Genomic DNA, 57671 nt, shown 5'->3' on the forward strand with positions numbered 1-57671 from the left:
CGGCAAGCGCGTGATCCGAATGTCTGCCTGGTGCAACTGGATGGAGTTGGGAATCTGGTCGTAGGCGGCGGGGGCGTTGGTAAAGCGGTTGCCTGGTTGTTTGTTGGACGTGCTGAGGTTGCCGCCAAGCTCAACCCAGCCGCTGACCTGGGTGCGTGAGTCCTTCCAGAAGTCGGTGTTCTCGCTGAGCGCCTTCATCAGCGGGTAGACAGGGGCTTCGTTGTGATCGCCAATGGTGGGGGTCCCACCTATCTGATATTCCCCGTAGGGGAACGGCGGCGAATTCTGCGGTGCCGGAAGTTTGCGCAACTCCGGGCTCGCACCGTCACCCGTGTAGGGCCACGGCGTATCCGCGATGGACTGCGATCCGTCCGTGTAGGCGTTCAAGAACGTCGATACGACGCCATCGCCTTTCTTACTCCCCTGAACCTGGGCATCGTCCGCAAAGACGCTCTGGCAAGCCAGCAGAAAAAGTATGCCCACCCCTCCGACTCTGAATCGGCTCATTTAGATTCCCTCAAATATCAATGTTATTAAAACCAAATTCTTTTATAAAGAATGACAAAAAAACACGCAAACTCCGATGCCGAGGCACATCGACTCGACTCCGAAATTTAAAAACACAGCGGGTAAAGCACCCGTATAAATGCTGCCGCGCAGCATAAAAAATCTGTAAATCCACCACCAAGATGGCGTCGTTGAGCCAATCTCAATCAATTGATTGCATAAGCAAATTGATAGGTTCGCAAAAACACAACAAAACTCTCAGCAAATACTCAAAATTGAAATGATCGAATTTCACCAAAACTGCGCACGTTGCACACATACGGTGAGACTCAAGAACATAAGAGGTGCACGAGAAATTGGCATGCCTGCACGGATGGCGCTTTGCCGGCGATCGGTTGGTCTTCTGCCGGTGGGAAAAGGCGTCTGCACCCGCCGGCTTGCCGTACGGGCGCTCCAACATCTGGGGAAGGGGCAGAAAAAAAGAAGGCCCGAGCTATCGGCTCAGGCCTCGAGGTCCGCTGAGTTTTGGCGGAGGGAAAGACCAGCAAAAATGTCGCCAAGATTCACGAGTGAATTTCAGCAACATGTGCCAGCCATATAATGATCAACACATTTTCAGCTTCTGCTTCGATCGATGAGAAATGTTGAAGATTCAACATCTCGAAAGACGCCGCAAAATTGGAGTCATTGCCGATTGCACGACTTGACTATCAATTGAGCTTAAAAAAACAAAGCCCCGGGGTTAACTTAACCCCGGGGCCTCTAACCATATATTGCGTAAGGGTTCGCAATGCACAGCTAGGGAACAGCCTAGCTGAAGAAATTCATTTACGAAATAACACTGAATCTTGTTGAAGATTGTCCGAGGTAGTCGGCCCTGAACAATTCGTTCTACCCGCCACTCAGCCTTATCCCACTCTAGGCTCGTAGGACTTAGGAAGCGAAACCCGCTCTCCCAATGCAAAGAGGCGATGGGAATCTCTCGATTCCCATCGCCTCTTTTCATCGCAACCGCCCCAACGAACACGTTGTGCGCAGAGTTGTTGAAATCTCAGTACATGTGGCCAAAAAATCTCAGGCTATGTGTCCGAAATCTCAACTCATGTGTCCGTGAGCGGTGGTATCCCATCACTCCCAGGACAGCGCACCACCGGTCTGGTACTCGATCACGCGTGTCTCGAAGAAGTTGCGTTCCTTCTTCAGGTCGATCATCTCGCTCATCCACGGGAACGGGTTTTCTTCGTTCGGGAACAGCGCGTCGAGGCCGATCTGCTGGCAGCGACGGTTGCAGATGAAGCGCAGGTAGCCCTTGAACATCGGTGCATTCAGGCCCAGCACGCCGCGCGGCATGGTGTCTTCTGCGTAGCGGTATTCCAGGTCGACGGCCTTCTTGAACAGCTCCGTGATCTCAGCCTTGAACTCGGCCGTCCACAGGTGCGGGTTCTCCAGCTTGATCTGGTTGATCAGGTCGATACCGAAATTGCAGTGCAGCGACTCGTCGCGCAGGATGTACTGGTACTGCTCGGCGGCACCGGTCATCTTGTTCTGACGGCCCATCGCCAGGATCTGTGTGAAGCCGACGTAGAAGAACAGGCCTTCCATGATGCAGGCGAAGACGATGAGCGACTTCAGCAGCTTCTGGTCGTTCTCCGGCGTGCCAGTCTTGAACGACGGATCGGTCAGCGTGTCGATGAACGGGATCAGGAACTCGTCCTTGTCGCGGATCGACTGCACTTCATGGTACGCGTTGAAGATCTCGGCCTCGTTCAGGCCCAGCGATTCGACGATGTACTGGTACGCGTGCGTGTGGATCGCCTCTTCAAACGCCTGGCGCAGCAGGTACTGGCGGCATTCCGGCGCGGTGATCTGGCGATACGTGCCGAGCACGATGTTGTTGGCGGCCAGCGAGTCGGCCGTCACAAAGAAGCCCAGGTTGCGCTTGATGATGCGGCGCTCGTCTTCGGTCAGACCGTTCGGGTCCTTCCACGTGGCGATGTCGCGCGACATGTTGATTTCTTGCGGCATCCAGTGGTTCGCGCAGCCGGCCAGGTACTTTTCCCAGGCCCACTTGTACTTGAACGGCACCAGCTGGTTGACGTCGGTCGCGCCGTTGATGACGCGCTTGTCGGCGGCGTTCACGCGGCGGTTGCTCTGTGCGGCGGCAGCGTTCGGGTTGTTGCCCAGGATGCCCGTGCCGATGGCGGTGGCCGACGGGGGCAGCACGCCACCCTGATCAGCCGTGGCGGTTTGCAGTTGCGGCTGCGGTTGATACGCGGGCTGCGGTGCAGCTTGCGGATGTGCGGCAGGTTTGACGTCGTCGTCCCAGCTCAGCATAGGTGTTTCTCCAGAATTCTTTGCTCGTCGCTCCCGCTGTCGGAAAACACGAGAGCGCGAGGTTGGTGTTGCTTAGTGTCGCTCAAACCACGTTGCCCCCGCTTGCGCGGGAGCAACCTCAGACACTGTTTAGACTTATTGGCAGGCTTCGCATTCCTCGAAACCAGGGTCGCCGGGGCGCATCGTGCACACGGCGCCTTCGGCTTCCGGCATCGCCTGAGCGGTGGCCGCAGCGGCATCCAGCGCGCTGGCCGGTGCAGCTTGCGAAGCACCCGCCGCCGACACACCACCCACATCGCTACCCGACGACACCGCATTCAGCGTGCCGCGCGACACGGTCGACTTCTCGACGTGCGTGGCGCCGATCGTGCGCAGGTAGTACGTGGTCTTCAGGCCACGCAGCCAGGCCAGCTTGTACGTATCGTCCAGCTTCTTGCCCGATGCGCCGGCCATGTAGATGTTCAGCGATTGCGCCTGGTCGATCCACTTCTGGCGACGCGATGCAGCCTCAACCAGCCACGTCGGTTCCACTTCGAAGGCCGTTGCGTACAGGTCGCGCAGGTCTTGCGGGATGCGGTCGATGCGGGCCAGCGAGCCGTCGAAGTACTTCAGGTCGGCGACCATCACTTCGTCCCACAGGCCGCGTGCCTTCAGGTCGCGCACCAGGTAGTCGTTGACCACCGTGAACTCGCCCGACAGGTTCGACTTGACGTACAGGTTCTGGTACGTCGGCTCAATGCAAGCGGACACGCCGATGATGTTGGAGATGGTTGCCGTCGGCGCGATCGCCACGCAGTTCGAGTTGCGCATGCCGTGCTGCTTGATGCGGCCGCGCAGGCTGTCCCAGTCCATCGTCGACGACATATCCGTTTCCAGATAGCCGCCACGCTCTTCGGCCAGCAGCTTGAGCGAGTCTTGCGGCAGGATGCCACGATCCCACAGCGAGCCCTTGTAGCTGCTGTAGCGGCCACGCTCTTCGGCCAGTTCGGTCGACGCCCAGTAGGCGTAGTAGCAAACCGCTTCCATCGAGGTGTCGGCAAACTGCACCGCGGCGTCGCTGGCGTACGGCACACGCAGCACATGCAGCGCATCCTGGAAGCCCATGATGCCCATGCCGACCGGACGGTGGCGCAGGTTGGAATCACGTGCCTTCTTGACCGCGTAGTAGTTGATGTCGATCACGTTGTCGAGCATGCGCATGGCGGTGCGCACGGTCTTCTTCAGCTTCTCGTGATCCAGCACGACGCTGCCGTCGGCCTGCTTGACCAGGTGAGCCACCAGGTTGACCGAACCCAGGTTGCACACGGCGATTTCGCTGTCGTTGGTGTTCAGCGTGATTTCCGTGCACAGGTTGGAGCTGTGCACCACGCCCACGTGCTGCTGCGGGCTGCGGATGTTGCACGGATCCTTGAACGTGATCCACGGGTGGCCGGTTTCGAACAGCATGCCCAGCATCTTGCGCCACAGTTGTAGCGCCGGCATTTTCTTGAAGAGCTTGATCTCGCCGCGCGCGACCTTGTCTTCGTAGCCCAGGTAAGCCTGCTCAAACGCCTTGCCGACCTTGTCGTGCAGGTCCGGGCAGGTGGACGGCGAGAACAGCGTCCACTCGCCACCTTCCATCACACGCTTCATGAACAGGTCCGGGATCCAGTTGGCCGTGTTCATGTCGTGCGTGCGGCGGCGGTCATCGCCGGTGTTCTTGCGCAGCTCCAGGAATTCTTCGATATCCAGGTGCCACGTTTCCAGGTACGCACACACTGCGCCCTTGCGCTTGCCGCCCTGGTTCACGGCCACAGCCGTGTCGTTGACGACCTTCAGGAACGGCACCACGCCTTGCGACTTGCCGTTCGTGCCCTTGATGTGCGAGCCGAGTGCACGCACGTTGGTCCAGTCGTTGCCCAGGCCGCCGGCAAACTTGGAGAGCAGCGCGTTTTCCTTCAGCGCTTCGTAAATGCCGTCCAGGTCATCCGACACCGTGGTCAGATAGCACGACGACAGCTGCGAACGGCGCGTGCCCGAGTTGAACAGGGTCGGCGTCGACGACATGAAGTCGAACGACGACAGCAGTTGGTAGAACTCGATGGCGCGGGCTTCGCGGTCGATTTCGTTCAGCGCCAGGCCCATCGCCACGCGCATGAAGAATGCCTGCGGCATCTCGATGCGGGTTTCGTTGATGTGCAGGAAGTAGCGGTCGTACAGCGTCTGCAGGCCGAGGTAGTTGAACTGGAAGTCGCGCGAGGCGTCCAGCGCTGCACCCAGGCGGGCCAGGTCGAACTGGGCCAGCTTCTCGTCGAGCAGCTCGGCGTTGATGCCGCGCTTGATGAACTGCGGGAAGTAGTCGACGTAACGCGTGCTCATTTCCGCTTGCGTGACTTCTTCACCGAGGATCTCGCGGCGGATCGTGTGCATCAGGATGCGCGCGGTGACCTGGCTGTACGCCGGGTCCTTTTCGATCAGGGTACGCGCGGCCAGGATGGCCGAGTCGTACACCTGCGTCATCGGCACGCCTTCATACAGGTTCTTGACCGTTTCCTTGAGGATCGGCTCCGGGTCCACCGCGTCGCCCAGGCCTTCGCAGGCCGAGACGATCACGTTGCGCAGGGCAGCCATGTCCAGCGGGCGGGTGATGCCGCCGTCGGTCACGTTCAGGCCGATGAAGGCCGGTTGCTGCTGCGTTTCACCGGCTTGCGCGCGCTCCTGGGCGCGGCGCTCGCGGTACAGCACATAGGCGCGGGCCACGTCGTGTTCGCCCGAGCGCATCAGGGCCAGTTCGACCTGGTCCTGCACGTCTTCGATATGGAACGTGCCGCCGTTCGGGCGGCTGCGCAGCAGGGCGCGCACCACGTTCTGCGTCTGTTGGTCGACCAGCTCGCGCACACGCGCGGAAGCAGCGCCCTGCCCGCCATTCACGGCGAGAAAGGCCTTGGTCATCGCCACGGCGATCTTGGACGGCTCGAAGCTCACCACGGCGCCGTTGCGGCGGATGATCTTGTAGTCGGCAAGGTTGACACCGAGAGCAGTGCCGGAGGCCACGGCCGTGCCGCCGGCGCTTTGCGCAAATTGAGAAGGATTGGCGGTGCCGGAGTGGATTTCGGATTGGGCCGTTTGCATAAGGACTCCTGTTGAACCGTTCGATTGGCGGCTCGCCTGGGGTGATGAACCCTTGGCAAACCCTTGCGCCGCGCAGAGAAAAAGAGACGGAAAAGGCCCTTGCCTTTCCTCGGCCCCCAAGCGCCGGCTTGACCCGCCGTACGCTCGCCCCCGCGCGGGCGCCGAAATAAGAATCCCGGAAATTCACCACTACATCTAGTGTGTCACCCCGGGATTGGCGCTAAGTATAGTGGGCCAATCGAATTTGCCTAGTCTTGACAGATGGGGTTTCGGGGGCTTTTTTGCAATCAAAATGCAGTGCCACAAACCCGCGGCCCCAGTCTGCACAAAGGGTCGTCGGGGCTTGCGTGCGGCGTCGCAATGGACACGTTTCCAGAATAATTCTTTCTATCAGTCACGCAAGTCCGATAGACGTCACCTCATCTGCGGTAGGGGTACGTGAGGCGCGCACTGCACTGGTGCGCAGGTGCACCAGCGTCGGCTTCGGACGATTCTTAGTGCGCTCAAGAAATCCGAATAGCGGCATCAGCATTCTTGCCGCGCCTGTCACCTGAGCGACAGGCCCCGTCCCTACTCTTCGGTCGCATTGCGGGGGAGCGCAATCACTGCGGCCCGGGTGCCGCGCACACAGACCGAGGAAAACCCACATGGCATCGAACCAACCTGCCCGCCGCCTGCTTACGGCCGCGCTGGGCGCAACCGTGGCCGCCACGCTGGCGGCGTGCGGCGGGGGCAGCGACAGCGCGCCCGTCGCCAACCCCGGCGGCACGAACGTGCCCTCCACCAGCGCCAGCAAGAAGGTGCTGGTGGTGGGCGTGGACGGCGCCACCTATGCACAGGTGCAGAGCGCGCTGCTGCAGCGCAGCCTGCCGAACCTGGGCGCGCTGTCCCTGATGCCCGCGTCGACCGGCGGCACGCTGGGCACCACCACCGCACAACCGCCACTGGATACGCCGAGCTGGGCCACCGTGCTGTCAGGCACCTGGCAGAACCGCCACGGCGTGACCGACGACACCGTCACCACCCTGGCCACCCCGAGCGTCTTCAGCTACGCGCGCAGTGCCGCCAAGGCAGCAGGCACCGTGCAACGCCTGGGGGCAGCTGTCAGCTCCGCCGTGCTGCCGCCGCTGCTCAAGGCCGATCAACAAGCCGGCAACCTCGATACGCTGGTCGACTGCGCCCAGGTGGACAGCTGCGTCACGCAAAACAGCGTGCGCCTCGTGCAGTCGGGCTATGACGTCGTCTTCGCGCAGTACACCGCACCGGCCGCGGCCGCACTCGCCTCGGGCCTGCAAAGCGATGCGTATGCCGCTGCGCTGGGCAGCGTCGACCAGGCCCTCGGCACGCTGCAGGCTGCCATCGCCCAACGCCGCACCGCCAACCCGAACGAGGACTGGCTCGTGGTCGTCACGACCAGCCACGGGCTGGATGCCACCGGCGCCACCACCTCGGCACCCACGCTGGAAAACCGCACCGCCTTCATCGCGCTCAACAAGACCGTCAACCCGGCGCTGGGCAAGAACGGCACGGCGGCCCCCACGACCGAAGCTGCGCTGGCCGCCCTGCCGAGCGAGGCCGACATCGTGCCGACCGTGTTGGCGCAACTGAACGCTGCCGTGCCGACTACGGCACACAAGCTTGACGGCGCCGCGCTCACGGCCAGCACGGTGGGCGTGCGCAACCTCCAGAGCACGGTGGGCGCCTACAACGCCTCGCTGGTGCTGAACTGGCAAAACCCGACCACCGCCAGCGGCCCGATCACCGTGCTGCGCGACGGCACGCAAGTCGCCACGCTGCCCGCCACGGCCACGCAGTACACCGACAGCAGCATCGCCACCGCAAACGGCCTCTACCGCATCAACTACACACTTGTGCGCAACAACGTGCCGGTGTCGATGCTGGCGCAGATCAACTACGTGGCGCCGATACCGCTGGCGACGACGCTGACCAACAGCTTGGCGACGTACTACAGCTTCGACCCGCTGCCGCCGACGGATCGCAAGAACAGTTCGACGCTGGGCCCATGGGTGGCCGGCACCGACGGCGGCTCGGCCGTGACCGATCCGTTTGGCGGCAAGGCGCTGGCAGTCGATTCGCGCATCGATGCCTACAAGCTCACGCAGACTGGCGCCGACATCGCCCAAAGCCCGCAATTCACCATCGGCTTCTGGTTCAAGTCGGACTGCACGCAGGGCAACGGCACGGGCGAGCCGATCCTCTCCAACAAGAACTATTACTCCGGCGCCAACCCGGGGATTGCCATCGCCCTGTGGGGCGGCTGCGAAGTGCGCTTCAACCTGGGCAGCGGCGGCAAGCGCGACGACATCCAGGGCATGAAGTTCAGCGCCAACCAGTGGGCCTACCTGGCTCTCTCGGTGGACACGCAGGCCAAGCTGTTCAGCGCCTACATCCTCGACCCGGTACTGGGTGTGCAGAAGACCGAAGACCGTGCCATCGCCAACACCGACGTCACCAAGCTCAATGGCCTGGCCACCAAGGTCTGGGGCATGAACGACGACGCCACGCACAACTACGTGCCCAACAACCCGGGCTCGCTCAAGGGCGTGATGGCCTTCGACGACCTGGCCATGTGGACGCGCCGCCTGACGCTGGACGAACTCAAGTCGATCAACGGCTCGCACCAGCCGCTGTCGTCGCTCAATCCTTGATGCCCCTGCCCCCCACCCTCACCCCGAACGAGACCGCTCATGAAGCCTTTCATCAACCATCTCGCGCGGCCGCACTGGCTGGCCGCCATGCTGCTGTGCGCCGCCACCTTGTCGCTGTCGGCCTGCGGCGGCGATTCGAACGATGGCACGCCGAGCACCGGCACCCCCGGCACGGCCCAGCCGGATCAACCCGGCCAACCGCCGGCCAACAAGCCGAACCTGCACTGCGCTCCGTAAGCCGCACTGCCTCCCCATCGACTTGCGTTTGAGACCGACATGACTTCCAACACCAACAACGGCAACCGCCGCAACTTCCTCAAGATGGCCGGCACGGGCGCGATTTCCGCCGCCGCGCTGGCCGCCTTCCCGCCGTCGATCCGCCGTGCGCTGGCAATTCCCGCCAACAACGCCACCGGCACGATGCGCGACATCGAACATGTGGTGATCCTGATGCAGGAGAACCGCTCGTTCGACAACTACTTCGGCACGCTGCAGGGCGTGCGCGGCTTTGGTGACCGCTTCCCGATCCCGCTGGCCGGCGGCCTGAACGTCTGGCAGCAGACCTACGTGCCAAGCAGTGGCCCGAGCCGCGTGGTACTGCCGTACTACCTGGACAGCAGCGCCGGCAACGCGCAGCGCGTCTCTGGCACACCGCACAGCTACCCCGATGCGCAAAACGCGTGGGACCTCGGCCGCATGAGCAAGTGGCCGACCTACAAGCAGACGCAGTCGATGGGCTACTACAAGCAGGCCGAGCTGGACTTCCAGTTTGCGCTGGCCAACGCCTTCACGCTGTGCGATGCGTACCACTGCGGCTTCCACGGCGGCACCAACACCAACCGCCTGTTCCACTGGACGGGTACGAACGACCCGACGGGCGCAGCGGGCGGCCCCGTCATCGACAACAGCGGCGACCACCTGGATGCCGGCGTCACCTACAACTGGACGACCTACCCCGAGCGCCTGCAAACCGCCGGCGTATCGTGGAAGGTCTACCAGAACATGCCGGACAACTTCACCGACAACCCGCTCGCCGGCTTCAAGGCGTATCGCGATGCCAACGCCGCGCGCGGCAACGCCAAGGATGGCAGCCCGTTCCCGGCCTACACCCCGGCCGATGAGACGATCAGCCCGCTCATCAAGGGCGTCGGCAACACCATGCCCGACGGCGGTTTCCTGCAGGCACTGAAAGACGACATCGCTGCCGGCCAGTTGCCGCAGGTGTCGTGGATCGTCGCGCCGGCCACGTACTCCGAGCACCCCGGCCCGTCGAGCCCCGTGCAGGGCGCGTGGTACACGCAGGAAGTGCTCAACGCGCTCACCGCCAACCCGGCCGTGTGGAGCAAGACCGTACTCTTCATCAACTTTGACGAGAACGACGGCTTCTTCGACCACGTGCCGCCGCCCGCCGCCCCGGCGTATGACAACGGCGTGCTGGCCGGCAAATCGACGGTGAGCACCGCCGGCGAATACCACACCGACAAGAACCCGTACGGCCCGGGCCCGCGCGTGCCGATGTACATCGTCTCGCCGTGGAGCCGTGGCGGCTGGGTCAACTCACAGGCGTTCGACCACACTTCGGTGCTGCGCTTCCTGGAGCTGCGCTTCAACGTCAAGGAGCCGAACATCAGCGCGTACCGCCGCGCCGTGCTGGGCGACCTGACCAGCGCCTTCAACTTCGTCAACCCGAACAACGAAACGCTGCCGACGCTGCCCAGCCGCGACAAGGCCACCGCAGACAGCATCCGCGCAGCGCAGCAGGCCAAGGCCCAGGTGCCGGTGCCCTCGGTGGCCGCACAGCAACTGCCCGTGCAGGCCACCGGCACGCGCCCCTCGCGCGCTCTGCCGTACGAGCTGCACGTCAGCGCCCGTGAAGACGCCACCAACCGCGCCCTGCGCCTGATCTTCAGCAACACCGGCACGGCCGCCGCCGTCTTCCACGTGTACGACCGCCTGCATCTGGACCGCGTGCCACGCCGCTACGCCGTCGAGCCCGGCAAGATGCTCGACGACGCGTGGGACGTATACACCGCAGACAAGGGCAAGTACGACCTGTGGGTGCTCGGCCCCAACGGCTTCCACCGCGCGTTCTCGGGCGATGTGAGTGCCGTCTCGGCAGCAGGTTCAAGCGCACCGGAAATCCGCGTGTGCTACGACCTGGCCAACGCCGAGGTCTACGTGACGATGATGAACACCGGCACCACCGGCTGCACCTTCACCGTCAAACCCAACGCGTACCGCACCGACGGCCCGTGGACGTTCGACATCCCGGCCGGCAAGCAGCTCGACCAGCACTGGCCGATCGCGCGCCAGGGCAACTGGTACGACTTTACGGTGACGGTGCCGCAGGGCGGCTTCACGCGGCGCTTTGCCGGCCGCATGGAAACCGGCAAGGACAGCGTGTCCGACCCGGCCATGGGCACCTAGGCAGTGAACTAAAAACTAGAAAGATCTGCAGGGAGGAGAACGCGGGCGGCCTTCGCAAGGGGGCCGCCCGTTTCTATTTCAGAGCGCGTGTTGATACGGAAACAGCGCTGCGTTGAAGCCGCCGAGCGCACGCAGATGCGCCCAGTCGAAGCACGGCCCCGGATCCGTCTTGCGGCCCGGCGCAATGTCCGAGTGCCCGGCAATCGCTGCAATCGGATACGCCGCGCAGATCGCCCGCACCAGCGACGCCGTGGTGGCGTACTGCTCGGGCGTGAAGGGCAGATCATCCGTGCCCTCGATCTCGATGCCGACGGAGAAATCGTTGCAGCGCGTACGGCCGAAAAAGTCCGACGCGCCGGCATGCCACGCACGCGCACCACACGGCGCGAACTGCACACACTCACCCGTGCGGCGCACGAAGAAATGCGCCGACACGCGTACGCCGCGCAACTGGTCGAAGTACGGGTGCGCGTCGCAGTCGAGCGTGTTGGTGAAGAAATCGAGCACGTCGTCCGTGCCGAAGTCGGTCACGGACTGCGCAGGCGGCAGGCTGATGTTGTGCAGCACGATCAGGTCGATCGGCATGCCTTCCGGCCGCCCGTCGATATTCGGTGACGGGTGACGGCGCGCGCCGCTCACCCAGCCATCGGCGTCGACGTGCATGACATGCGATTCAGACATCGCCATTCAGGCCGCTGCCAACAGCTTCTATATCGCGCGGGTCACGGATGCCGAGCTGCTGCATGCGATAGCGCAACTGGCGGAATGACAGGCCGAGCAACTTGGCAGCTGCCGTGCGGTTGAAGCCGGTCTGATCCAGCGCCGCCAGGATCACGCTGCGCTCGACCGACTCCAGATACGCCGGCAAGTCGATCGGCAGGGCGATGTTCGGCAGCGACGGTTCCGTTGCTGCGGAAGCAGGCGCGGGCTCGGCGGGCTGTGCCATCGGCTGCGGCATGCCAATCGGGCTCGGCACGGGCGCCGGCATATAGACGGCATCGGGCCAGCCAGTCACGGGCGGCGGCGCCATCGTGTGACCACCCTGCAGACCTTGCGCGGCGGCCTGTGCCTCACGCGTACGGTGGAACAGCGGCGAGCGCTCGATCTCGGCGCCGAGCGCGCCCAGATCATCCACGTCGATCGATTCGCCTTCGGCAAACGCATACGCGCGCTCGAGCAGGTTCTCCAGCTCGCGCACGTTGCCCGGGAACGGATATGCACACAGCTGCTGCAGCGCCGGACGCGTCAGGCGCTTGGGGCGCGGATCGCCGTAGCGGTTGGCAAGCTGCTCCAGCAACACGCCGGCCAGCACGGGCACGTCTTCACCGCGCTCGCGCAGCGTGGGCATGCGCAGCTCCAGCACGTTCAGGCGGTAGAACAAGTCTTCGCGGAAACGGCCGGCGGCCACCAGGCGCGCCAGGTTCTGGTGGCTCGCGCACACCACGCGCACATCGACCGGGTCTTCACGACTCTCGCCGATCTTGCGCACGCGGCGCTCCTGCAGCGCGCGCAGCAGTTTCACCTGCATGGTCAACGGCAGGTCGGCCACTTCATCCAGCATGAGGGTGCCGCCGTTGGCGGCCTGGAAGAAGCCCTGGCGGTCACTGTCGGCACCGGTGAAGGCGCCTTTCACGTAGCCGAAGAATTCGGCTTCCATCAGGTTCTCGGGAATCGCCCCGCAGTTCACGGCCACGAACGGCCGCGACGCACGCGCCGACAGCGCATGGATGGCGCGTGCCGCACGCTCCTTGCCGCTGCCCGACTCCCCGCTGATGACCACCGGCGCCATGCTGCGCGCCAGCCGCATCAGCGAGCGGCGCACCTCCTGCATGGCGGCGGAGTGCCCAGGCAGCAAGTCGTTGGTGCGCTCGGCCAAATCGGAGCTGCCCGGGTCCGGATCACGCTGCTGGCGGCCCAGCGCGTTGAGCACGAGGCTGCGCAGCTGATCGAGTGAGAGCGGCTTGGCAATGTAGTCGAAGGCGCCAGCCTTGAGCGCTTCCACGGCGTTCTCGGCGCTGCCATACGCCGTGATGACGGCCACCGGCGTGCGGTCTGCCGTGGCCGAGAGCTGGCGTACGAGTTCGATGCCCAGGCCATCACCCAGTCGCATATCGGTCAGCACCAGTGCAAAGCGCTGGCGGGACAAGGCCTCGCGCGCTTCGGCCAATCCGCTGGCGAGCACCACGTCGTGCCCCATGCGGCGCAAGGAGATTTCCAACAGCTCGCGCAGGTCGGCTTCGTCATCAACGACGAGAATGGGTTCGCGAACGATGGCGACTTTGGACATGGATCAGCAGAGAAGCAGCCGGCGGTTCATTCCGCAACGGCCAAAGCGGGTTGATCAAACATCAGGGTGATGACGAAGGCGCGACGCGGCAATGTGTCACGCGCCTCCATGGTCAACGCTCCGGTGCGATCGAGCAAGGATTCCAGCGCGATGGCGCCGTACCGGATCTGTGCATCGTTGGCGCTGCACAACTCGCGCGCCATGTAGAGGCCCAGGCCTGTGCCTTGCGCGTCATTCGTGAAGAACGGCTCGAACAGGCTGCGCTGCTGCTCGGTGGGCACTTCGGGGCCGTCATTCCAGATCACGAGTTCAGCGTGCGTCTCATCCAGCGCATAGGCCGCCAGCAGGATCGAGCCCGGCACGCGGCGGCAATAGCGCAGCGCGTTGTCGAGCATGTTGCCGACCACCTGCTGCAGCTGCGCCGGGTCAAACATCACAGGCTTGTCCAGATCCACCGCCAAGCGCAGGAGATTGGGGTTGATCTCGGTCGCCTCACCCGCGCGACGCAGGGCTTCCGCACGCCAGCGCTCCACCACTTCAGGCAGCACCTGCGCGAGTTGCACGCGCACGCGCTCGCCGCGCGGCCGACGCGACAGCATCAGCACGTCGGCGACCACCTGATCGAGCCGGCGCACGTTGTCACGGATGATGCGCAGCAGGCGCGTTTCCACGCCAGAGCCCGGGTGGGTGTCTACCGAGCGCGCATGCTCCCCCTCGCCCGGATCGTCCAGCAGTTCAGCGGCCTGACTGATTGCCGCCAGCGGATTACGGATCTGGTGCGCGACACTCGCCACCAGCCGACCCATCGAGGCGAGCTTTTCCTGCTGCGCCTGCTCAGCCACGCGCTCCCAGCTTTCCACGTGGACCAGCACGGTGTCGTGCAGCTCGTGCCGCAGGAAAGCCTCGTCGTCGGCCGACCAACCTTGCGCTGCCGCGCCGGCCGACTGGTTGCGCAGGCGCAGCATCTCGCCAACCTCCCCCGGCAAGCCCAGGCCGATGGAGCTGACGAGACTATCCATATAGACACTGCGCAGGTTGGCCAGGCTCGGCAGGATAAAGCGCAGGCGCAAGCGGGCATGCAGCGTGCGCCGACCGCCCGGAGCAACTGGCAGCAGATCGAGGATGCGCGGCGCATCATCGTCGCCCGTGGCATCGCCGGCGCCAGAATGGCGGCTCTTGCGGCGCAGCCATTGGCGCAATGTTTCAAGCAGCGGACGCAGATGCGGCACGTCCTTCAGGTCGAACAGCATCGCGCCGCTGTTCACGAAGGCGTTCTGCGGCACGCCCAGCAGCATGGCCGCCGCCGGGTTGGCTGCCACCACGCGGCCATCGGCGCGTACCAGCATCACGCCGTCCTGCATGTCATAGACCATCAGGCGGTTGACCAACTGCTGCAGGCGCAGCTCGCGCTCGCGCGCCATGGTCAGGCGCTCCTGCGCAATCTGCCGGTGCGACAGGCCGTACATCATCGACGCGGCCATCATGTAGACGAGGCCGTACAGCCCCGCCGAAGCCAATCCAGGCGCGATCACCCCATCGCCGAGCATCTGCAGGAACGGATCGGCCAGCACCACCATCGACGCCACCGCCGCCGTGAACAGCGCGAACAACAGACTGGTGAGCGCGCCTGCAGCCAGCACCGGCATCAGGAACACCATCGCCACACTGGCCGACAGACGCGACAGCGTAGCGTACGCCAACCCAAGGAACAGCAGATCAAGCACGACGTCCAACCGTACCCTGAACTGGAACCGCGAGCGCCACCATCCGGCTGCAGCCAGAATCAACAGGGCCACGGCCAAGTACGGCAGCACCAGGCTGAGCAGCGCTTCACTGTTGGGCAGCCCCGCCGTTTCATTGTGCTCGCGCGGCACCATGACAAACAGCAGCAGCACCAGCGCCACGGCCGCACGGCTGAAGGCGAAATAGCGCAGCAGGCGCCACTGGAATTCAGGGGGATCGGGCTCCAGCCAGACCGAGCGCAATGCTCGCCACGCATTCAGGCGTGAGAGCAACGCGCGGAAGCCAGACCGGGGGGAAACGTTGGGCGCCGCGTCCGCATTGACGGGCTTGGACGGCATCTCAGGCTGCGAGCGGGACACCTCAGGCATCACACGCCGCCCCGGTCGGCGTGTTCCGGGCAGCGATAGCGGCCGCCTGACAGCGCCACCATGCTGTTACGCGGGGCATGCACACCGCACACGGCGCACTGCTCGATCGGCTGGGAAGCCTCGCGTTCAGGCGCACGCTTCGTGCTTCCCTGCACCGGCCCTTGCCCAGACGAGCGCGACGAACGCGACGGGCGCTCCCCCAGGCGGCTCAGCCACCACAAACCGGCGAGCAGCATCAGGATCAACAGAACAGGACGGGCCATGAAAGAGAGGGCGACAGCAAAAGAGAAGCTGGAGGAGCCAAGAACGCGCTACACGCGGTGCAGGATGACTTCGAGCACGAAGCGGCTGCCCACGTAGGCCAGCAACAGGATCGAGAATGCCGCCATCACCCAGCGCAGCGCCACGCGCCCGCGCCAGCCACGGAAACGGCGGCCAACCAGGATGCCGCCGAACATCAGCCACGACAGCACGGCGAACACGTTCTTGTGATCGAACTGAAAGGCGCGGTGGAACAGTTGCTCGGAGAACAGCGCGCCGGAAGCGATGGTCAGCGTGAGCAGCACAAAGCCCGCGCCGATCAGGCGGAACAGCAGCTTTTCCAGCGTCAGCAGCGGCGGCAGCAGATCCAGCCAGCGGCTGAACCAGCTCGCCTCTGCGGGGCGGTTGATGGTGTGCAGACGACGCTCGGCGGCCAGCATCAGGATCGCGTGGAACGCCGCTAGCGTGAACAGCCCGTAGGCGACATTGGCGATGGCAAAGTGCAGCTTGAACAGCGGGCTGGCCGCATAGCCGAGGATCTGCGTGCCGGGAAAGGCCAGCGGCAGCAGACTGCCGACCAGCGCCACGGGAATCACCAGCACGCCCAGACCCGCCAGCGAGAAGAACAGGCTCTCGATCCAGAAGATGCCCACGCCCAGCCACAGCATGGCCGACAGCGCATAGGCAAAACCGAACACCATTGCGCTGGCTGGGAAGATGGTCTCGTGCAGCAGAAGGCCATGCGCGGTCAGCGCCGCCAGCAAGGCCCAGCGCCACCAGGTAGGAGCGGCGTCTGCGGTGGGAGGCGGTGGCACAAGCACCGCGGCGCTCGGTGATTGTCCGCCAGCCGCCATGGCGCCAGCAGCGGCGCGGGCGCCAAGCCCGCCCCGCCGTTCGCCATGCCGTGCCCACGCTACCGAAGCGAGGGCGCCATAGAGAAGCGCCGTCAGCGCATACAGTACAATTGCCATTTGCACAGTTTACCGCAGCGCACCCCGGTTTTGGCTGGGGCCCGCCCCCGCCGAAAGCCTCGTCGGGCAGCCACGCGAGATAGACGCATTACGCACATTCCGAGCCGGTGCAAGCCAAGCGCGCACAGGTCTCATCCTCACCCTGTCCCCAATTCCGGATCCCTCACACTGTCATGCTGGATAACCTGACCCAACGGCTCGCGCGCGTGGTCAAGACCATGCGCGGCGAAGCGCGCCTGACCGAAGCCAACACCGCCGAGATGCTGCGCGAAGTCCGCCTGGCACTGCTCGAGGCCGACGTGGCGCTGCCGGTCGTGCGCGAGTTCATTGCCCGCGTCAAGGAAAAGGCGCTCGGCGAAGACGTCATCACCAGCCTCTCGCCGGGCCAGGCGCTGGTCGGCATCGTGCAGCGCGAGCTGACGGCCATCATTGGCGGCCAGGAAGCACTTGAGGGGGCCAATTCGGGCGCCGGCACCACCATCATGGGTGGGCGCGCTGCGGAGCTGAACCTCAACGTCACGCCGCCCGCGATCATCCTGATGGCCGGTCTGCAGGGCGCGGGTAAGACCACCACGGTCGGCAAGCTCGCCAAGTGGCTCAAAGAGAACAAGAAGAAGAAAGTGCTGACGGTGTCGTGCGACGTGTACCGCCCCGCCGCCATCGCGCAGTTGAAGACCGTGTCCGAACAGGTCGGTGCTGACTTCTTCCCCTCGCAGCCTGACCAGAAGCCGGTGGACATTGCCGCTGCCGCGCTGGACTGGGCCAAGAAGCACTACCACGACGTGCTGATCGTCGATACGGCCGGCCGCCTCGGCATCGACGAGGCGATGATGCAGGAGATCGCCGCGCTACACGCCAAGCTCAAGCCGGCCGAAACGCTGTTCGTGGTCGACGCGATGCTCGGCCAGGATGCCGTCAACACCGCCAAGGCCTTCAACGACACCCTGCCGCTGACCGGCGTGGTGCTGACCAAGCTCGATGGCGATGCACGCGGTGGTGCAGCACTGTCGGTGCGTCACATCACGGGCAAGCCGATCAAGTTTGTCGGTGTGGCCGAAAAGCTCGACGGGCTGGAGCCGTTCTACCCCGACCGCATGGCCCAGCGTATTCTGGGCATGGGCGACATCCTCGCGCTGGTGGAAGAAGCCCAGCGCGGTGTCGACATGGAAGAGGCCCAGAAGCTTGCCGCCAAGATCAAGAAGACCGGCGGCTTCGACCTCGAAGACTTCAAGGCCCAGATCGGCCAGATGAAGAAGATGGGCGGCCTGGGCAGCCTGATGGACAAGCTGCCTGCACAGTTTGCACAGCAGGCCCAGGGCGCCAACATGGACCAGGCCGAAAAGCAGGTCCGCCGCATGGAAGGCATCATCAACGCCATGACGCCGGCCGAGCGCGCCAAGCCCGAACTCATCAAGGCCAGCCGCAAGCGCCGCATTGCTGCGGGCGCGGGCGTGCAGGTGCAGGAAGTCAACCGCCTGCTCAACCAGTTCGACCAGATGCAAGGCATGATGAAGAAGCTCAAGGGCGGCGGCATGATGAAGATGATGCGCGCCATGGGCGGTATGAAAGGTGGCATGAAGGGCCTGCTCGGCCGGTAAGCCGACCACCCTGCCCCGATCCGATCGACTTAATTTGTTTCACTGACTGACACGATGCTGAGCGCAGAACAGGCCCGCGAACTCTGGGCCAACTCCGAAGAAATCGTCAGCGAAGACGCCGTGCGCGGCTCGCTGGATCGCATGGCCACCGAGATCACCGAGAAGATCGGCGATACCTTCCCGATGGTGTTGTCCGTGATGGGCGGTGCGGCCGTCTTCACCGGGATGCTGCTGCCCAAGCTGGCATTCCCGCTGGAGTTCGACTACATCCACCTGTCGCGCTATAACAACCAGACCGTGGGCAGCAAAGAAATGCAGTGGCGTGTGGCGCCGCGCGAGTCGGTCAAGGGCCGCACGGTGCTGGTACTCGACGACATCCTCGACGAAGGCGAAACGATGGCCGCCATCCGCTCGCGCATCATCGACATGGGTGCCTCGGAGTTCTACTCCGCTGTGCTGTGCGAGAAGACGCTCGCCAAGGACAAGCCGCTGTACCCGGATTTCTGCGGCTTCAACGTGCCGGATCGCTACGTGTTCGGCTGCGGCATGGACGCCAAGGGCTACTGGCGCAACCTGCCGACCATCCGCGCGCTGAAGAACACCTGACGCGGCGCAGGAACCAACAACAAGAAGGGCGACTCGACGGTCGCCCTTTTCTGTTCCCCTGGGAATTCACCCCACTCACGCGCCGCGACGATAAGGCCGCTCGCGAAGCCACTTGGTGGCGATCCACTTCTCACCGCGCTCGACCGGCAGGCCGGCGTGCAGCGTGTCCTCGTCCAACGTGCCATCGGGGCGTTTGTAGACGAAGAAGACCGCATTGCCCTTGACCGGCGCCACCTCCAGGCCCAGCTTCGGAAAGCCCGTCGCGCCGCCTGCCTGCACGCTGTTCAGGTAGATGACGAGCGTTGCCACGCGCTGGCCGCCCACTTCGAGCTGACGCGCCTCGCCGCTGCGGCCCGGGTTGAAGAAATCGAAGTGCGGCTGGTATTCGCCGCCGGGCTGGTAATGCAGCACCTGGAAGCCTTCGCCGTGTTCGACCGGCACACCGGTGGCCTGGGCGATGCGCGCCTCGATCTTGGCGATGAGCGCATGCTCGCCCACCTGGAACATCGCGCCCTCGCTGGTGCGCGCGGAAATCAGGTTCTCCTCGCCCGTTTCCGGGTTCACCACGGGCGAGCGCTTCAGGCGGTGCTGCCCCAGCGCAATAAGCTGATCGCACTCCTCATCCGACAGGAAGTGCTGAAACAGCACGATGCGCGGTGTCTCCAGCGCGAACAGGATGGGGATGTCGCCATCGGCGGTGCGCACGGCGTTGCTGTTCTCGACGGCCCCGTCGGCAGCTTGCGCAGATTGGGCAGCGGGCGCCGGTACGGGTGCCACGGCGGGCGCGGGCGGGCGTTTGGCAAGCGCCTCGTCCACCACGCGGCGCGCGAAAGCGCGGTCGTAGCCGGACTGCACCATCGAGGCGACCAGCGGATCAGCCTCGAAGCCTTCTGCCACGTGACGCTGCAGCCAGGCGTGCAGCGCGTCGGACATGGTTGCGTACGGTTGGGTGGTAGACATGCGGAGTGACGTGGATGCGGCGAACGAAAAAGATGGCCTTATTGTAGGCCGACCACCATGCAACAGCCGGTCAGGACCCGCCCGCCGAACCTGCTGCAATCCGCAACGGTGAGAACGGATTGCGCGCCGGCACATCCGGCAGCGCCTTGGCACGCGGCGGCTGCGCCTCGGCCGGCACAGGTGCCGATACGGTCAGCGCACTCGACTCCTGGTATTGCCAGCGCTTCCACGCCGCCAGCACCGCATTCGGATACTGCGGCTGGCCTCGGCTGCCGTTGTAGCGGCCCAGTGCCAGATAGAGATTACCGCCTTCGATATCGAGGTAATGACGCAGGATCGTGCAGCCGTAGCGCAGGTTGCTCTGCAGGTGGAACAGCTTGCGGGCGTCATTGTCGCCAATGCTGCGCGTCCAGAACGGCATCACCTGCATCAGGCCCATCGCGCCCGCACTGCTCATGGCGTACTTGCGGAAACCGGACTCCACCTGGATCAGCCCCAGCACCAGCGCCGGGTCCAGCCCTGCACGCTTGGCCTCGTAATACGCGGTTTCGATCAGCTCAACGCGTACCGACGCTTGCGGGATCTTGCCCGACATGCGCACCGACATCTCGGCCAGCCAGCGCAGATAGCCGAGTTGCTCGTCATTGTTCGCGAACACCGGGCGCAGCGGCCGGCTGTCAGCCACGGCAGCGGACAGCGCACTGCGCACCGAATCCGCCAGGTACTCCTCTTTCTGGGCCCCCGCCCACGCCGCCTGCGTGCCCGCGAGCAACGCCCCTGCGCACAGCACAGCGGCGATCGGGCGGGCAGACAGGTAGCGGCGCATGCGGGTCAGCTCCATTACTGCGCGAGACGCGCTTTCAACGTAGCCAGCACATCGGCCGGTGCCACGGCAGTGGCGGCTTCGTCGCGGCGGCCCTGGAATTCCAGCTTGCCTTCCTTCAGGCCGCGGTCGCCCACCACCACGCGGAACGGCACGCCGATCAGTTCCCAGTCGGCGAACATCGCGCCTGGGCGCTCGCCGCGGTCATCCAGCATCACGTCGATACCGGCAGCGACCAGCTCGGCGTGCAGGCGATCGGCTTCTTCGCGCACGGCGTCGGAGCGGTCATAGCCCACCGGGCAGATCACCACCTGGAACGGCGCGATCGACGCCGGCCAGATGATCCCGCGTGCATCGTAGTTCTGCTCGATGGCCGCACCCAGAATCCGCGTGATGCCGATGCCGTAGCAACCCATCACCATCGGCTGGGTCTTGCCGTTTTCGTCGAGGAACGTGGCGTTCATCGCTTCAGAGTAGCGCGTGCCCAGCATGAAGACGTGGCCGACTTCGATGCCGCGGCAGATCGCCAGCGTACCCTTGCCGTCCGGCGAGGCGTCGCCTTCCACCACGTTGCGCAGGTCATGGACTTCAGGCTCGGGCAAGTCACGACCCCAGTTGGCGCCGGTGAAGTGGTAGTCCTCTTCGTTGGCACCGACGACGAAATCGCTCATGGCCGCCGCCGTGCGGTCAGCCACGACCTTGACCGGCAGCTTCGTGCCGATCGGGCCCAGATAGCCGGGGCGCGTGCCGAACGCACGCAGGATTTCGCCTTCGGTGGCGAAGCGGAAATCAGCCAGCCCAGGCACCTTCGATGCCTTGACCTCGTTGAGTTCATGATCGCCACGCAGCAGCAGCAACCAGATCTGGGGCTCGCCGCCCTCGACGTCGGTGGCCAGCACGATCGACTTGATCGTACGTTGCAGCGGAATGCCCAGTTGCTCGGCCACGGCCTCGCATTTGGCACGGCCCGGCGTATGCGTCTTGGTGAGGGCCTCGGCAGCCGCTCCACGCGGCGCAGCCGGTGCCAGGGCTTCAGCGGCCTCGATGTTGGCGGCGTAATCCGAATCCGGGCAGTAGACGATGGCGTCTTCGCCGGTGTCGGCGATCACGTGGAACTCATGCGAGCCCGACCCGCCAATCGCGCCGTTGTCGGCCGCCACGGCGCGGAACTGCAGACCAAAGCGCTGGAAGATACGCGTGTAGGCGTCGTACATCTTCTGGTACGACACCTTCAGGGCTTCCGCATCGCGGTCGAAGGAGTACGCGTCCTTCATGGTGAATTCGCGGCCGCGCATGATGCCGAAGCGAGGACGGCGCTCGTCGCGGAACTTGGTCTGGATCTGGTAGAAGTTGATCGGCAGCTGCTTGTACGAGCGGATCTCGGTACGGGCGATGTCGGTCACCACCTCTTCCGAGGTCGGCTGGACAACAAAGTCGCGCGCGTGGCGATCCTTGAAGCGCAGCAGTTCGTCACCCATCTTGTCCCAGCGACCGGTCTCCTGCCACAGCTCACCCGGCTGGACCACGGGCATCAGCACTTCCACCGCGCCGGCGGCGTTCATTTCCTCGCGGACGATCTGCTCGACCTTGCGGATCACGCGCAGACCCACGGGCATATACGTATAGAGGCCCGCGCCGAGCTTCTTGATCATGCCGGCACGCATCATCAACTTGTGCGACACGATCTCCGCGTCGGCGGGCGCTTCCTTGAGCGTGGAAATGAAGAACTGGGACGCTTTCATGCGACTGACAATAAGGGATGGCGCGGCCATGCAAAGCCGCGAGGACAAGGGCAAAAGCCACCGGAATCAAGGGATACGGCGAGACGCCAGGCGCACATCTGAGCGCGAGGCGCTCCTCCCCCAGGAGGCGCGAGTGAGCGGCAACATTGCGGCATCCGGCCATCAGGACACAGAAGGACGATGCACCGCTCTATAATCGGCGTAATTCTAAAGTATTCGAGGTGCAGTCATGCTCGATCGTGAAGGCTTCCGCCCGAACGTCGGCATCATCCTCATCAACGCAAGAAACGAGGTGTTCTGGGGCAAGCGCATTGGCGAGCACTCCTGGCAGTTTCCACAAGGCGGCATCAAGTACGGTGAGACACCCGAACAAGCGATGTTCCGCGAACTGCACGAAGAAGTCGGCCTGTTGCCAGAACACGTCCGGATCGTCGGTCGCACGCGCGACTGGCTGCGGTATGAGGTGCCGGACAAGTTCATCCGCCGCGAGATTCGCGGCCACTACCGGGGCCAGAAACAGATCTGGTTCCTGCTGCGCATGGTCGGTCGCGACTGCGATATCCAGCTGCGCGCCACCGAGCATCCGGAGTTCGATGCCTGGCGGTGGAGCCAGTACTGGGTGCCGCTGGAAGCCGTGATCGAGTTCAAGCGCGAGGTGTATCAGCTGGCGCTGTCGGAGCTTTCCCGCTTCGTGCAGCGGCAGACTCGTGCGCCGCTGTCTCCGTATGGACGCGGCGGGCAGCACCGCGACCACCGGGCAGACAATCGCAGCAGTAACGAAGGCCGCGATAACCGCCCCGGCGGCCAGAACGCGCGCGGCCCACGCCCTCAAGCGGTGATGACGGTCACCACCACGACGGTCATCGTCGAGACGGTGACGACGTCGGAACCAGCCTCATCCTCCAACCCTGACGACACACGTCCCAAGGACAACTCGTGAATGTGAAGACGACGACACGTGGAGCGCGCCGCGCTCTCGTGCCGCTCGCGCTGGCGACTGCGCTGGCGCTGACGGCATGCGGCCACGCCCCCACCGGCAACATCGAAGACAAGCTGTTGATGGACCCGTTCAACGACAAGCCCTTCAAGGAAGATGCCGTCACCTTCCCCGCACCGCCGGTCGACCGCGACGCTGTGCCGTTTGAGGTGGCCAGCAGCCAATCGCCGCTGCGCTTTGCCATCGATCCGAAATCGGTGTCGATCGGCAAGGACAACGTGGTGCGCTACACCGTGCTGATCACCAGCAAGACCGGCGCGCGCAACGTCAACTACGAAGGCCTGCGCTGCGACACCGCCGAGCGCCGCATCTACGCCACGCTGCGCAACGACACCAATCAGTGGATCGGCAACCGCGCCGTCGACATGAACGAAACCGCAAATGCGGAATCCGCCAGCATGAATGCCTACAAGCCGGCGACCGACTGGCAGCGCGTGGGCAACGGCGGCCCGACGGACTACGCCTCGGCGCTGATGCGCACGTACTTCTGTGACGTACGGTCGGTAGCCGGAGATGGAAAACCCGCGACACTGGTGCGCCGGTTGAAAGACTCGGGGCGAGGGTCTTACGGGCCGTAAGGCGTTGACAGCTTGATCTGAGGGGATGACCCGCTGATGGTTCATCCCCTTTTTGCTTCAGAAGATCAGAGCAGTACCAGGTTGTCCCGGTGCACCAGCTCAGCAGCGCTGACGTAGCCCAGCACCGCCTCGATCTCCGACGATGCCTTGCGCGCAATCAGCCGGGCCTCGGCCGACGAGTAGTTCGTCAGCCCCCGCGCCACCTCGCGTCCGGCGGCATCCACGCAGGAGATCACCTCCCCGCGCGCGAACTCGCCCTGCACTTCGGTCACGCCGATCGGCAGCAACGACTTGCCGCCCGCGGTGAGCTTGTCCACCGCACCAGCGTCCAGCACCACGCGACCACGCAATTGCAGGTGGTCGATCATCCACTGCTTACGAGCCGCCATGCGCCCGGTCTGCGCGCGCAGTTGCGTGCCAATGGCCTCGCCGTTGGCCAGCCGCGCGAGCACGTCGGCCTCACGACCGGAAGCGATGATGGTGTGCGCACCCGATTTGGCCGCACGCTTGGCCGCGAGAATCTTGGTCAGCATGCCGCCCTTGCCGATGCTGGAGCCTGCGCCACCGGCCATCTGTTCCAGGTCGGGCGTGCCGGCTTGCGCCTCGTCAACGAAGCGGGCGTTCGGGTCCTTGCGCGGGTCGGCGGTGTACAAGCCACGCTGGTCGGTCAGGATGATCAGCGCGTCGCCTTCGATCAGGTTGGTGACGAGCGCACCCAGCGTGTCGTTGTCGCCGAATTTGATTTCATCGGTGACGACGGTGTCGTTCTCGTTGATGATCGGCACCACGCCCAGGCTCAGCAGCGTGAGCAGCGTGGAGCGCGCGTTGAGATAACGCTCGCGGTCCGCCAAGTCACCGTGCGTGAGCAGCACCTGCGCCGTGCGGATGCCGTGCCGGGCGAACTCCGATTCGTACACCTGCGCCAAGCCCATCTGCCCGACCGCGGCGGCGGCCTGCAGTTCGTGGATTTCCTTCGGGCGCTTGGTCCAGCCCAGGCGCTGCATACCCTCGGCGATGGCACCGGAGCTCACCAGCACGACCTCCTTGCCGGCCGCACGCAGCGCCGCGATCTGCGCGGCCCAGCGGGCGATGGCCGCCTGGTCCAGACCGCGACCATCGTTGGTAACCAGGCTGGAACCAACCTTGACGACAAGGCGGCGCGCATCGGCAATCAGCGAACGCAGGGCCATGGTGGGCGTGTCTCCGAAGGATGTTGGTGTTGTGTGTTTTATGCGTTGGCGCTGCCGTCGCCGCTGTCATGACTGACGTTGTGCAGCGATGGATCCAGACGTTGGTCAGGTGCAGCTGCTGCGGCATCCTCTTCGGCACGCAGCTCGTCGAGGTACTCCTGAATGGCGTGGACCAGCGCCTGCGTGCCGTCGTGCGTGAGCGCAGAAATGCGGTGCACTGGGCCCTTCCACTTGAAGCGCTTGACGAAGTCCTTCACGCGGGCTTCGCGTTCGTCCTCGGGCACCATGTCGAGCTTGTTGAGCACCAGCCAGCGCGGCTTGTCGAACAACTCGGCATCGTATTTCTTCAACTCGCCGACGATGGCCTTGGCTTCAGCTACCGGGTCGACTGCCTCGTCGAACGGAGCCAGGTCCACCACGTGCAGCAGCACGCGCGTGCGCTGCAGGTGTCGCAGGAACTGGTGACCCAGGCCCGCACCTTCGGCAGCGCCTTCGATCAGGCCAGGAATGTCGGCCACCACGAACGACTTCGACGGACCCGTACGCACCACACCCAGGTTCGGGTGCAGCGTCGTGAACGGGTAATCGGCAATCTTCGGGCGCGCGTTGGAGATGGCGGTGATCAGCGTCGACTTGCCGGCGTTCGGCATGCCGAGCAGGCCCACATCGGCTAGCACCTTCAGTTCGAGGCGCAGGTTGCGGCGCTCGCCGGCCTTGCCGTCGGTCTTCTGGCGCGGTGCGCGGTTGGTACTCGACTTGAAGTGGATGTTGCCCCAGCCGCCCTCGCCGCCCTGCGCGAGGCACAGGCGCTGGCCATCGAGCGTCAGGTCGGCGATCAGTTCTTCCGTGTCGGCGTCATAGATGGCGGTGCCGACCGGCATGCGCAGGGTGATGTCTTCGCCGGCGGCGCCATAGCAATCCGCGCCGCGGCCGTTTTCGCCGTTGCGCGCGAGGTGCTTCTTGGCAAAGCGGTAGTCGATCAGCGTGTTGATGTTGCGATCAGCGACCGCCCACACGCTGCCGCCACGCCCGCCGTCGCCGCCGTCCGGGCCGCCGAACGGGACGAATTTCTCGCGGCGCATCGAGGCGCTACCGTTGCCGCCATCACCAGCGATCACTTCAATCCGGGCTTCGTCGATGAACTTCATGGAGGTCTCCGCCCGTGCGACGTGCGCACGGCAGGTAAAAAAAGAATCGGCGCCACAAGCGCCATCGCTAACAAAACGCGGCTGGAATAACACGCCAGGGACCAGCGTAGCGCCCAGGATCAGGCGTCGCGTTTTGTTAGCGGCCAGAAACGAAAAAGCCCCGCACGGGTGCGGGGCCTTTGCACTACAAGGCTGAATCAGGCCGCCGGAACAACGTCGACGAACTGCTTCTTGCCTTCGCCGCGGTTGGCGAACTTCACGTGGCCATCGACCAGCGCGAAGAGGGTGTGGTCCTTGCCCATGCCGACGTTCACACCAGCGTGGGTGCGGGTGCCGCGTTGGCGAATGATGATGCCGCCAGCATTGATTGCTTGGCCGCCATACACCTTAACGCCCAGGCGCTTCGACTCGGAATCGCGGCCGTTCCGTGTGGAACCGCCGCCTTTTTTCTGTGCCATGACTGAACTCCTATCCGGTTACGTAGACGATGCAGCCTTAGGCCACGATCGAGTCGATACGCAACTCGGTGTAATTTTGACGATGCCCTTGGCGCTTTTGATAGTGCTTACGACGGCGCATCTTGAAGATGTGCACTTTGTCGTGACGACCGTGGGAGATGACGGTGGCTTTGACGGCAGCACCGCTCACCAGAGGCGCACCAACCTTGAGTTGGTCGCCAGCGCCCACTGCGAGCACCTGGTCAAGCGTGATTTCTGCGCCAACGTCCGCCGGTATCTGTTCTACTTTAAGTTTTTCGCCAGCAGCAACCTTGTATTGCTTACCGCCGGTTTTTACGACCGCGTACATTGTCGGACCTCGATAAAAGAACGTTAATTCTTGAACTAAACGTGACTCTTGCGCCGCTTGCAACCCGCCTGCGCGGAAAGCGGGCACAGAGAACTCGCAACTATACAAGAAAAACCCAAGCAAATCAAAGACTAATCGCGTGTTGCCCGCGCAACGGCCTGCCACGCCGCTTGGCTGTGGCCGCACTGCCGGGGCAAGTCACCTGCTTGCTCTATAATCTCGCGGTTTTTGCGCTGCATCGAACGCGCGCAAGCCAATCATCCGTCACACCGCCTTCCGCCGGAATTCGCCTTGACCCAGACCTCCGCCTCCGTCCTGCTCGCCCCTGTCGCTGAAGACATGCGCGCCGTCGATGCCGTGATCCGCCGCCGCCTGGGCTCCGAGGTGGTGCTGATCAACCAGATTGGCGAATACATCATCAGCGCCGGCGGCAAGCGCCTACGCCCGGTGATCCTGCTGCTGGTGGCCAATGCGCTGGGTTACAAGGGCGAGTATCACCACGAGCTGGCCGCGGTGGTCGAGTTCATCCACACCGCCACGCTGCTGCACGACGACGTCGTCGACGAATCCGACCTGCGTCGCGGCCGCAAGACCGCCAACGCCGTGTTCGGCAACGCAGCCAGCGTGCTGGTGGGCGACTTCCTGTACTCGCGCGCCTTCCAGATGATGGTGCAGGCCAACAGCATGCGCATCATGCAGATCTTGGCCGACGCGACCAACATCATCTCCGAGGGCGAGGTCCTGCAACTGCTGAACATGCACGACCCCGACGTGACGGAAGACCGCTACCTGCAGGTGATCCGCTACAAGACCGCCAAGCTGTTCGAGGCCGCCGCACAGATCGGCGCAGTGCTCTCGGGCGCGGATGCCGCTACCGAAGAGGCCGCCGCTGAATACGGCCGCCGTATCGGCACCGCGTTCCAGATCGTCGATGACCTGCTCGACTACACCGCCACCGCCGACCAGATGGGCAAGAACGCCGGAGATGATTTGCGCGAAGGCAAGCCGACGCTGCCGCTTATCTATCTGCTACGCAACGGCACGGAAGAGCAACGCGCGCTGGTGCGCCAGGCGATCGAGCAAGGCGGCACTGAACATTTCGACGCGATCTTCGCCGCTATCCAGGCTTCCGGCGCGCTGGAATACACGCGCCAAGCCGCTGAACGCGAAGCCGCAGCCGCAGAAACGGCAGCAAATGCATTACCCCCTTCCCTTTTCCGCCAGACGCTGATAGACTTGTGTGCTTTCTCGCTGCAACGTCAGTCCTGACCAGCACGAGAACTACGAAGAAGCATCGGGGTGTAGCTTAGCCTGGTAGAGCGCTACGTTCGGGACGTAGAGGCCGGAGGTTCGAATCCTCTCACCCCGACCAGAAATTCCCTTGTCGATCAAGGACATCAAGCCCAGCAACTGCTGGGCTTTTTTGTTTCTGGACGTCCGCCTGCGGCAACGGCTCGCGCAGCCGCCCGCATTGGCGCGACAAACCCCTCTGCTATAGTGGGCGCCTTGCTTTTCTTCCGCTCCGACCTTGGACTCTTGGCCGCTCTGGGCACAAATCGGCGCCGTCGCGCTGCTGCTGTGCTGCTCCGCCTTCTTCTCGATTTCCGAAACCGCGATGATGGCGCTCAACCGCCATCGCCTGCGCCATCTCGCCAAGTCCAACGTCTCGGGCGCGCGCAATACCCAGCAATTGCTCGGCCAGACCGACAAGCTGCTCTCGTTCATCCTGATCGGCAACAGCCTGATCAATACCGCTGTGCCGGTGCTGATCACCACCCTTGCCATCCACTACTTCGGCAATAGCGGGACGACGCTGTCCATCGCCACGGCAGTGGTCGCTTTCCTCATCATCATCTTCTGCGAGATCGCACCCAAGATCGTCGGGGCGACGTACCCGGAGCGCATTGCGTTTCCGGCAAGCTTTGCCATAGCACCGCTGCTGAAGATCACGATGCCGCTGGTGGCTGTGGTCAACGCGCTCGCCATGGGGGTGCTGCGCCTGGCGCGCATCAACACGAAAGCCGCGCCGGAGCAGCGCATGTCCACCGAGGAGCTGCGCACGCTGGTGCTGGAATCGGGCAACTTCATCCCGCACAAGCACCGCAGCATCCTGCTCAACCTGTTCGACCTCGACGCCATCACCGTGGACGATGTGATGACGCCGCGCGCGCGGGTGGAATCGCTCGACCTGTCGCGCCCGATCGACGAGGTGATCCAGCAACTCGAGACCTGCTATCACAACAAACTGCCCGTGTTCGAGCAGGACAGCGACCAGGTGATCGGCATCCTGCATGTGCGCAAGGTGCTGTCGCTGCTGGGCGACACCGAGCTCACGCATGACGACTTTCGTGCACTGCTGGTGCAGCCCTACTTCGTGCCGAGCGGCACGCCCGTATTTCGGCAACTACAGTACTTTCAGGAAAACCGCCGCCGCATCGGCCTGATCGTCAATGAATATGGCGACATGCTGGGGCTGGTGACGCTGGAAGACATCATCGAAGAGATGATTGGTGAGTTCACCACCACGCTGCCGAACGCCGGCAAGCTGGCCTGGGATGCCGAGGGCGCCTATCTTGCTGATGCCGGCATGTCGCTGCGCGACCTGAACCGGCGTTTGGGCCTGACCCTGCCGACCGACGGCCCGAAGACGCTCAACGGGCTGTTGCTGGAAGTGCTGGAGGAGATTCCCGAAGCAACGGTCAGCGTGAAGATTGCTGGGTGCGTGATGGACATCGTGCAGATGGACAGCCAGTCGATCCGCACGGTGCGGCTGCACCGGCCGGCGGCAGGCAAGCGTAGCTGAGACCACTCGCAAGACAGAAACTGGGCCAAAAACTTCAGCCCGGGCGGTTTTCTGCCGATGTGGCACAAATGCAAGCTGCACACTGATGTGCGCTTTACAAATCCAGGGGCGGTCGGCAAACTGCCCCGATTCCGGGCGCCACCCCCCACGAATGGGTGGGGTACCGGCTGCAAACATAGAACAAACTCGCCTTGGGGGGCGGGCGCACATTCTCGGCGGTGGGGCCGGGTGTGCGCTGAAATGGTCGGCTGCAGCCTGACAGACTGGACTCATGACACTCGGACTCGCTCTAGCGCAGAGCCGGCGGATCGCGCCGACGCTACTCACCCAGTTGGAACAGAGCGCGCGCGAAAAACGCACGCAACTGATCGACGAGCTGGTGGGCAGCGGGATCATGAGCGCGCACGATCTGGCCGTGTTCGTGGCCGGCAAGTACCAGATGCCGCTGCTGGACCTAGCCCAGTACAAGCTCGACACCGTGCCGGCCGTCCTATCGGCCAACAAGCACTTCGCCCAGTTGCGCCTGCTGCCGTTGGGCCGCCGCGACAACCGCCTGATCCTGGCCACGTCCGACCCGAGCGACCCCAAGCCGATCGAAGAGCTGCGTCAGAAGATGAACGTGGCAATCGAAACGGTCATCGTCGAACACGACAAGCTGGTGCGCCAGTTGAGCCTCGCCAACGAGGCCCCGGCCGAGATTAAGTCGCTCTTCCCCATGCAGGAGGCGACGCAGATCGAGTATGACGCGGGGGCCGCAGCCGCCACGCGCCGCACCACGCCAGACGGCATCGACGATGCTCCCGTCGTACGTTTCCTGCAAAAGCTCTTTACCGAAGCCCTGCTGCGCGGCGCCTCGGACTTGCATTTCGAGCCGTTTGAAACGTTTTACCGCGTGCGATTCCGCATCGACGGCATCCTGGCGCAGGTGGCACAGCCGCCGCTGGACATCCGCGACAAGATCGCGACCCGCATCAAGGTGCTCTCGCGCCTGGACATTTCCGAGAAACGCGTGCCGCAAGACGGCCGCATGAAGCTGCTCATCACCGTCCCGAAAGACCGCAAGGACAAGGACAACAAGGAGACGGTCGAGCGCGCCATCGACTTCCGGGTGTCGACGCTGCCGACGCTGTTCGGCGAGAAGATCGTGATCCGGATTCTGGAGTCGTCCACCGAGCGGCTCGACATCGACCAACTCGGCTACGAGCCTGAGCAGAAGCAGTTGCTGCTCGACGTAATCAAGCGCCCATACGGCATGGTGCTGGTGACGGGCCCGACCGGCTCGGGCAAGACGGTGTCGCTGTATACCTTCCTGAACAAGCTGAACCAGGGTGACATCAACATTTCCACGGCCGAAGACCCGGCGGAAATCCAGTTGCCCGGCATCAACCAGGTCAACGTGAACGACAAGGCGGGGCTGACTTTTGCGGCGGCGCTCAAATCGTTCCTGCGACAGGATCCGGACATCATCATGGTGGGCGAAATCCGGGATCTGGAAACGGCCGACATTTCGATCAAGGCCGCGCAGACCGGCCACTTGGTGTTCTCCACACTGCACACCAACGATGCACCGACCACGCTGACGCGCCTGATGAACATGGGCGTGGCGCCGTTCAACATCGCGTCGTCGGTGCTGATGATCACGGCGCAGCGCCTGGCGCGCCGGCTGTGCAAGGATTGCAAAAAACCGGGGCCGCTGCCCAAGGAAACGCTGCTCGACGCTGGCTTTACGGAAGCCGATCTCGACGGCTCGTGGCAACCGTATCACCCGGTCGGCTGCGAGACCTGCAATGGCAGCGGCTACAAGGGTCGGGTCGGTATCTATCAGGTCATGCCGATCACCGAGGCAATCCAGGAAATCATCCTGACGCACGGCACCGCATTGCAGATTGCTGAGCAGGCACGCAAGGACGGCGTGCTGTCGCTGCGCGAATCGGGCCTGAGAAAAGTCAAGACGGGACAGACTTCCCTCGAGGAAGTGCTGGCCACCACAAACCAATAAGCGACCAATAATCTTCTCGATCAATCGTTCCCATACCGGGGGGTAGGAACCAACCATGGCCACACGAGCACCCGCCGCAAACCGCGCGGCCGCCGCGCCGGCACGTAAATCTGCCAAGACAAAGGCACCCACGCAGTACATCTTCGAGTGGGAAGGCAAGGACCGCAAAGGCAAGATCTTCAAGGGCGAGATGCGTGCCGAGAGCATCACCGAGGTGAATGCCGTCCTGCGCAAGCAGGGCCTGTCGATCACCAAGTCCAAGCGCCGCCGTGCCGCCCGTGGCAAGAAGATCACGCCGAAGGATGTGGCGTACTTCACGCGCCAGCTCTCGACCATGCTGAAGGCCGGTGTGCCACTGCTGCAATCCGTCGACATCATTGCGAAGGGCCACGCCAACCCGAACTTCACACAGCTGCTGACGGAAATCCGCGTCGACATCGAGTCGGGCAGCAGCATGGCGGCCGCGTTCCGCCGTCATCCGAAGTACTTCGACACGCTGTACTGCAACCTGATCGACGCCGGTGAACAGGGCGGTATTCTCGATGCCCTGCTCGAGCGCCTGTCGATGTATATGGAGAAGTCGCTAGCACTGAAAGCGCAGATCAAGTCGGCCATGATCTACCCGATCTCGGTGCTGACGGTGGCGTTTGCGGTGACGGTGGTGCTGATGATCTTCGTGGTGCCGTCGTTCAAGGGCGTGTTTTCCAGCTTTGGCGCGGATCTGCCGGCCCCGACACTTTTCGTGATCGCAATCTCGGACTTCTTTGTAAAGTGGTGGATTCCCATTGTGCTGGGCCCAGTCATCGGCATTGCACTATTTACACGCGCGTTCAAGAGGTCCGAGAACGTTCAGCGCTCCACACATCGCTTCATTCTGAGAATACCCATCTTCGGCGACATCATCCGCAAGGCAACGATCGCACGCTGGACACGCACGCTGGCTACCATGTTTGCCGCAGGCACACCGTTGGTGGAATCGATGGACTCCGTGGCTGGCGCTGCCGGCAACTGGATCTATCACGATGCCACCCTGGAGATCCAACAGGCGGTGCGCATTGGTACCAGCCTGACCAATGCCATGCAGGCCACCCACGTCTTCGACAACATGGTCCTGCAGATGACGCAGATCGGCGAAGAATCCGGCGCGCTGGACAACATGCTGCTCAAGGTGGCTGAGTTCTACGAGCGCGAGGTGGATGATGCTGTCGCCAACATCTCTACCTTGATCGAGCCAATCATCATCGTCTTCCTGGGTGTGATGATCGGCGGCATGGTGGTGGCGATGTACCTGCCGATCTTCAAGCTTGGTACGGTGGTCTGACGCAATGCCTGATGTCTTTGTCATCCCCACGTTGGCACAACTGCCGGCGTGGTTTGTCATCGGGATGGGCGGGCTGGTTGGCCTGCTCGTCGGCAGCTTCCTCAACGTGGTGATCCACCGGCTGCCGCGCATGATCGAGCGCGAGGAGGCCAACTACATCGCTGAACTGCGCGAGGAACCGCTCCCGCATCCTGACGCGTACAACCTGGTCGTGCCGCGCTCGGCCTGCCCGTCGTGCGGCCACCAGATCAAGGCCGTTGAGAACATTCCCGTGGTGAGCTGGCTGGCGCTGCGTGGGCGCTGCAGCGCCTGCAAGACGTCGATCTCATGGCGCTATCCCGCGGTCGAACTGGTCACCGGCCTGCTCACGGGAGCCTGCTTCTGGCACTTTGGGCCGACCTGGGTGGCGGTGGCTTCGGCCGTGCTGCTGTGGTTCCTGGTCGCCGGCACGATGATCGACGCCGACACCCAACTGTTGCCCGACGCGATCACCCAGCCGTTGCTGTGGCTCGGACTGGGCGTGAACCTGTTCAGCATGTTCGCGCACCTGCACGACGCAGTGATCGGTGCGATGGCCGGCTACCTCTTCCTGTGGTCGATCTACTGGGCCTACAAGCTGCTGCGTGGGCGCGAAGGCATGGGCTATGGAGACTTCAAGCTGATGGCCGCACTCGGCGCGTGGTTCGGCTGGCAGGCGTTGCCGCTGCTCGTGCTGCTGTCTTCGGTGGTGGGGTTGGTCTTCGGGCTGTTCCGCATGGCACGCGGCATCAGCAGCGAAACCCCGTTCTCGTTCGGACCGTTCATTGCCGGCGCCGGCGTGATTGCCCTGCTGGCTGGCCCGCAGTTGGTCATGCTGACGGGGCTCGGGCCCCTGCTGGCACCGTAAAGGCCCCCAGCATGCGCGTGATCGGACTGACCGGCGGCATTGGCAGCGGCAAGAGCTACGTGGCAGACCGCCTGGCCGAGCGCGGCGCTGCCATCGTCGACACCGACGCCATCGCCCACGAGATCAGCGCGCCGGGCGGCGCCGCCATTCCCAAGCTGGTCGAAGCCTTCGGCCCCGGCATCCTACGTGCCGACGGTGCCATGGACCGCGACGCCATGCGCGCCCTCGCCTTCTCCGATGCAACGGCCAAGGCACGGCTCGAGCAGATCACGCATCCGCTGATCCGGGAGATCGCCCTGTCACGTGGCGCAGCCGCGCAGGCGTCGGAGGCACATCCGTACCTCGTCTACGTCGTTCCGTTGCTGGTGGAATCGCTGGCCGGTCATCAAAGCTGGCGCGCGCTGGTCGACCGCATTCTGGTGGTCGACTGCCCGGTCGAAACCCAGATCGCCCGTGTGATCGCCCGCAATGGCCTGCCACGTACGCAAGTGGAGGCCATCATCGCCCGTCAGGCTTCACGCAAGGCCCGCCTGGCTGCCGCCGACGACGTGATCGACAACAGCGGCACGCTGGCCGACCTCCTCCCGCAGATCGACCGACTGGACCAAGCCTGGCGGGCGAGCTGAAACCATCTGAAAGGCGGCAGAACGGGGCCTTGTGGCCCCTTTGCATTGTGATGCGCGAGGGTCTCGCATAGAATGCGGGCAGATCGAAGCCAAACGGGCTTCGTGCCAGCCGAATGCCACCCGAACGGGCACCCAAGTTTTGATCCTGTACGAATATCCCTTCAACGAACGCATTCGAACGCTGCTGCGGCTCGAAGATCTGTTCGAGCGGCTGGATTTCTTTCTCGTGCAGGAACACCCGCTGCAGCATCATGTGGCGCTGACCACGCTGTTCGAGGTGGTCGACGTGGCCGGCCGCGCCGACCTCAAATCCGACCTGCTCAAAGAACTCGATCGCCAGCGCCAGACGCTCACCGCGCTACGCGCCAATCCGCAGATCGACCAGGACGCGCTCGACGCCGTCATCAGCGAGTTGGAAACCGCCTCGGGTAACCTCACCGCCACACACGGCAAGGCCGGCCAGCTCATCGCCGACAACGAGTGGCTGACGAGCATCCGTAGCCGCGCCATCATCCCCGGTGGTACGTGTGAATTTGATCTGCCGGCGTATTTTGCATGGCAACATCATCCGGCCGAGCGCCGCCGCGCCGACATCATCAAATGGGCCCAGCCCCTGGTACCGCTGCGTGACGCCACGATGATCGTGCTGCGCCTGCTGCGTGAGTCGGGCCAGAGTGGCAAGGTCATTGCTAACGCCGGTAGCTATCAGCAGATGCTGTCGGGCCGCGTGTACCAGCTCATGCAGGTGCGCCTGGATGAGTCAGCGCTGGGCTTCATTCCAGAGATCAGCGCCAACAAGTACATGCTCTGGGTACGCTTCACCCAGCAGGATGGTGACCTGCGACCCAAGCCGGTCGATGCGGATATCCCGTTCCAGCTCAAGCTCTGCAACTTCTGAGCCGCGCCATGAATGTGAAGACCGTCAAATGCCCGACCTGCGGCAAGCCAGTACCTTGGGTATCTGAGAGCCGCTACCGTCCATTCTGCTCCGAGCGCTGCAAACAAATCGACCTGGGCGCCTGGGCTGCCGAGCAGTACACGATTCCGGTGGTGGAAGACGACGACCTACCGCCCGACGCGCCGGGCGGTGATCCGAGCGGCAAGCTCAACTAGCCGTCGCTTCCTCACGCATCCATTCGAATACGGGCAGCGTCGCCGGCAGCACCGGATCGACATTGATCGGCAGCATCTGCCAGGCGAAGTCCTGACCTTCCAGCGCCCGCAGCGTGCCTTCCCACGACGTCACCTTGCAGAAGTGCAGCCGCACATACGCGTGCGGATAGTCGTGCTCGATGGTGTGCCACGGCACGCAGGTGCGCAGCGTGACATCCAGCTCTTCCTTCAGCTCACGCGTGAGCGCAGCTTCGACCGATTCGCCCGCCTCCAGCTTGCCGCCAGGAAACTCCCAATAGCCCGCATACGGCTTGCTCTCGGGGCGCTGCGCCAGCAGGAACTGGCCATCCGGCTGCACAAGCACGCCGACGGCGACTTCGGTGATCTTGCGGCCGTCGGGCGTGTGGGTTGGCACACCCGTCGGCGGCACTTGCGTCAGGTTGTCAGTCGACATGCTGCCGCCCATGCTTGCCACCCCAGTCGCGGGCAAACTGCCACGCCACGCGGCCCGAACGCGAACCACGCTCCAGCGCCCAGACCAGCGCATCACCACGTGCCGCGGCGATGTCTTCATCGCTGCAACCGAAGTGCTTGAGCCAGTGACCGACGATGGTCAGGTATTCGTCCTGCTTGGGCGGGTAGAACGACAACCACAACCCAAAACGCTCCGACAGCGAGATCTTCTCTTCCACTACCTCGCCCGGATGGATTTCGCCATCCGACGTGTGCTGGTAGGTCTCGTTGTCCTTCATGTATTCCGGCAGCAGGTGACGCCGGTTGGACGTGGCGTAAATCAGCACGTTGTCCGACTGCGCCGCCACCGAGCCGTCCAGCGCAGACTTCAGCGCCTTGTAGCCCGACTCCCCCTCTTCGAACGAGAGGTCGTCGCAGAAGATCGCGAAGCGCTCGGGGCGCTGCGACAACCGCTCGACGATATCGCCCAGGTCAGCCAGGTCATCCTTGTCGACTTCAACCAGGCGCAGGCCGTCCTTCACGAATGCGTTCAGGCACGCCTTGATGAGCGACGACTTGCCCGTGCCACGCGCGCCTGTGAGCAACACGTTGTTGGCCGGCAGCTTCTGCACAAACTGGCGTGTGTTGGCGACGATGGCGTCCTTCTGACGCTCGATGTTGTGCAAATCGCTCAGATGGATCGGCGGCAGTTGGCGGATCGGCGCGAGATAGCCGATGTTGCCGAACAGGCTCTGGCGCTTCCGCCAACGGAAGGCGACCGCCTCGTTCCAGTCGGCTTCGGTCAGTTCAGGGGGCAGCCACTGCTCAAGCCGCCCCAGGAAGCGGTCGAGCCGTGCGGAAAGATCAGACGACATAGCGGCAGACTCCGGATTACGAGCGGTAATCCGCGTTGATCGACACGTAGTCGTGCGAGAAGTCGCACGTCCACACGGTGGCGGTGGCGTCGCCGCGGCCGAGTGCGATGCGCACGGTGATCTCGGCCTGCTTCATCACGCGCTGGCCGTCTTCTTCGCGGTACTCGGGATTGCGGCCACCGTCACGGGCGACCCACACGTCGTCGAGCCACAGGTTGACGCCATTCACGTCGAGGTCATTGACACCGGCATAGCCGACGGCCGCCAGGATGCGGCCCAGGTTGGGGTCCGATGCGTAGAACGCGGTCTTGACCAGCGGCGAGTGCGCGACCGCGTAGGCGATCTGGCGGCACTCATCCACGTTGCGACCGCCTTCCACCTGGATGGCCATGAACTTGGTGGCGCCCTCGCCGTCGCGCACGATCTTCTGTGCGAGTTCTTGTGCGAGGCCGGTCAGTGCGTCGCGCAGTGCGACGTAGTCGGGGTGCGACTCGGAATCGATGCGCGGCGTGCCGGCGCGCCCCGTGGCAATGATGACGAACGAGTCGTTGGTCGACGTATCGCCGTCCACCGTCACGCTGTTGAACGAGTGGTCGGCTGCGTAGCGCACCAGACCCTGCAGCACGGCTTCGTCGACATTGGCATCGGTGGCGATGAAGCCGAGCATCGTCGCCATGTTCGGGCGGATCATGCCCGCGCCCTTGCTGATGCCCGACATGCGCACCGTCTTGCCCGACAGCGTGCACGTGGCAGACGCGGCCTTGGGTACGGTGTCGGTGGTCATGATCGCTTCGGCGGCGGCCAGCCAGTTGTCCGGCTTGACGTTGGCCTGGGCCGCCGGCAATCCGGCAACGATACGATCAACCGGCAGCGGCTCCAAAATCACGCCCGTCGAGAACGGCAGCACTTGCTCCGCCGACACGCCCAGCAGCTTGGCCACCGCATCGCAGGTCTGGCGTGCATGCGCGAGGCCCGGTGCACCCGTACCCGCGTTGGCGTTGCCCGTATTCACGACGATGGCGCGTGCGCCCTGGCCGCTCGCCAGATGTTCGCGGCACACCTGCACGGGTGCGGCGCAGAAACGGTTCTGCGTGAATACGCCGGCCACGCTCGAACCCTCGGCAATGCGTACCAGCAGCACGTCCTTGCGATTGGCCTTGCGGACACCAGCCTCGGCCCAGCCAAGGTCTACGCCGTCGATCGGCAACAGGGAGTCAGCGGCAGGCGCAACGAGATTCACAGCCATGGAGCACACCTTTCAAATGAGGATGCCCGCATTGCGGGCATCGTGAATCAACAGAAAACGGCAGGAAAATGCGGCGCCGCATTGGCGGCGCGTGTGAGCAGCATCAGGCCAGCTTGCCGTGGCACTGCTTGTACTTCTTGCCCGAACCGCACGGGCACGGATCGTTGCGGCCAACCTTGGGCACTTCGCCTGCCAGCGCCGCAGCAGCAGCCGATGCCGCCGAACGGTGGGCCGGCATGCCCGGCTCTGCACCGTGAATCTCGGCATCGCCAGCAGCCACTTCGGCCAGCTCGTTGAACTCGTCGTGCTTGTACTGCACGTTGCTCAGCGCCGACAGGTCTTCTTCGATCTGCTCCGAAGCCTGCTCCAGTTGCTCCTGCGACTGGATGCGCACCGTGAAAACGATACGCGTGACTTCGTTGCGAATGGTATCGAGCAGGCGGCCGAACAGTTCGAACGACTCGCGCTTGTACTCCTGCTTCGGATCTTTCTGCGCATAGCCGCGCAGGTGGATACCCTGGCGCAGCATGTCCAGCGCGGCCAAGTGCTCGCGCCAGTGCGTATCGAGGCTCTGCAGCATCACCGAACGCTCGAAGCCGGCGAAGGACTCACGGCCAACCTGCGCCACCTTGCCCTCATACACCGCTTCGGCGGCGTCCAGCACCATCTTCAGCAGCGCTTCGTCCTCGATGGACTGGGCGTCTTCCAGCGTCTTCACCAGCGGCAGGTCAACACCCCAGTCGTCACGCAGCGCCTTCTCCAGCCCGGCGACATCCCACTGCTCTTCCATTGTTTCCGCCGGCACGTAGTTGCGGAACAGCTCGGTGAACACGGATTCGCGCAGGTTCTTGACGACATCGCCAATATCGCCTGCCTCCAGGATATCGTTACGCAGCTTGTAGATTTCGCGGCGCTGGTCGTTGGCAACGTCGTCGTACTGCAGCAGTTGCTTGCGGATGTCGAAGTTGCGGCCTTCCACCTTGCGCTGGGCCGATTCGATCGAGCGCGTGACGATGCCGGCTTCGATCGGCTCGCCTTCGGGCATCTTCAGGCGATCCATGATCGCGCGCACGCGGTCGCCCGCGAAGATGCGCAGCAGCTGGTCGTCCAGCGACAGGTAGAAACGCGACGAACCCGGGTCACCCTGACGGCCGGCACGGCCACGGAGCTGGTTGTCGATGCGGCGCGATTCATGGCGCTCGGTGCCGACAATGTGCAGGCCGCCGGCAGCCTTCACCTGCTCGTGCAGCGATTGCCATTCGTCCTGCAGCGTCTTCACGCGCTTGGCCTTTTCTTCGTCGGAGAGCGACGCATCGGCCATCACGAAGCCAGATTGCTTCTCCACGTTGCCGCCCAGCACGATGTCGGTACCGCGACCGGCCATGTTGGTCGCGATGGTGATCGCCTTGGGGCGGCCCGCTTCCGCGATGATGGCGGCCTCGCGCTCGTGCTGCTTGGCATTGAGCACTTGGTGCGGCAGCTTGACCTGGTTCAGCAGGTTCGACAGCAGCTCGGAGTTTTCGATGGACGTCGTGCCCACCAGCACCGGCTGACCGCGCTCGTAGCAATCTTGAATATCGCGGATGACGGCGTCGTAGCGCTCCTTGCCGGTCTTGTAGATCTGATCCTGCAAGTCCTTGCGCTGCGGCGTGCGGTTGGTCGGGATCACCACGGTTTCCAGACCGTAGATCTCCTGGAATTCGTACGCTTCCGTATCCGCCGTGCCGGTCATGCCCGCCAGCTTGGTGTACATGCGGAAGTAGTTCTGGAACGTAATGGTCGCCAGCGTCTGGTTTTCCTGCTGGATCTGCACGCCTTCCTTGGCTTCCACAGCCTGGTGCAGACCGTCGGACCAGCGGCGGCCCGTCATCAGGCGGCCGGTGAATTCATCCACGATGACCACTTCGCCGTTCTGCACCACGTAGTGCTGATCGCGGAAGAACAGGCTGTGCGCGCGCAGGGCGGCGTACAGGTGGTGCATCAGCGTGATGTTCTGCGGCGCGTAGAGCGATTCGCCCTCGCCGATCAGGCCAGCCTGCAGCAGGATCTGCTCAGCCTTTTCGTGGCCCGATTCGGTCAGGTAGACCTGGTGCGATTTCTCGTCGACGTAGTAGTCGCCCGGCTTCTCGACACCCGTACCATCGGCTTTCTCTTCGCCGATCTGGCGCGTGAGCTGGGCCGGGATGCCGTTCATGCGGCGGTACAGGTCGGTGTGGTCTTCAGCCTGGCCGGAGATGATCAGCGGCGTGCGCGCCTCGTCGATCAGGATCGAGTCGACCTCATCGACGATGGCGTAGTTCAGCGGACGCTGCACGCGCTGGCCGGCGTCGTACACCATGTTGTCGCGCAAGTAATCGAAGCCGAACTCGTTGTTGGTACCGTAGGTGATGTCCGACGCGTAAGCGGCTTGCTTCTGGTCGTGGTCCATGGTGGTCAGGTTGACCCCCACCGACAGACCCAGCCAGTTGTAGAGCTGGCCCATCCACTCCGCATCACGCTGCGCGAGGTAGTCGTTGACCGTGATGACGTGCACGCCCTGACCGGAGATGGCATTCAGGTACACCGCCAGCGTCGCCGTGAGCGTCTTGCCTTCGCCCGTGCGCATTTCAGCGATCTTGCCGTCGTGCAAGACCATGCCGCCGATCATCTGCACGTCAAAGTGGCGCATCTTCATCACGCGCTTGCTGGCCTCGCGGCACACGGCAAACGCTTCGGGCAGCAGCGCGTCCAGCGTCTCGCCCTTGGCGAAGCGCTGGCGGAACTCCTCGGTCTTGGCCTGCAGCTCGGTATCGGAGAGCGCCTCGAACTTGGGCTCGAGCGCATTGATCTGCGCCACCTTGCGGCGGTACTGTTTGATCAGCCGCTCATTGCGGCTGCCGAAAATCTTCTTGAGAAGGCCCGTGATCATCGATGGCTAGGGCCGGTGTGCTACCCGAAAAAACGCTTCGCGAGAGACGGCGAAATACAGGCGGCGCAACGGCCCGAATAGGGTTGGCGCAAAGGCGGGAGTTTAGCATGCGCCAACCCCCCGTTTGATGGCAGCAGACCGGCCGGATGTGGCAGGAACGCCGCACTTTCGTGACGCCCCGGAACCAGTCCGGGGCAGCCGCGCAATCACGCTGATTTGGGGACGGGCGCCCCAATTGCAACCCGGCGCAGTCAGTGGCCAGCGGCCGCCATGCTCTTGCCGATATCAGCCGCTGCAACCTGCGGGGCAGGCGTCTTGGTCACGGCCATCTTGGGTTGACCGGTGTTTTCCAGGAAGGCCACCGGATTCTGCGGCACATCGTTGACGTGCACCTCGAAGTGCAGGTGCGACCCGGTGGCACGTCCGGTGCGACCCACCAGCGCGATGCGCTCACCCGCCTTGACGATGTCACCAATCTTCACGAACACCTTGGACGCGTGCGCATACCGCGTCTTCAAGCCGTTGCCGTGGTCGATGTCGACCATGTTGCCGTAATCGCTGCGGTATTCGCTGGCCACCACCACGCCACCAGCCGCCGCCACGATAGGCGTGCCCACAGGCGCGACAAAGTCCACACCGTCATGTTGCGTGCGCCGGCCAGTGAATGGATCGATGCGGGCACCAAAGCCCGACGAGTCATAGCCAACCGCCACCGGGCGCACCGTCGGCATCATCTTGGCGTGAATCTGGCGGTCCATCAGGGTGCTCTCGAGCACGCTGAGGTAATCGTTACGCTGGTCTGCGGAGCGCGTCAGGCGATCGAGCTCGGATTGGATCTCCGGCATCGACACTGCACGAGAGAAAGCGCCCTCCGGCCCACCGCGTCCAGGCTGCGACTTGAAGTCGAACTCGCGCGGCGGGACGCCGGCCAGACCCGATACGCGTGCGCCCAGCGCATCCAGGCGCACCATATGCGCCTGCATTTCGCCGATGCGCGCGGCCATCAGGTTGAGGTTTTCGCGGGTTACGCTGGAGTCGGCACCGGAGGTGCCGGACAGAGCGGCGCCAGGCACCAGGCCCTGCTTGACCGCCAGCCACATCGCCCCGCCCGACAATGCCGCAACGGCCAGCAGCGCCGCACCGATAGCCGCGACGACACTGCGCCGCGACAGGTGCACCGCGCCAGTCTTGCGCGGATGAATCAGGATGATCTGCATCGCTCGCCCATGGCCCCAAGAAGGGACAAAAAAGCCGCCCAACGGCACGAAAGCGCAATGAAGCGCCCTACAATGCCGGCATGCGAATCTTTGTTCATCCCGCTCTCAAGACGCCCATAGCAAAACCGGTCCAGGACTGGCTCTCGGGTGCCGGCTCGGTCGGCCCGCTGATGCAGGCGGCCAAGCAATTGGCGTCGTTGGAAGCGGAGGTGTTGTCGCTCTTGCCGCCCGGCTTGGGCGGCGGCGTGGCAATCGGCGGCATCAAGAACGATGCGCGCGACAGCCGGGAAGCGACCTTGGTGTTGCTCGCCGCACATAGTGCGGCTGCGGCGCGCTTACGGCAGGTGGTACCCACCTTGCTGGAGCGTCTGCAGCGCCGGGGATCGCAGATTACCGCAATTCGTGTACGGGTACAACCGCAGGGCGGAAATGACAGCTTATGGCCACAAGAGACCGAAAAGCCGCCCAAACGCGCCAAGATGACAGCAGTTGGGATCAACAGCCTGGCGGCGCTGGCCAACGAATTACCCGATTCGCCGCTACGCCAAGCCTTGGCGGAGATGGTTGCGAGGCATGTCCCGCCGCGCACGGCACCCAAATGAAAAGCGCCCCGTAGGGCGCTTTTTTCATGCTTGCAATCGCAGCAACCGATCAGGAAAACGCCGGTTGTAACTGCGGCAGAAAGGCGCGCGGTGCTTCTTCCACCTTGTCGAACGTGACGATCTCGTAAGCCGTTTCGTCTGCCAGCAGCGCGCGCAGCAGCGCATTGTTCAAGCCGTGGCCCGACTTGTGCGCCGTATAGGCGGCGATCAGCGGATGCCCCACCACATACAGATCGCCAATTGCGTCGAGAATCTTGTGGCGGACAAACTCATCGCCGTAGCGCAGTTCATCGTTGTTCAGCATGCGGTGCTCGTCGAGCACGATGGCGTTGTCGAGACTGCCACCGCGTGCAAGGCCCACTTCGCGCAGCATCTCGAACTCATGCGCAAAACCGAAAGTGCGCGCACGGGCGATCTCGCGCGTGTAGCTGGTGTCGGCAAAGTCGATTTCGAAGGTCCGGCCGGTCTTGTCGATGGCCGGATGGCGAAACTCGATCGTGAATGCGAGCTTGAAACCGAAATACGGATCCAGGCGGGCGAGCTTGTCGCCCTCACGGATTTCCACCGGCTTGGTCACGCGGATGAAGCGCTTGGCAGCGCCCTGCTCTTCGATGCCTGCCGATTGCAGCAGGAATACAAACGAGGCCGCGCTGCCGTCCATGATGGGAATCTCTTCCTCATCGACGTCGATATACAGGTTGTCGATGCCCAGGCCGGCACACGCCGACATCAGGTGCTCGACGGTCGACACGCGAGCGCCGTCCTTCTGCAGCACGGAAGCCAGGCGGGTGTCGCCAATGGCGCTGGCGCTGGCGGGAATCTCAACAGCCGGGTCGAGGTCGACACGCGTGAACACGATGCCGGTGCCTGCGGCTGCCGGGCGCAACGTCAACGTCACCTTGCGGCCCGAGTGCAACCCGATGCCGACGGTCTTGACGACGGACTTGATGGTGCGTTGTTTCAACATGGCCGCCCTCAACTCACGAATTCTGTACGATTGTTTTTATCTATGCGGTCTGCATAGGTGATAACCCTAAGCATACCATTTTCACACCCCTGCCTTCAAAACGACTTTTGTATCGGGATGTTAGAGGCCTCCGCATTCTGCTCAACCTTAACGCGCGCGAACGCTCAGCAGATGCCCCATCCGTCCTGTGGCGGCGTGCCTGGCGGGCTGGGCTCCGCCATTTGGAGGGTTTTGGCGTGGCGTCAGAGTATCGCCAAGATCGATTCCGCGTCGCTGACAGCAAACTGCCCCGGAGCCTCCACTTGTAGCGCTGTTACCACACCGTCTTTCACGACCATCGCGTAGCGCTGCGAGCGTACACCCATGCCGCGCTTGGAGAGATCCTGGTCCAGGCCGAGCTTGCGGGTGAACTCCGCGCTGCCATCGGCCAGCATGCGGATCTTGTCGTCGGTGCCTTGCGCTTGCGCCCATGCGCCCATCACGAACGCGTCGTTGACGGACACGCACCAGATCTCGTCGACACCCTTCGCACGCAGCGCGTCGTAGTTCGCCACATAGCCCGGCACATGGCGCGCCGAGCAGGTCGGCGTAAAGGCGCCGGGCAGGCCAAAGATGACGACCGTCTTGCCTTCTGCCAGGTGCTCGACCGAAAAGGCGTTGGGTCCGAGCGCGCAGCCATCCTTCTCCACTTGGAAGAACTCGTAGACCGTCGCATCGGGAAGCGGTTGACCAGGCTGGATCATGATGGTGATGAATTGTTGCGCACTGATACCGCGATCATAGAACGAGACCGCCCGCGTGAGGAGATCACGCGGGCGGTCTTGGGAGACAACCACATCAGGAACATTGCACCACACGCGACACGACGAACGGGCACACCCGCCGGGCGGGCTGAACCCTTCCGGGGAGGCGGCCAGAGGCCAGCCCGCCCGGCGGCAACGACTGTGTCCTATTCGTCTACTGATGTCGCGCGCTGTCGACTGTTCAGCGGCAGACCATCACACAACGGCGGTCACGGGAGGGGAGCCGTGAGCCGCACGCGGCGTGGGGTGCCACCGGCAGCCGGACGTGCGCGGGCGCTTTGCCTGACTCAGTCCGCCTGCTTGCGCAGGAATGCCGGAATGTCGTACGTGTCGACGCCCTTTTCCTGCAGTGCTGCCACGTGAGCCGACGCCGACTCACGCGAGCTGCGCCACACGGCCGGGGTGTCGAAGCTGCTGTAGTCCGGCGCGGCCGCCACCGAATGACCCATGGCGCCACCGCCAAAGGCCACCGGCTGGTTATCGGTACCGGTCTTGAGCAACGTCATCGTCTGCTGCTGTTGCTGCTTGTTACGGGCAGCGCGGCCCAGGCCGGTCGCGACCACGGTCACGCGCAGCGCATCGCCCATGGCGTCGTCGTAGACCGTACCGAAAATGACGGTGGCATCTTCCGCGGCATAGCTGCGGATGGTGTTCATCACTTCCTTGGTCTCGGACAGCTTCAGCGAGCGGCTGGCCGTGATATTGACCAGCACGCCGCGCGCGCCCGACAGGTCCACGCCTTCCAGCAGCGGGCTTGCCACAGCTTGCTCGGCGGCCAGGCGTGCACGGTCGACGCCGGACACGGTGGCCGTGCCCATCATCGCCTTGCCTTGTTCGCCCATCACGGTCTTCACGTCTTCAAAGTCGACGTTCACCAGACCGTCGACGTTGATGATTTCCGCAATGCCGGCCACAGCGTTGTGCAGCACATCGTCGGCGCACTGGAAGCACTTGTCCATCTCGGCGTCATCGCCCATGACTTCGAAGAGCTTCTCGTTGAGCACGACGATCAGCGAATCAACGTTGCCTTCGAGTTCGTTGGCACCATGCTCGCCCACCTTCGAGCGGCGTGCACCCTCGAAGTCGAACGGCTTGGAGACCACGCCCACGGTCAGGATGCCCATTTCCTTGGCGATCTGTGCGACCACCGGGGCCGCGCCCGTGCCCGTGCCGCCGCCCATGCCGGCGGTGATGAAGACCATGTGCGCGCCGCGCAGTGCATCGGCGATCTGTTCACGTGCTTCATCTGCGCAGTGCTTGCCGACTTCCGGCTTGGCACCAGCGCCCAGGCCCGTGCTGCCCAGTTGCAGCACGCGCGATGCGGTCGAGCGCTTGAGCGCTTGCGCATCGGTGTTCATGCAGATGAATTCCACGCCTTGCACGCCGCGGCTGATCATGTGCTGCACGGCGTTACCGCCCGCGCCGCCGACGCCGACCACCTTGATGATGGTGCCGTCCTGCATTTCCGTTTCAATCATGTCGAAGTCCATCGTTGCCTCCAGAAGTGATCAGTCCCAGACGATGCAGCCTCCCCGCCGCAACCCCTGGTTCCTGAACAAAAAACATCAAAACAAGAAACTCAACTTGCTCCCGTGTGTGAACACATCGCGGAGCACATCGCCAATCCTCAGCACACGCGTGCTTAGAAATTGCCGATGAACCATTCCTTCATGCGCGTCCAGATCTGCTTGGCCGATCCGGACTGCACAACCACCTTGCGCCCGCGCATGCGTTGCACGCGGCCTTCCTGCAGCAGGCCCATCACCGTGGCGTAACGCGGGCTCTTCACCACCTCGTGCAGGTTGCCGCGGTACTCAGGCACACCCACGCGCACGGGCTTCAAGAACATGTCTTCACCCAGTTCGACCATGCCGGGCATCATTGCGGTGCCCCCGGTGAGGACCACGCCGCTGGAGAGCAATTCCTCGTAACCGGATTCACGCACCACTTGGTGCACGAGCGAGAACAGCTCTTCCACGCGCGGCTCGATCACGGCGGCCAACGCCTGGCGCGAGAGCGTGCGCGGGCCGCGATCGCCCACACCCGGCACGTCGATCATCTCGTCCGGATCGGCCAGCACCTGCTTGGCGATGCCGTACTGGACCTTGATGTCCTCGGCGTCCGGCGTCGGCGTGCGCAGGGCCATGGCGACGTCGTTGGTGATCTGGTCACCGGCGATGGGGATCACAGCCGTATGGCGGATCGCGCCTTCGCTGAAGATGGCGATGTCGGTCGTGCCGCTGCCGATGTCGACCAGCACCACACCGAGTTCCTTTTCGTCTTCGGTCAGCACGGCCAGGCTTGACGCCAGCGGCTGCAGGATCAGGTCGTGCACTTCCAGCCCGCAGCGGCGCACGCACTTGACGATGTTCTGCGCCGCGCTCACCGCGCCCGTCACGATGTGCACCTTCACTTCCAGGCGGATGCCGCTCATGCCGATCGGCTCGCGCACGTCTTCCTGGCCGTCGATGATGAATTCCTGCGTGAGGATGTGCAGGATCTGCTGATCGGTCGGGATGTTGACGGCCTTGGCGGTCTCGATCACGCGCGCCACATCGGTGGAGGTGACTTCCTTGTCCTTGATCGCCACCATGCCGCTCGAATTGAAGCTGCGGATATGGCTGCCGGCGATGCCCGTGAACACCTCGCCGATCTTGCAGTCAGCCATCAGCTCCGCTTCTTCGAGCGCTTTCTGGATCGACTGGACGGTCGCCTCGATATTGACGACCACGCCCTTCTTCAGCCCCTTCGATTCGGTCTGGCCCATGCCGATGACCTCGTAGGCGCCGTCGGGGCGCAGCTCGGCCACCACCGCTACTACCTTGGAGGTGCCGATATCCAGCCCGACCAGAAGATCCTTGTATTCCTTGCTCATCGCGTTTTCTCTGTGCTTCGCGTTGCTTTGTTGTTGGCCACCGGCTTACCCCCCAGCGTGGCTTTCGGCTTTGCGGCACTGTTGGTGCCATTCGTGGTGCCGGGCAACTTGCCCCCCTTGGCCAGCACCGCAGCCTGCGCATCGGTCAGGAAGCGCACACCCGCCGCCCGAACCGCGAACCCGTTGGGGTAACGCAGATCGGCGTATTCAATCTGACCGCCCCAGCGCTGCGTGACCTGCGGCCACGCACGCACAAAGCGGCGGGCACGCGCGGCCAGCGCGGTGCGATCGTCATCATTCAACTCGCGGCCAAACTCGACGACCGTGCCGTTGGACAACCGCGCGCGCCAGGCGTAGCGGTCGGTGAGCGTCACGCTCACGGGCTCGGTGTTCATCGGCTTGAACCACTCGGTCATGGTTTCCAGCTTGTCGACCACTTCCTGCTCGGTACCGTCGGGGCCGGCCAGCGCCACCAGATCAGCGTCGTCTTCCGCCTCGGCCAGGTTGGCAACGAAGACCTCGCCGTACGTATTGACCAGCTTGCCGGAGTCGTTGCCGCCCCACGTGCCCAGCGCTTCGTGTTCCTGGACTTCCACCAGCAGCCCGTTGGGCCACACGCGACGCACGCTGGCGTGGCGCACCCAGGGCACCGATTCGAAGGCCTGCCGCGCGTCGTCCAGGTTCAGCGTGAAGAAGTTGCCGCGCAGCTTGACCAACGCGTTGGCGCGCAGGCTCGGCGCGTTGACGTGGCGCATTTCGCTACCCGCCATCGGCATCACGCGCACCTGCTGCAACTGGAACATCGGACGCTGCATCAGCCAGACCGCCCCCACGCCCAAACCGCCGAGCGCGAGCAGCGCATACAGCGCACTCGCGACGGCGTTGAGGAGACGGGTGTTGTGCCACATAACGTTGTGCTGGCCGGTTCGGCTTACTCAGGTTTCCAATCAGTGCTCGCGTGCAGCTCCAGCGACGCGCTAGCCGCCAGTTGCAACACGAAATCTTCGTAGCTGATGCCCGCAGCGCGCGCGCCCATTGGCACCAGCGAATGGCCGGTCATGCCCGGCGACGTGTTCATCTCCAGCAGGAACGGCGCGTTGTCGGACTTGCGCAGCATGATGTCGGCGCGGCCCCAGCCGCGGCAGCCCAGCCCGCGGTACGCCTGCACCACCAGCGACTGCACTTTGGCGGCCACGTCAGCCGGAATCGGTGCCGGGCATTCGTAGCGCGTGTCGTCGGTGAAGTACTTGTTCTGGTAGTCATAGTTGGCCTGCGGCGCGACGATGCGGATCAGCGGCAGCGCGGTCGCGCTCTCGCCTTCACCGATCACGGGGCAGGTCAGCTCGTCGCCGTCGATGAACTGCTCGGCCATCACGTCACGGTCCAGGCGCGCGGCCTTTTCGTAGGCGGCGGGTAGTTCGGCAGCGCTCGTGACCTTGGTCAGGCCGATCGACGACCCTTCGCGCGCCGGCTTGACGATCAACGGCAGGCCCAGGCGGTCGGCCACGGCTTGCCAGTCGGTGTCGGCCTTGAGCATGACGAAGTCGGGCGTGGGCAGGCCGTGGGTCTGCCATTGGCGCTTGGTGGCTTCCTTGTCCATTGCCAGCGCAGACGCGAGTACGCCGCTGCCGGTATAGGGAATGCCGAATTGTTCGAGCAGCCCCTGGATCGTGCCGTCTTCACCAAAGCGGCCGTGCAGCGAAATCACCACGCGGTCAAAACCCTGCTTGGCAAGCTCAGCCACCGGCTGCAGGCCCGGATCGAACGGATGCGCATCCACGCCACGCGAACGCAGCGCGGCCAGCACACCGTTGCCCGACAGCAGAGAAATCTCCCGCTCGGCCGAACGGCCACCCAGCAGCACGCCGACCTTGCCGAGGGACTTCGGATCAATCGTCGGATGCGGAACGAACGGACCGGTGCTCATGCTGCCGCGCCTCCATTCAGATCGACCACATTCGAGGTGCGTACTTCAGCCTGCCGCGCAACCACCTGACCCGGCACTTGCCCGATCGTCCCTGCACCCATGGTGATGACCACGTCGTTGTCCTGCGCCACATCCAGGATGGCTTGTGGCATTTCTTCAATCTGTTCCACGAACACCGGTTCGATCTTGTTGGCCACGCGCAGCGCGCGGGTGAGCGCACGACCGTCGGCCGCCACGATGGGCGGTTCACCGGCGGCGTACACCTCGGCCAGCAGCAGTGCGTCGACGGTGCCGAGCACCTTCACAAAATCTTCAAAGCAATCGCGCGTGCGCGTGTAGCGGTGCGGCTGGAACGACAGCACGAGGCGACGATCCGGGAACGCGCCGCGTGCGGCAGCCAGCGTGGCAGCCATCTCGACCGGGTGGTGGCCGTAGTCGTCGATGAGCGTGAAGCGGCCCTTGCCGTCGGCGGTCGGCACTTCGCCGTAACGCTGGAAGCGGCGGCCCACGCCGTTGAACTCGGCCAGCGCCTTGACGATGGCCTCGTCCGGCACTTCCAGTTCCGTAGCGATGGCGATGGCGGCCAGCGCGTTCTGCACGTTGTGCAGGCCCGGCAGGTTCAGCGTGATCGACAGCGGCGGCTCGGCATGGCCGTTGAGCTGGCGGATCACCGTGAATTCCATGCGGCCATCCACGGCGCGCGGATTAACGGCACGAATCTGCGCATCTTCGGCAAAGCCATAGCGCACCACCGGCTTGGACACGAACGGCAGGATCTCGCGCACGTTCGGGTCATCCACGCACAGCACGGCAATGCCGTAGAACGGCAGGCGCTGCGTAAACTCGATGAACGCCTGCTTCAGGCGCGAGAAATCGTGCCCGTAGGTCTCCATGTGATCGGCATCGATGTTGGTGATGACCTCGATCACGGGGAACAGGTTGAGGAACGATGCGTCGGACTCATCCGCCTCGGCAACGATGAAGTCGCCGGTGCCCAGCCGCGCGTTGGCGCCAGCGGAATTCAGGCGACCACCGATCACGAAGGTCGGGTCCAGGCCACCTTCGGCCAATACAGAGGCGACCAGGCTGGTGGTGGTCGTCTTGCCGTGCGTACCGGCGATGGCGATGCCCTGCTTCAGGCGCATCAACTCGGCCAGCATCACCGCGCGCGGCACGATGGGGATGCGCTTGGCGCGCGCGGCCAACACTTCCGGGTTGTCACCGCGCACGGCGGTGGAGACTACCACCGCATTGGCGCCGATCACGTGTTCCGGCGCGTGGCCCTGCATGACGGTCGCGCCCAGCGAGGCGAGACGCTGCGTCGCCGCGCTCGTTCCCAAATCCGAGCCCGTCACGCGGTAGCCCAGATTCAGCAGCACCTCGGCGATGCCGCTCATGCCGGCGCCGCCGATGCCCACGAAATGGATGTTCTTAACGATGTGCTTCATCAGTCGATTCCTTCCCTATGCCCGTGCCACCGCAACACACACGTCGGCGACACGCTCGGCCGCTTCCGGCCTTGCCTGCTCACGTGCTTTAGCCGCCATATCGGCTAATTGGGCACGCGTCAGGGACGCGAGTGTATCTGCCAACGAGGCCGGACCCAGTTCCGGCTGAGGCACCAACAAGGCCGCGCCGCGTTCGGACAGGAAGCGCGCGTTGGTGGTCTGGTGGTCGTCCACCGCATGCGGGAACGGCACGAACAACGCCGCGACACCCGCCGCGGCCACTTCAGAAACAGTCATTGCGCCTGCGCGGCAGATCACCAGATCGGCATGCGCATACGCTGCGGCCATGTCGTCGATGAAGGGCACGGCCTGCGCGTGCGTGTCATCAATGCCGGCGGCGGCGTAGTTGGCGCGCAGCGTGTCGATCTGCTTGGCACCGGCCTGGTGGATGACGACCGGGCGCGTATCGGCGGGCAACAGGGCCAGCGCCTTGGGCACCACGTCGTTCAGCGCGGCGGCGCCCAGGCTGCCGCCCACCACCAGCACGCGCAGCGGGCCGGTGCGCTCCGCATAGCGTGCTTGCGGCGACGGCAGCGTCGCCAGATCCGCGCGGATCGGGTTACCGACCCACTCTGCGCCGGCCAGCGCATTCGGGAATGCACACAGCACGCGATCAGCCACGCGCGCGAGCACGCGGTTGGCGAGACCAGCAATCGAGTTCTGTTCGTGCAGCACCAGCGGGCGACCGAGCAGCACGCTCATCATGCCGCCCGGGAAGGTGATATAGCCGCCCATGCCGAGCACCACGTTCGGACGCACGCGGCGCACCACGCCCAGGCTTTGCCAGAAGGCACGCAGCAGGTTCAGCGGCAGCAGGAACTTGGTGACGAGCCCCTTGCCGCGCAAACCACCAAACTGCACCGACTCCAGCGGGAAACCGTGCTTGGGCACGAGTTGGCCTTCCATGCCATTCGCGTTGCCGAGCCAGACCACCTTCCAGCCACGCGCGGCCAGCAGCCTGGCCACCGACAGCGCGGGAAAGATGTGGCCACCGGTACCGCCGGCCATGACGAGAAGGGTGCGCGGCGCGTTGGCCGTCATACCTTGCCCCCACGCATCAGCACGCGGTTCTCATAGTCGATACGCAGCAGCAGCGCGATCGCCACACAGTTCATCAAAATGCCCGAGCCACCGTAGCTGACCATTGGCAGCGTCAGGCCCTTGGTCGGCAGCAACCCCAGGTTCACACCCATATTGATGAAGGCCTGCCAGCCGATCCAGATGCCCAGGCCCTTGGCGACTAGGCCAGCGAACGTGCGATCGAGCTGCAGCGCAGTGCGGCCGATCTCGAACGCGCGGCGCACCATCCAATAGAAGAGCAGGATCACGATCAGCACGCCGATGAAGCCAAGCTCCTCGCCGATCACAGCGAGGATGAAGTCGGTATGGGCTTCTGGCAGGTAGTGCAGCTTTTCGATGCTGCCGCCCAGGCCAACGCCGGTCCACTCACCGCGGCCGAAGGCGATGAGCGAGTGCGTGAGCTGGTACGCCTTGCCCTGTGCGTATTCCTCTTGCCACGGATTCAGGTACGCGAAGATCCGCTCACGCCGCCAGGGCGACAGCAGAACCAGCAGCGAGAACGTCGACACCGCCGTCAGCACCAGCCCGCCGAACAGCTTGCCGTTGACGCCGCCCAGGAACAGGATGCCCATCGCCACGGCCGCGATCACCAAGAACGCGCCCATGTCGGGCTCCAGCAGCAGCAGCGCCCCAACAAACGCCACCGCCACGCCCATCGGCAGGAAGCCCTTGCGCACGCTCTGCATCCAGTCCTGCTTGCGCACGGTGTAATTGGCCGCGTACAGCACCACGGCCAGCTTCATCAGCTCGGACGGCTGGAAGTTCATCACGCCCAACGGCAGCCAGCGGCGCGCGCCGTTCACGCCCTTGCCCACGTGCGGGATCAGCACCACGATCAGCATCACCAGCGCGATGATGAACAGCTTGGGCGCGTACTTATCCCAAAATTTGACCGGAATCTGGAAGGCCACGACAGCACCCACCACGCCAATCACCAGGGAGAAGATGTGGCGCGTCAGGAAGTGCCCGTTGCTGTAGTTGGCGTACTTGGGCGAATCAGGCAGCGCGATCGACGCCGAATACACCATCACCAACCCAAGGCCGAGCAGCACGATTGCCACCCACATCAGCGGCTGGTCGTACTCCATCATCTTCGAGCGTGTGGGCTTGACGCCCGAGACGGCATCGCGCAGGCCGCCCCACGCGTTGCCGATGGTTGCGCCGATGAAGCCACTGCGCTTGATCTGGGTGTCGCTCATAGGAGGACTCCTCGGTCGGCGGCGAGTGCCACCACGGCTTCGTGGAAGACCTGCGCGCGATGTTCGTAGTTACGGAACATGTCGAAGCTCGCGCACGCCGGCGAGAGCAGCACGGCATCGCCCGGTTGCGCGCGATCGGCGGCTTCAAACACGGCGGCTTCCAGCGTCGGGGCGTCAACCAGCGTGACACCGGTATTGGCCAGCGCTTCGCGGATCTGCGGTGCATCGCGCCCGATCAGGACGACGGCGCGCGCGTATTGCGCGACCGGCTCGGCCAGCGGTGAAAAGTCCTGGCCCTTGCCCTCGCCTCCAGCGATCAGCACCACGTGCTTGGACAGGCCCGACAGCGCCGCCACCGTCGCGCCGACGTTGGTGCCCTTGCTGTCGTCAAAGAATTCGATGTCATCAAACGCGGCGATCAGCTCGACGCGGTGCGGCTCGCCGGCGTAGTCGCGCAGACCGTGCAACAGCGCGCTGACCGGCAGGCCGATCGCGCGGCACAACGCCAGCGCGGCCATCGCGTTGGTGGCGTTGTGCAGGCCACGAATGCGCAGCGCATCGGCGGGCATCAGGCGCTTGAGGCGCACGGGCACTGGTGCGGCCGGCGTTGTGTCACCCTTCTTTCGGCGGACCGGCTTTGTCGGCAGATCATCCTCATCGGCTTCTGCCAGCACGATCCACGGCATACCGCCTTCACGCAGCAGGCCGAGCGCATCGGGCGTGGCTGGTTCGTCCGTGCCGAACGTCACATCGCCGCCCTTGCTCGCGAATGCCATCACACCGGCGTCCTGACGGTTCAGCACGCGCACGGTGCCGGCGCCGAAGATGCGGCCTTTGGCAGCCGCGTAGGCTTCCATCGTGCCGTGCCAGTCGAGGTGATCCTGCGTGATGTTCAGGATGGTGGCGGCGTCGGCATCCAGCGTATGCGTGGTTTCCAGTTGGAAGCTGGAAAGCTCCAGCACCCACACGTCCGGCAGCGTGCCGGCGTCAACACACTCGGTGAGCTTGTCCAGCGCCGACGGGCTGATATTGCCCGCCACGCCAACGGTCTTGCCGGCGCGTTCAGCCAAAGCGCCGGTGAGCGCGGTGGTGGTCGTCTTGCCGTTGGTGCCGGTGATAGCCAGCACGCGCGGCGCGTAGCCCTGCGCGGACTTGAGGCCGGCGAGTGCACGCGCAAACAGTTCGATCTCGCCCCACACCGGCACAGCGCGCTCGTTAGCGGCGGCCAGCAGCGCAGCGACGTTGGCGTCCAGTGGCGACAGGCCGGGGCTGATCGCCACCAGCGTCGCACCTTCCAGCAGCGACACGGCAAACGGGCCGCTCACGAATTCCGCATCCGGCACATGCGCACGCAGCGTCGGCAGGTTGGCGGGCGCCTCGCGCGTGTCAGCCACGCGCACGCGTGCACCGTGGCGTGCGCACCAGCGCGCCATCGCCAGGCCGGATTCGCCCAGACCGAGCACCAGCACAAACGGCGATTCCTGCTCGCCGAACATGCGCGGCTCCTGCACGGTCTCGGCGGCGGGCATCGACTCGGTAGAGTCGAACGTGGCGGCCACAGCTTCCACGTCCGCACCCACGACGGACTCAGCCGCCGCTTCCGTCAGCGTCGGTTCCATGTCGTCGGGATGGGCGATGGGTTCGGTCATGTCCGTGCTCATCGCAGCTTCAGGGTCGACAGGCCAATCAGCACCAGCAGCATGGTGATGATCCAGAAGCGCACGACCACCTGCGTCTCCTTCCAGCCGGAGAGCTCAAAGTGATGGTGCAGCGGCGCCATGCGGAAGAGGCGTCGGCCCTCGCCGTAACGCTTCTTGGTGAACTTGAACCAAGTCACCTGCAGCATCACCGAGAGCGTCTCGACCACGAAGATGCCGCCCATGATGAACAGAACGATCTCCTGGCGCACGATTACCGCGATGGTGCCGAGCGCGCCGCCCAGCGCCAGCGCGCCGACGTCACCCATGAACACCTGTGCCGGATGTGCGTTGAACCACAGGAAGGCAAGCCCCGCCCCGGCCATCGCCGAGCAGAAAATCAGCAGCTCGCCCGCGCCCGGAATGTGCGGGAACAGCAGGTACTTGCTGTAGACGGCGCTGCCCATCACGTAGGCGAAGATGCCCAACGCGCTACCCACCAGCACAACCGGCATGATGACGAGACCATCAAGGCCGTCGGTCAGGTTCACCGCGTTGCTGGAACCGACGATCACGAGGTACGTCAGGATGATGAAACCGAACACGCCCAGCGGGTAGCTGATCTCTTTGAAGAACGGCACGATCAGGTGCGACTTGGCTGGCAAGTTCAGCGAGAAGCCGCTGCGCACCCAGTCCAGGAAGAGTTCGAGCACGCGCATGTTGCTCGTCTCGGACACCGAGAACGCCAGGTACGCGGCAGCAAACAGGCCGATCACGGTCTGCCAGAAGAACTTCTCGCGCGAGGACATGCCTTTCGGGTCACGATGCACGACCTTGCGATAGTCATCCACCCAGCCGATGGCGCCGTAGCCGAGGGTGACGAGCAGCACGATCCAGATGAAGCGGTTGCCCCAGTCCGCCCACAGCAGCGTGGACACAGCAATGCCGATGAGCACCAGCACACCGCCCATGGTGGGTGTGCCAGCCTTGACCAGGTGGGTCTGCGGGCCATAGCTGCGCACAGCCTGACCAACCTTCATTTCCGTCAGACGACGGATCACCCACGGCCCGAACCCGAGGCCGATCACCAGTGCCGTGAGGGATGCCATCACGGCCCGGAACGTCAGATAGTTGAAGACGCGCAGGAAGCCGTAGTCGTTCTGCAGCCATTGCGCCAATGCCAATAACATGGGTTCTTGCTTCCCTTAATGCTTCTGTTGCGTGGTGGAATCAGCCGGCGACGCTGCAGCCGGGTCTTTCAAGACCAGCGCTTCGACAATGCGTTCCATCCGCATGAAGCGCGAGCCCTTCACCAATACCGTCGCGCCCGGCGCAATGTCCGGCACGCCTTGTTCAATCAATGCTTCGGCGGACGCGAAATGCCTAGCGCCGGCGCCGAAGGCATCCACCGTGTGTTTCGCCAGTTCGCCCGTTGCGAGCACCGCATCGATGCCGTGCTCGCGCGCATATGCGCCAATCTCTTCGTGGAATGCCGGGCCTTGCGAACCAACCTCGCCCATGTCACCCAGCACCAGCCAGCGCGGTGCCGGCAGTGTGACCAGCGCATCGATGGCGGCGCGCATGGAGTCGGGATTCGCGTTGTACGTGTCGTCGATGACGAGACCGCCGCGGGCGCCCGGCTTGCGCTGCAGCCGGCCCTTGACCGGCGCGAAGTGGCTCAGCGCCTGCGCGATCACCTGGGGCGCAACACCCGCCGCCAGCGCACACGCGGTGGCCGCCAGCGCATTGCGCGCGTTGTGCACGCCAAGCAGCGGCAGCGTGAAGGCAAAGTGCTGACCCGGCGCTTGCACATCCATGTGCTGACCGTCGGCGGTGTCGGTCACCACACCGGTCACCGCGCCCGCTTCGATACCGAAATCGAGCACGCGGCGCGATCCTGCTGCCGCTTGCCACACCGGTGCGTATTCACCACCGTTGGCCGCATCACGCGGGAACACCGCCACGCCATCAGCCGGCAACGCGGCCAGCACGGCGGCATGTTCTTCGGCCACCGCTTCCACGCTGACCATGAATTCCTGGTGCTCGCGCTGTGCGTTGTTGATCATTGCCACGGTCGGCTGGGCGATGGTGGCCAGCACCGCCGTCTCGCCCGGGTGGTTCATGCCCAGCTCAAGCACGGCCAGCTTGTGCTGCGCGTTCAGGCGGAACAGCGTGAGCGGCAAGCCAATGTCGTTGTTGAAGTTGCCAGCGGTCGCCAAGCGAGCGTCTTCGCCCACGGCCTGCGCGAAGATCGCGGAGATCATCTCCTTGACCGTCGTCTTGCCGTTGCTGCCCGTGACGGCCACCACCGGAATCGGGAACTGGCGGCGCCAACCAGCGGCAAGCTGGCCCAGCGCGATGCGTGTGTCTGCCACCGTCAGCACGGCGACGTTGCTCGCATCCAGCGTGTCAGACAGCGCACGCGACACCAGCACCGCGGCGGCGCCACGCGCGATCACATCCGGCAGAAAATCGTGCGCATCGAAACGCTCGCCGATC

At 64.1% G+C, this 57671-nt stretch carries 47 protein-coding genes, 1 tRNA gene and 1 pseudogene (1 of these 49 running past the window's edge); 17 read left to right on the top strand and 32 right to left on the bottom strand.

Annotated features, from left to right (window positions below; genetic code table 11):
* The 3 genes and pseudogenes from C404_RS0130195 to C404_RS48605 form a co-directional block, all read right to left on the bottom strand.
* Positions 1–507, bottom strand: a 507-nt coding sequence (locus tag C404_RS0130195) for a hypothetical protein (RefSeq protein WP_200863712.1), incomplete at its 3' end; no start/stop codon positions are given.
* Positions 508–1635: 1128 nt separating this feature from the next.
* Entirely contained in the window at positions 1636–2841 is a 1206-nt protein-coding gene (locus C404_RS48600; RefSeq protein ID WP_021196063.1) for a ribonucleotide-diphosphate reductase subunit beta, read from the bottom strand.
* 135 nt (positions 2842–2976) lie between these two features.
* Positions 2977–5853: pseudogene (locus C404_RS48605) on the bottom strand (ribonucleoside-diphosphate reductase subunit alpha); the annotation flags it as partial.
* 746 nt (positions 5854–6599) lie between these two features.
* Between C404_RS48605 and C404_RS48610 the strand changes: the two are divergent.
* From C404_RS48610 to C404_RS48620, 3 genes are read left to right on the top strand one after another with little or no spacing between them, the layout of a single operon-like run.
* Complete coding sequence (locus C404_RS48610) at positions 6600–8621, top strand: alkaline phosphatase family protein (protein WP_021196065.1); 2022 nt, start codon at positions 6600–6602, stop codon at positions 8619–8621.
* 39 nt (positions 8622–8660) lie between these two features.
* A complete protein-coding gene (locus C404_RS48615) occupies positions 8661–8858 on the top strand; it encodes a hypothetical protein (protein WP_021196066.1) in 198 nt (65 codons plus the stop codon).
* Positions 8859–8897: 39 nt separating this feature from the next.
* Entirely contained in the window at positions 8898–11048 is a 2151-nt protein-coding gene (locus C404_RS48620) for a phosphocholine-specific phospholipase C (RefSeq protein WP_021196067.1), read from the top strand.
* A 78-nt stretch (positions 11049–11126) separates the two neighbouring features.
* Here C404_RS48620 and ampD read toward each other — a convergent pair whose 3' ends face one another.
* Genes ampD through C404_RS0130200 form a run of 5 tightly spaced genes read right to left on the bottom strand, consistent with a single transcriptional unit; the run spans position 11127 to position 16678 of the window.
* The gene (gene ampD / locus C404_RS48625) at positions 11127–11729 is read right to left on the bottom strand and encodes a 1,6-anhydro-N-acetylmuramyl-L-alanine amidase AmpD (protein ID WP_031329728.1); all 603 of its coding nucleotides are present in this window, start codon (positions 11727–11729) and stop codon (positions 11127–11129) included.
* Entirely contained in the window at positions 11722–13335 is a 1614-nt protein-coding gene (locus C404_RS48630; protein ID WP_021196069.1) for a sigma-54-dependent transcriptional regulator, read from the bottom strand. Before C404_RS48630 ends, ampD begins: the two co-directional genes overlap by 8 nt.
* Before the next feature lie 26 nt (positions 13336–13361).
* Positions 13362–15416: an ATP-binding protein gene (locus C404_RS48635; RefSeq protein ID WP_031329730.1), complete on the bottom strand. Its 2055-nt coding sequence runs from the start codon at positions 15414–15416 to the stop codon at positions 13362–13364.
* 29 nt (positions 15417–15445) lie between these two features.
* Positions 15446–15709 (bottom strand): PP0621 family protein, encoded by a 264-nt coding sequence (locus tag C404_RS48640; RefSeq protein WP_021196071.1) that lies wholly within the window; start codon positions 15707–15709, stop codon positions 15446–15448.
* 48 nt (positions 15710–15757) lie between these two features.
* On the bottom strand, positions 15758–16678 hold the full coding sequence (locus C404_RS0130200; RefSeq protein ID WP_031329731.1) for a cytochrome C assembly family protein: 921 nt from the start codon (positions 16676–16678) through the stop codon (positions 15758–15760).
* A gap of 173 nt (positions 16679–16851) precedes the next feature.
* Here C404_RS0130200 and ffh point away from each other — a divergent pair, with 173 nt between their 5' ends.
* Together ffh and C404_RS48650 are read left to right on the top strand one after the other, a co-directional pair.
* Positions 16852–18276 (top strand): signal recognition particle protein, encoded by a 1425-nt coding sequence (gene ffh / locus C404_RS48645; protein WP_021196073.1) that lies wholly within the window; start codon positions 16852–16854, stop codon positions 18274–18276.
* Between the two features lie 54 nt (positions 18277–18330).
* The gene (locus C404_RS48650) at positions 18331–18882 is read left to right on the top strand and encodes a hypoxanthine-guanine phosphoribosyltransferase (RefSeq protein WP_021196074.1); all 552 of its coding nucleotides are present in this window, start codon (positions 18331–18333) and stop codon (positions 18880–18882) included.
* 75 nt (positions 18883–18957) lie between these two features.
* Here C404_RS48650 and C404_RS48655 read toward each other — a convergent pair whose 3' ends face one another.
* From C404_RS48655 to C404_RS48665, 3 genes are all read right to left on the bottom strand, one after another.
* Positions 18958–19842, bottom strand: coding sequence for a 2OG-Fe(II) oxygenase (locus C404_RS48655; RefSeq protein WP_031329733.1), 885 nt, complete (start codon positions 19840–19842; stop codon positions 18958–18960).
* Between the two features lie 70 nt (positions 19843–19912).
* On the bottom strand, positions 19913–20668 hold the full coding sequence (locus C404_RS48660) for a lytic transglycosylase domain-containing protein (RefSeq protein ID WP_031329734.1): 756 nt from the start codon (positions 20666–20668) through the stop codon (positions 19913–19915).
* 14 nt (positions 20669–20682) lie between these two features.
* Entirely contained in the window at positions 20683–22407 is a 1725-nt protein-coding gene (locus C404_RS48665) for a proline--tRNA ligase (RefSeq protein ID WP_021196077.1), read from the bottom strand.
* A gap of 229 nt (positions 22408–22636) precedes the next feature.
* On the opposite strand from C404_RS48665, the gene C404_RS48670 reads away from it, so the two are divergent.
* Together C404_RS48670 and C404_RS48675 are read left to right on the top strand one after the other, a co-directional pair.
* Positions 22637–23347, top strand: coding sequence for an RNA pyrophosphohydrolase (locus C404_RS48670; RefSeq protein WP_021196078.1), 711 nt, complete (start codon positions 22637–22639; stop codon positions 23345–23347).
* Complete coding sequence (locus C404_RS48675; RefSeq protein WP_080981143.1) at positions 23344–23982, top strand: CNP1-like family protein; 639 nt, start codon at positions 23344–23346, stop codon at positions 23980–23982. The genes C404_RS48670 and C404_RS48675 overlap by 4 nt, the downstream gene beginning before the upstream one ends.
* Before the next feature lie 65 nt (positions 23983–24047).
* Here C404_RS48675 and proB read toward each other — a convergent pair whose 3' ends face one another.
* From proB to rplU, 4 genes are all read right to left on the bottom strand, one after another.
* Complete coding sequence (gene proB / locus C404_RS48680; RefSeq protein WP_021196080.1) at positions 24048–25172, bottom strand: glutamate 5-kinase; 1125 nt, start codon at positions 25170–25172, stop codon at positions 24048–24050.
* 38 nt (positions 25173–25210) lie between these two features.
* Complete coding sequence (gene obgE, locus C404_RS48685) at positions 25211–26320, bottom strand: GTPase ObgE (protein ID WP_021196081.1); 1110 nt, start codon at positions 26318–26320, stop codon at positions 25211–25213.
* Positions 26321–26517: 197 nt separating this feature from the next.
* Complete coding sequence (gene rpmA / locus C404_RS48690; RefSeq protein WP_020747472.1) at positions 26518–26778, bottom strand: 50S ribosomal protein L27; 261 nt, start codon at positions 26776–26778, stop codon at positions 26518–26520.
* Between the two features lie 37 nt (positions 26779–26815).
* Positions 26816–27127, bottom strand: a complete 312-nt coding sequence (gene rplU, locus C404_RS59475) for a 50S ribosomal protein L21 (RefSeq protein WP_004633023.1) — start codon at positions 27125–27127, stop codon at positions 26816–26818.
* Between the two features lie 339 nt (positions 27128–27466).
* Here rplU and ispB point away from each other — a divergent pair, with 339 nt between their 5' ends.
* The 9 genes from ispB to yacG all read left to right on the top strand — a co-directional run bounded on the left by ispB (position 27467) and on the right by yacG (position 35875).
* Positions 27467–28396 carry an octaprenyl diphosphate synthase gene (ispB, locus tag C404_RS48700; protein WP_052027479.1) on the top strand — a complete coding sequence of 310 codons (930 nt, stop codon included), beginning with the start codon at positions 27467–27469 and terminating at the stop codon, positions 28394–28396.
* A gap of 26 nt (positions 28397–28422) precedes the next feature.
* Positions 28423–28499: transfer RNA gene (locus tag C404_RS48705), tRNA-Pro, on the top strand.
* Positions 28500–28655: 156 nt separating this feature from the next.
* Positions 28656–29930 carry an HlyC/CorC family transporter gene (locus tag C404_RS48710; RefSeq protein ID WP_021196084.1) on the top strand — a complete coding sequence of 425 codons (1275 nt, stop codon included), beginning with the start codon at positions 28656–28658 and terminating at the stop codon, positions 29928–29930.
* Positions 29931–30201: 271 nt separating this feature from the next.
* Positions 30202–31929, top strand: a complete 1728-nt coding sequence (gene pilB, locus C404_RS48715) for a type IV-A pilus assembly ATPase PilB (protein WP_031329739.1) — start codon at positions 30202–30204, stop codon at positions 31927–31929.
* A gap of 55 nt (positions 31930–31984) precedes the next feature.
* On the top strand, positions 31985–33250 hold the full coding sequence (locus tag C404_RS48720) for a type II secretion system F family protein (protein ID WP_021196086.1): 1266 nt from the start codon (positions 31985–31987) through the stop codon (positions 33248–33250).
* A gap of 4 nt (positions 33251–33254) precedes the next feature.
* Positions 33255–34136, top strand: a complete 882-nt coding sequence (locus C404_RS48725) for a prepilin peptidase (protein ID WP_021196087.1) — start codon at positions 33255–33257, stop codon at positions 34134–34136.
* An 11-nt stretch (positions 34137–34147) separates the two neighbouring features.
* Entirely contained in the window at positions 34148–34762 is a 615-nt protein-coding gene (gene coaE, locus C404_RS48730; RefSeq protein ID WP_021196088.1) for a dephospho-CoA kinase, read from the top strand.
* A gap of 139 nt (positions 34763–34901) precedes the next feature.
* Positions 34902–35660, top strand: a complete 759-nt coding sequence (gene zapD, locus C404_RS48735) for a cell division protein ZapD (RefSeq protein WP_004633038.1) — start codon at positions 34902–34904, stop codon at positions 35658–35660.
* An 8-nt stretch (positions 35661–35668) separates the two neighbouring features.
* Entirely contained in the window at positions 35669–35875 is a 207-nt protein-coding gene (gene yacG / locus C404_RS48740; protein ID WP_021196089.1) for a DNA gyrase inhibitor YacG, read from the top strand.
* Here the strand turns inward: yacG and C404_RS48745 are convergent.
* From C404_RS48745 to C404_RS48765, 5 genes are all read right to left on the bottom strand, one after another.
* Positions 35868–36329: an NUDIX domain-containing protein gene (locus C404_RS48745; protein WP_031329740.1), complete on the bottom strand. Its 462-nt coding sequence runs from the start codon at positions 36327–36329 to the stop codon at positions 35868–35870. The two genes, yacG and C404_RS48745, sit on opposite strands and share 8 nt — an antisense overlap.
* Positions 36319–37203: an ATP-binding protein gene (locus C404_RS48750; RefSeq protein ID WP_021196091.1), complete on the bottom strand. Its 885-nt coding sequence runs from the start codon at positions 37201–37203 to the stop codon at positions 36319–36321. The genes C404_RS48745 and C404_RS48750 overlap by 11 nt, the downstream gene beginning before the upstream one ends.
* Positions 37204–37219: 16 nt before the next feature.
* On the bottom strand, positions 37220–38449 hold the full coding sequence (gene argJ, locus C404_RS48755; RefSeq protein ID WP_021196092.1) for a bifunctional glutamate N-acetyltransferase/amino-acid acetyltransferase ArgJ: 1230 nt from the start codon (positions 38447–38449) through the stop codon (positions 37220–37222).
* Positions 38450–38552: 103 nt separating this feature from the next.
* A complete protein-coding gene (gene secA / locus C404_RS48760; RefSeq protein WP_021196093.1) occupies positions 38553–41357 on the bottom strand; it encodes a preprotein translocase subunit SecA in 2805 nt (934 codons plus the stop codon).
* A gap of 251 nt (positions 41358–41608) precedes the next feature.
* Positions 41609–42574, bottom strand: a complete 966-nt coding sequence (locus tag C404_RS48765) for a M23 family metallopeptidase (protein ID WP_021196094.1) — start codon at positions 42572–42574, stop codon at positions 41609–41611.
* 80 nt (positions 42575–42654) lie between these two features.
* Between C404_RS48765 and C404_RS48770 the strand changes: the two genes are divergently transcribed.
* Positions 42655–43176 carry a DciA family protein gene (locus C404_RS48770; RefSeq protein ID WP_021196095.1) on the top strand — a complete coding sequence of 174 codons (522 nt, stop codon included), beginning with the start codon at positions 42655–42657 and terminating at the stop codon, positions 43174–43176.
* A 49-nt stretch (positions 43177–43225) separates the two neighbouring features.
* On the opposite strand, the gene lpxC is transcribed toward C404_RS48770, so the two are convergent.
* The 12 genes from lpxC to C404_RS48830 all read right to left on the bottom strand — a co-directional run.
* Positions 43226–44143 carry a UDP-3-O-acyl-N-acetylglucosamine deacetylase gene (gene lpxC, locus C404_RS48775; protein ID WP_021196096.1) on the bottom strand — a complete coding sequence of 306 codons (918 nt, stop codon included), beginning with the start codon at positions 44141–44143 and terminating at the stop codon, positions 43226–43228.
* Between the two features lie 242 nt (positions 44144–44385).
* On the bottom strand, positions 44386–44886 hold the full coding sequence (locus C404_RS48780) for a peroxiredoxin (RefSeq protein ID WP_031329741.1): 501 nt from the start codon (positions 44884–44886) through the stop codon (positions 44386–44388).
* A 347-nt stretch (positions 44887–45233) separates the two neighbouring features.
* A complete protein-coding gene (gene ftsZ / locus C404_RS48785) occupies positions 45234–46436 on the bottom strand; it encodes a cell division protein FtsZ (RefSeq protein WP_021196098.1) in 1203 nt (400 codons plus the stop codon).
* Between the two features lie 152 nt (positions 46437–46588).
* The gene (gene ftsA, locus C404_RS48790; RefSeq protein ID WP_021196099.1) at positions 46589–47821 is read right to left on the bottom strand and encodes a cell division protein FtsA; all 1233 of its coding nucleotides are present in this window, start codon (positions 47819–47821) and stop codon (positions 46589–46591) included.
* Positions 47818–48729: a cell division protein FtsQ/DivIB gene (locus C404_RS48795; RefSeq protein WP_021196100.1), complete on the bottom strand. Its 912-nt coding sequence runs from the start codon at positions 48727–48729 to the stop codon at positions 47818–47820. Before C404_RS48795 ends, ftsA begins: the two co-directional genes overlap by 4 nt.
* Positions 48730–48752: 23 nt before the next feature.
* The gene (locus C404_RS48800) at positions 48753–49748 is read right to left on the bottom strand and encodes a D-alanine--D-alanine ligase (RefSeq protein ID WP_021196101.1); all 996 of its coding nucleotides are present in this window, start codon (positions 49746–49748) and stop codon (positions 48753–48755) included.
* A complete protein-coding gene (gene murC / locus C404_RS48805; protein ID WP_021196102.1) occupies positions 49745–51196 on the bottom strand; it encodes a UDP-N-acetylmuramate--L-alanine ligase in 1452 nt (483 codons plus the stop codon). Before murC ends, C404_RS48800 begins: the two co-directional genes overlap by 4 nt.
* 15 nt (positions 51197–51211) lie before the next feature.
* Positions 51212–52297: an undecaprenyldiphospho-muramoylpentapeptide beta-N-acetylglucosaminyltransferase gene (murG, locus tag C404_RS48810; RefSeq protein WP_021196103.1), complete on the bottom strand. Its 1086-nt coding sequence runs from the start codon at positions 52295–52297 to the stop codon at positions 51212–51214.
* Entirely contained in the window at positions 52294–53535 is a 1242-nt protein-coding gene (gene ftsW / locus C404_RS48815; RefSeq protein ID WP_021196104.1) for a putative lipid II flippase FtsW, read from the bottom strand. Before ftsW ends, murG begins: the two co-directional genes overlap by 4 nt.
* Positions 53532–55031, bottom strand: coding sequence for a UDP-N-acetylmuramoyl-L-alanine--D-glutamate ligase (gene murD / locus C404_RS48820; RefSeq protein WP_192840324.1), 1500 nt, complete (start codon positions 55029–55031; stop codon positions 53532–53534). Before murD ends, ftsW begins: the two co-directional genes overlap by 4 nt.
* Before the next feature lie 161 nt (positions 55032–55192).
* Positions 55193–56362 carry a phospho-N-acetylmuramoyl-pentapeptide-transferase gene (gene mraY / locus C404_RS48825; protein WP_021196106.1) on the bottom strand — a complete coding sequence of 390 codons (1170 nt, stop codon included), beginning with the start codon at positions 56360–56362 and terminating at the stop codon, positions 55193–55195.
* Between the two features lie 15 nt (positions 56363–56377).
* Positions 56378–57671 carry the 3' portion of a UDP-N-acetylmuramoyl-tripeptide--D-alanyl-D-alanine ligase gene (locus tag C404_RS48830; protein ID WP_021196107.1) on the bottom strand. It continues 146 nt past the right edge of the window, so 1294 of the gene's 1440 nt are visible here — the last part of the coding sequence; its start codon lies beyond the right edge, outside the window — the gene reads right to left on this strand; its stop codon occupies positions 56378–56380.

The organism is Ralstonia sp. AU12-08 (assembly GCF_000442475.1).
GTDB classification, from domain to species: Bacteria; Pseudomonadota; Gammaproteobacteria; order Burkholderiales; family Burkholderiaceae; genus Ralstonia; species Ralstonia insidiosa.

Bases quoted from the DNA above. Each gene is read 5' to 3' on its own strand.
- C404_RS48600 (WP_021196063.1), bottom strand. From the start codon at position 2,841: ATGCTGAGCTGGGACGACGACGTCAAACCTGCCGCACATCCGCAAGCT.
- C404_RS48610 (WP_021196065.1), top strand. From the start codon at position 6,600: ATGGCATCGAACCAACCTGCCCGCCGCCTGCTTACGGCCGCGCTGGGC.
- C404_RS48615 (WP_021196066.1), top strand. From the start codon at position 8,661: ATGAAGCCTTTCATCAACCATCTCGCGCGGCCGCACTGGCTGGCCGCC.
- C404_RS48620 (WP_021196067.1), top strand. From the start codon at position 8,898: ATGACTTCCAACACCAACAACGGCAACCGCCGCAACTTCCTCAAGATG.
- ampD (WP_031329728.1), bottom strand. From the start codon at position 11,729: ATGTCTGAATCGCATGTCATGCACGTCGACGCCGATGGCTGGGTGAGC.
- C404_RS48630 (WP_021196069.1), bottom strand. From the start codon at position 13,335: ATGTCCAAAGTCGCCATCGTTCGCGAACCCATTCTCGTCGTTGATGAC.
- C404_RS48635 (WP_031329730.1), bottom strand. From the start codon at position 15,416: ATGCCGTCCAAGCCCGTCAATGCGGACGCGGCGCCCAACGTTTCCCCC.
- C404_RS48640 (WP_021196071.1), bottom strand. From the start codon at position 15,709: ATGGCCCGTCCTGTTCTGTTGATCCTGATGCTGCTCGCCGGTTTGTGG.
- C404_RS0130200 (WP_031329731.1), bottom strand. From the start codon at position 16,678: ATGGCAATTGTACTGTATGCGCTGACGGCGCTTCTCTATGGCGCCCTC.
- ffh (WP_021196073.1), top strand. From the start codon at position 16,852: ATGCTGGATAACCTGACCCAACGGCTCGCGCGCGTGGTCAAGACCATG.
- C404_RS48650 (WP_021196074.1), top strand. From the start codon at position 18,331: ATGCTGAGCGCAGAACAGGCCCGCGAACTCTGGGCCAACTCCGAAGAA.
- C404_RS48655 (WP_031329733.1), bottom strand. From the start codon at position 19,842: ATGTCTACCACCCAACCGTACGCAACCATGTCCGACGCGCTGCACGCC.
- C404_RS48660 (WP_031329734.1), bottom strand. From the start codon at position 20,668: ATGCGCCGCTACCTGTCTGCCCGCCCGATCGCCGCTGTGCTGTGCGCA.
- C404_RS48665 (WP_021196077.1), bottom strand. From the start codon at position 22,407: ATGAAAGCGTCCCAGTTCTTCATTTCCACGCTCAAGGAAGCGCCCGCC.
- C404_RS48670 (WP_021196078.1), top strand. From the start codon at position 22,637: ATGCTCGATCGTGAAGGCTTCCGCCCGAACGTCGGCATCATCCTCATC.
- proB (WP_021196080.1), bottom strand. From the start codon at position 25,172: ATGGCCCTGCGTTCGCTGATTGCCGATGCGCGCCGCCTTGTCGTCAAG.
- obgE (WP_021196081.1), bottom strand. From the start codon at position 26,320: ATGAAGTTCATCGACGAAGCCCGGATTGAAGTGATCGCTGGTGATGGC.
- rpmA (WP_020747472.1), bottom strand. From the start codon at position 26,778: ATGGCACAGAAAAAAGGCGGCGGTTCCACACGGAACGGCCGCGATTCC.
- rplU (WP_004633023.1), bottom strand. From the start codon at position 27,127: ATGTACGCGGTCGTAAAAACCGGCGGTAAGCAATACAAGGTTGCTGCT.
- ispB (WP_052027479.1), top strand. From the start codon at position 27,467: ATGCGCGCCGTCGATGCCGTGATCCGCCGCCGCCTGGGCTCCGAGGTG.
- pilB (WP_031329739.1), top strand. From the start codon at position 30,202: ATGACACTCGGACTCGCTCTAGCGCAGAGCCGGCGGATCGCGCCGACG.
- C404_RS48720 (WP_021196086.1), top strand. From the start codon at position 31,985: ATGGCCACACGAGCACCCGCCGCAAACCGCGCGGCCGCCGCGCCGGCA.
- C404_RS48725 (WP_021196087.1), top strand. From the start codon at position 33,255: ATGCCTGATGTCTTTGTCATCCCCACGTTGGCACAACTGCCGGCGTGG.
- coaE (WP_021196088.1), top strand. From the start codon at position 34,148: ATGCGCGTGATCGGACTGACCGGCGGCATTGGCAGCGGCAAGAGCTAC.
- yacG (WP_021196089.1), top strand. From the start codon at position 35,669: ATGAATGTGAAGACCGTCAAATGCCCGACCTGCGGCAAGCCAGTACCT.
- C404_RS48745 (WP_031329740.1), bottom strand. From the start codon at position 36,329: ATGTCGACTGACAACCTGACGCAAGTGCCGCCGACGGGTGTGCCAACC.
- C404_RS48750 (WP_021196091.1), bottom strand. From the start codon at position 37,203: ATGTCGTCTGATCTTTCCGCACGGCTCGACCGCTTCCTGGGGCGGCTT.
- argJ (WP_021196092.1), bottom strand. From the start codon at position 38,449: ATGGCTGTGAATCTCGTTGCGCCTGCCGCTGACTCCCTGTTGCCGATC.
- secA (WP_021196093.1), bottom strand. From the start codon at position 41,357: ATGATCACGGGCCTTCTCAAGAAGATTTTCGGCAGCCGCAATGAGCGG.
- C404_RS48765 (WP_021196094.1), bottom strand. From the start codon at position 42,574: ATGCAGATCATCCTGATTCATCCGCGCAAGACTGGCGCGGTGCACCTG.
- C404_RS48770 (WP_021196095.1), top strand. From the start codon at position 42,655: ATGCGAATCTTTGTTCATCCCGCTCTCAAGACGCCCATAGCAAAACCG.
- lpxC (WP_021196096.1), bottom strand. From the start codon at position 44,143: ATGTTGAAACAACGCACCATCAAGTCCGTCGTCAAGACCGTCGGCATC.
- C404_RS48780 (WP_031329741.1), bottom strand. From the start codon at position 44,886: ATGATCCAGCCTGGTCAACCGCTTCCCGATGCGACGGTCTACGAGTTC.
- ftsZ (WP_021196098.1), bottom strand. From the start codon at position 46,436: ATGGACTTCGACATGATTGAAACGGAAATGCAGGACGGCACCATCATC.
- ftsA (WP_021196099.1), bottom strand. From the start codon at position 47,821: ATGAGCAAGGAATACAAGGATCTTCTGGTCGGGCTGGATATCGGCACC.
- C404_RS48795 (WP_021196100.1), bottom strand. From the start codon at position 48,729: ATGTGGCACAACACCCGTCTCCTCAACGCCGTCGCGAGTGCGCTGTAT.
- C404_RS48800 (WP_021196101.1), bottom strand. From the start codon at position 49,748: ATGAGCACCGGTCCGTTCGTTCCGCATCCGACGATTGATCCGAAGTCC.
- murC (WP_021196102.1), bottom strand. From the start codon at position 51,196: ATGAAGCACATCGTTAAGAACATCCATTTCGTGGGCATCGGCGGCGCC.
- murG (WP_021196103.1), bottom strand. From the start codon at position 52,297: ATGACGGCCAACGCGCCGCGCACCCTTCTCGTCATGGCCGGCGGTACC.
- ftsW (WP_021196104.1), bottom strand. From the start codon at position 53,535: ATGAGCGACACCCAGATCAAGCGCAGTGGCTTCATCGGCGCAACCATC.
- murD (WP_192840324.1), bottom strand. From the start codon at position 55,031: ATGTTCGGCGAGCAGGAATCGCCGTTTGTGCTGGTGCTCGGTCTGGGC.
- mraY (WP_021196106.1), bottom strand. From the start codon at position 56,362: ATGTTATTGGCATTGGCGCAATGGCTGCAGAACGACTACGGCTTCCTG.